Below are 48436 nucleotides of genomic sequence, written 5' to 3'. Positions count from 1 at the left end.
TTGCAATTAACGGCCATGGCGCACCCCTGGCACGATGCCAGCGAGGGCCAAACCGTCAGCGATGATCGGTTCGCCATACCACTGGCCACCGGGTAGCGGGCCGAGGCCGTTCTCGTGACGGATGATGGCCAGCACCAGGGCGCGCATGGTGTCGTAGCGGTACACATCGACACTCTCATCGTCCGAGCCAATGCCCAGTGCACTGGCCGCCGCTTTGGCATAAGCGTTGGTGTCGTTTTCGACGGCGGGTGCCCAGCGTTCGATGAACTCGCGCACGCTATCGATACGGCTGCCATCGGCGGCGCGGCGTTTGTCCTGGTAGGTGATCAGTACACGCGCCAGGGCACGAATGCCCCAGCGCGGGCCGCTGAAAATGACGAAGCGTGGATCGCTAGTTTGATCATCGGCTTGCCCCTGCCAGCGCACGCCAGGAACGCGGTCGATGTTGCCAGGGTTGAAGTTGCGGATACCGCGAGGGGTTGAATCGAATCGCATGGCGCCTCCTGCAAAGGCGCCCGATTTAGATTTTCAGGCGCCAGAAATACACACGCCGCCATGATCGGCGGCGTGGTGCAGGAGCGCTTTTAATCGGGTTTAAAGAGATCAGTGGATGGCGTGTTCGCGGAAGTCGAACAGTTGGGCCACCAGCCGTTGAAACCAACCAATCTTGGCTAGTTCTTCTTTTTTGTACCCCTGGGCGCGCATGGTCTCGTTGTGGCACATGGCATTGAGTACATGCAGCACGGGCGGCTCTTCCGCTTCGATGCTCAGCCGGGTTTCGCTCACCTCGTGCAGACGTTTTTCGGACTCAGGTTCCAGCATGCGTTTTTCTAGCTCGACGAAGCGGCGCATGAAATCCGCATGGACGCGGGCACGTTGGGCACTGCCGATGACCAGGTTGATTGAGGCCAGCACGGTAACCAGCGCCGACGCCACTAGAGCCACTGCTTTGTAATCATTCTCCAGGATGCCGAAGATCGCTGCGGAGCCGAAGATCACCGAGAGCATGTTGGAAAACTGGTCGAGCCGGTCGAAGAACGCCCGGCGCCGCTGGTGATAGCGAATCGACCGGCGCACACCGAACAGCATGTGATGCCAGCGATCCGCAAGGTCAGTCGTCACTTCCCCCATTTTCGTTCCCTCTGTCTCGGCGTGGTGGTGGTGAAAGCGTATCAACCACATCATTCACGTTGCGACGTGGCCCTTCACCGAAGTCCGTATTCCGCTCGCGTGCATTGTCAAAGATATCTGAACGCTGGCGGCTATCATCCCGCCGTTCACCGCCATTGTCTTTACGATCTTTCGTCATTCCGTTGGTTCCTTCTTCATGAATTAGTTATTCGGGCAGCATACTGGGAGTCAGTTTTTACAGTCCCTCGATCTGGCAATCAGTTGGCGGGGCAGTTATCGGGGCGCATCCATGGCGGCATGTCGCAGTTTTCCACGCCTGGCTCTCCAGCCTTTGGCTCAGCCTCAGCCTTTGCCCACGGGGCGTTTTCGGGTGTGGCTTCGCCCCCGGCCTGCGCGACCTTCTTGGCCTCGTAAGCCGCTCGGTCAATATTGATAGCGGGTATCGCCTGGCAGGGTATCGGCTCACCTGTGGCCTGCACATACTCGCCACAGGGCACGCTGATTGTTTCGGCCTGAGCCGTAGCCACCAAGGCCAGTGCCATCAACCCCATTCCTAGTTTCTTCATCACTTCATTCCCTTCCAGTTAGATCCACAAGCCGCCGACAAGCAGCCCGAACAGAAACAAGCCCGCACAATTCCAGTGGTAGGTGATCAGGAATTCTCTCAACTCCATCTTAGGCACCGCTGCTGACACCGCAGGCGCGGACGGCCTGACCTCGAACTGCAAGATGAACTCCAGCGCCCTGGGCAATTCAGCGCGTTTCAACAGATTCAGTTGGGTACGACCGAAGTTCAGCTCGCAGAAGTTGCTCAGAGCGTGCCGTGCATCCTTTTCATCAGCCGCGCGCAGGATTTTGGAGACCAGGCGACTCCTATCGGCTTCCTCCTGCAAACGCTCAAGGCGTGCCTGGATAACGCCCTTGGCCTGGACAAACTGCGTAGCAGTTACCTCGTCCAGGCTGGTGACGCTGAGCTGGGTATGCACCTCCCTCCAAACATCACGCGGGTCATCACCTAGCTCTTCGCACTGGGCGCGCAACTGGTGCAGCTCTTTGCGTTGGGCTGGCAGCAAGGCACGCTCTTCCACCCGCTCACCGATAGTGAACTGAGTGCCGAAATTGATGTTGCCACTGTTGGCCTTGATCTTGATTCCGGCCTTGGAGGCCGGCTGCTCATCGAGGGTCTGACTACTGAGACCCTCAAACACTCTATCGGCCAGCTTGGCCAATTTTTCTTCTTCGCTATGCATCTCAGCTCCTGCTACTTCAGCGATTGACTACCAACTTCAAAATCCTTTCCACCTTGGGTTCGTCCAGGGCCGGCTCATCGGCCAGAACGTTGTAGACCTCGGCCGCAACGGCAACCAGCTTCTTGACCTGCCACTTACGACCGGCAAGGCGTGCGGCCGTTTCCAGCATTTCCACTATGCGCGAGAGGCGTTCGGGGTCGATGGGGGCAGTGCCCTCGGTGGTCAAATGTCTCGCCGGCGAGACATTTGATTTGCCAGCTACGCCTTCCAAGGCTTGCCCTGGCATAGCCCCAGCCGCTTTCAGCTCCCCGACCACCTGCCCCAGAGCAATTCCAGACTCTCGCAAGGCCTGACCAGAAAGGCTCATTTCGCGCACCACATCGCCGGGCATCGACAGGCCAGAGGGACGCTTGCCCGTGACGACATAAAGCACGTCCAAGCCGAGCTTTTCCCAAGCATCCAATGCAGTTGCATTAGGCGCAGCAGCTCCTTTCTCCCAGTTGATCTGGGCGTGCTTCGAAGCTCCTGCAACTGCTGCGAAGTCAGTTTGGTTAAGCCCTAACCGCTCTCTCTCAGCCTTAAGTCGAGCCCCAAGGTTCATAAATATCTACTCGCAGACTTGACTGGTAGAGTTTTATCTACCATCATCAATCACACACCAACTAGCACCGCCCCACGCGGATGCTAATTGGCAATTCTAACGCACACAGGAAGCCCTCCCATGAACGTTCCCTATCCGATGCCGACCAGCAAGCCCTACAGCGCCGATCAGGTGCGTGCCTTTTTTCTGGCTGCCGGCCAGCCCATCTCAACTTGGGCCGAGACCAACGGCTATACCCGCCACGACGTGTACTGCGTGCTAGGTGGCCAACGTAAGGCCACACGTGGCAAGTGCCACGAAATTGCCCTCAAGCTGGGCATGAAGCTTTCTGTCGCCCAACTGGCTGCCTGAGGCGCGCATGAACATTACCAATTTGTCACAGCCGCGTCGCTGCTGCTGGATGAAACAGCGCGCAGAAGAAGCCTTGCTCAGGGAAAGTACCCGCGCAAATGGTAAATGCCTGCTTACTGTTACCGAGGCTCAAGTGCTCCTGCGAGCAACAGGCCTTCATCCGTGCCGGCCACTCGATTCTGAGCCTCGCAAAGAGCTTGGCTTCACTCATCGAGCCCCGTTGATTGGTACCTATCCCTACTCTGACGCCTATCACGCGCTTCAGCCATCTGATCGATCAGGTACAGCATCGTCGTGTGTGCATGCGGCTCAAACGGAGCCCCTTGCCAGTTTGTTGCCAGCAGCGAGCGCTCCAGCGGCTCAGGCTCACTCAGCCCCTGTACCTCCAGCTGCGCAGCCAGTAACAACCAAGCATGAGCCAGCGCATGAATTTGCCCCTCATGTTTCAGCAGGCGTATTGCTTCCTCGTTCATCGGGTGACACCTCATGTCGGTGAATACACGCCAACAGCTTGAGCGTGGCGCAACGCTGTTGCCAATGAGCAAACCTGCTTTTTGTTTGGAACGCATGCCAGCCCATCAGCGGAGGGCCTTCCAGTGACCCCAGCACAATGGAAACGCACACAGCCCATCGCACTGCGCGACGCTCTCAAGCTTTGCCAGCATCACGCCAAAGAGCGCTTCAATTTCGGTATCGAGCGCATCGCTGCGCTGATGGGGCTGGATGATCACTGGACGCTCTACAAGTGGATCGCCAACGGCCGCATGCCAGCTGTGCTGATTCCAGCTTATGAGCAAGCCTGCGGCATCAACCTGGTCACCCGCTGGTTAGCAGGCAGCGGCGGCAAGCTACTGATTGACGTGCCCACCGGGCGCACCAGCAGTGCTCACGACATTCAGGCTTTGCAGGCCACCCTGCATGAAGCTGCCGGCCAGTTGATGGGGTTCTACTCGGACAACGTCGAGGCCAGCGCCACTCTAGCCGCCATCCAGGCCGGACTTGAAGAGCTGGCCTGGCACCGGGGCAACGTACAGCAACACGCCCAACCACAACTCGAACTGGGAGAAAGGCCGTGAGCCGCACTTTTACCTCCGCCGGCCGCGTGTTGCGGGCGCTCAAGGCGCTGAAGGGCAACTCCCTGCATGGCCTTTCCAACACCGAACTGGCCCAGCTGACCGGCGACAGTCCAAGCAACATCACCCGCGCGATGCAGACGCTGATAGATGAAGGCCTGGCGGTAAAGCTGGACACCGGACGCTTTGCCCCAGGCATGGCCCTACTGCAGATCGCCCAGGCACATGCCGAGGAGATGTCGCGCATGCAGGGCCGCATCAATGAAATCAACCAACGGGTGCTGGCAGGCACCCGCCACTAATAGAAGAAGGAACCGACCATGGGACGTACCGCAAGCAAGGAAGTGGCACCTATTGAACTGCAACCGCTGGATGGCGAGACGCTGCTGGCCACGCATAACCGCATGGTGGTGCTGCACACCGAGCAGGAAGCCTCAGTGCGTGCACTGGCCGTGCAGCTGGGCTACCAACTACCCGCCGACTGCACCGACCCAGATCTGATTCAGCGCGATATCGCCGCCAATATGCGCCGTAGCGTGGAGGCCTGCCTGGAAGTGGGCCGTGGGCTGAGCGTGCTCAAGGCTGCCTGCGAGCACGGGCAGTTCCTGCCGCGTCTGGAGGTACTCGGCATTGATCGAAAGGTCGCAGCCAAGTTCATGCAAACCGCCGCCAAGTTCGCCAGCCGCTCCACACCCATGCTCAAGACCATTGGCAGCCAGAGCAAGCTGTTCGAGATGCTGATCCTCGACGACGAACAGATCGACGAACTGGAGCTGAGCGGCCAGACCGGTGAACTGAGCCTTGATGACGTCGCCAGCATGTCGGTTAAAGAACTGCGCGCCGCCCTGCGCGAGACCCGCGACAGCTATAGCGCCCAGGGCGAAGTGATGGCGCGCAAGAACCACGAGCTGGATGAAACCCGCCAGACCCTAGAGAGAACCAAGCGTCAGGTACAGGGCATGAGCAGCGACGAGCGGGCCAAAGCCCTGCGCCAAGAAGTAGCGGCGCTGGCCTATGAGGCCGAGACGGACATCACCGGCAAGTTGCGCGAGGGCTTCAGCAAGCTGGCCGAGCATGCGGAGGAGCACGGTGTGGATCACCGCAGCTTTAAGGCCAGCTTGGTGCGCCAATTGGAAACCCTGCTGGCGGCCATTCGCAGTGAGTTCCACCTGCCTGAGGACATGGACGGCGCACCGGACTGGCTGACTGCCGATGTCGATGCGCTTCTCGGCGAGACGCAGGGAGCCTAAGCCATGAGCGCCGTGATTACTCAACGCCTCGTCGATCTGGACCGCCAGCTGCAATCCGCAGCCCGCGGACAGGGCACGACGCTGTGCAAAAGCACGGCGCAGGAGATGGGCATGTCCTTAGCCACGCTCTATCGCAAATTGAAAGAGGTGCGCGTGAGTGCTCCCCGTAAACGTCGCGCAGATGCAGGCCAGAGTGCGCTCAACCGTGAGGAGGCACTGATTATCAGCGCCGCCATCATGGAGTCGGCCAGACGCAATGAGAAACGCCTGTACGCACTGGGCGATGCCGTGGAAGCGCTGCGTGCCAGCAGCATGATTCGCGCCGAAGCGCTGGATAAAAAAACCGGAGAACTGCGCCCGTTGTCGCTCAGTGCGATCGCCAGAGGCCTATACAACTACCGTTTGCACCCGGACCAACTGTTGGCACCGGCACCGGTCACCGAGCTGGCCAGCCTGCACCCAAACCACGTTTGGCAGATCGATGCCTCGATATGCGTCCTTTATTACCTAAAGCCCGGTGCAGAAACCCGCGCCAATGGTCTTCGGGTAATGGACCAAGACGCGTTCTACAAGAACAAGCCGAAGAACCTGGCACGCATTGCGGCAGACCGGGTGTGGTCGTATGAAATCACCGATCACACCAGCGGCTGGATCTACCTGGAATATGTGATGGGTGCCGAATCTGGCGAGAACATGACCAGCGTGCTGATCAATGCCATGCAGGAGCGTGGTGGTGCTGATGTGCTGCACGGTAAGCCCTCCATTTTGATGATGGACCCAGGCTCCGCCAACACTGGTGGGCTGGCCAAGAATCTGTGTCGTTCACTGGGCATTCAGATGATTGTGCATGCGCCAGGTGCCGCTCGGGTAACCGGCCAGGTGGAGAACGCGCGAAACATCATTGAGCGCAAGTTCGAGGCTGGCCTGCGCTTTCAGCCAGTAGCCGATCTGGCAGAGCTGAACGCTATGGCCAAAAAGTGGCGCAGCCATTTCAACGCTACAGCGGTGCACTCGCGGTATGGCAAAAGCCGTACCTCCATGTGGTTAAGCGTGCGCCAGGAGCAACTGATCAAGGTGCCGAGCGTTGAGGTATGCCGCCAATTGGCGGTAGCCGAGCCAGAGAGCCGCAAGGTCAACAGCAAGCTGCGCGTCAGCTTCCTGGGCACCGAGTACGACGTTTCCGGCGTACCGGGAGTGATGGTTGGCGAAAAAGTGTTGGTTACTCGCAACCCGTGGCGAGACGACGACGCCCAGGTGGTGAGCGTCGATGCACAGGGGCACGAGGTGTATTACGTGGTGCCGGTGGTTGCCCGCAATGAGATGGGCTTCGACGTCACGGCTCCGGTAATCGGTGAAGCATTCAAGCGCCACGCGGAAACCCCGGCCCAGGTAGCACGCAAAGAGGCCGCCAAGCTGGCCATGGGCGTGGACACCCAGGAAGAGTTGGATGCGGCTCGCAAGGCCAAGGCCATCCCCTTTGGCGGCCAACTTAAGCCTTATCAGCATATCGACGACGCCCAGTTACCGACCTACCTGCCCAAGCGTGGCACGGAACTGGACGTCAATCTGCCGACCATCGAACTGCGGCCCCTGACCTATGTTGCCGCCGCCAAGTTGCTACGCGTCCGGGTACCGGCCTGGTCGGCAGAGTCTATGTCTTGGCTGAAATCCAATTACCCGAACGGTGTGCCTGAGGTCGATCTAGACGGCATCGCCGCAACCCTTAATAAGCCCGCGCGCCAAGCCCTGCGTGTGGTTGGAGGTGAATGATGCTGAAGCTAAAAAACACGCTAGCCGATCTCGATCAACGGCAAATCACGTTGGCCAAACATTTAGGGGTCAGCTCGGCCACGGTTTCCCTGTTGATCAACCACAAACAGTGGCCACGCACCATCGATCCAACAGATCTGCGCACGCGCGTTGAGGGATTCCTCAAGTTGTGCGGCGCTAACGATATTGCGGTGAATACCGCATTTGAAGAAGTGGAGCCTGAGCGCGCCAACGCCCAGGCCCCTGCAAACCCAACCAAAAAATCCAAATCCGACCAGGAGTGCGAACCTATGTTGCTACGTAAACAGGTGTTACTACCAGACACTAAACGTGCTTTCGGCATTTTCCGAGACCCGTTCGAGGATCTGCAGTGCGCTGAAGACATGTACGTCAGCCCGGATATTCGCTACATCCGCGAGTCCATGTATCAAGCTGCCAGGCATGATGGTTTCTTGGCCATCGTCGGAGAGTCCGGGGCAGGCAAAAGCACCTTACGCCGGGATTTGATCAACCGCCTGCGTGCTGAAGACGCACCGGTCATTGTGATTGAACCCTATGTACTGGCGATGGAAGATCGTGGCGACAAGGGCAAGGCTCTGAAAACGCCGCACATTGCTGAAGCCATTGTAGACACCATCACGCCCCTGGATCGGCCAAAGTCCAACCCTGAGGCTCGTTTTCGGCAGATGCACCGGGCGTTGAAAAATAGTTATGAAAGCGGCTATCGGCACGTGCTGATCATCGAAGAGGCTCATAGCCTGCCGATCGCGACCCTCAAGCATCTCAAGCGTCTGCGCGAACTGGAAACTGGTTTTACCAAGCTGCTCAGCATCATCCTGATCGGCCAACCTGAATTGAAAGTGAAGCTAAGCGAACGCAATGCCGAGGTGCGCGAGGTGGTGCAGCGTATTGAAGTGGCTGAGCTTCAGCCTGTAACGGCCGCCAGGCTCGATGATTTTTTAGCATTCCGCCTTGGACGGGCAGGCAAAAAGCTTGATGAAGTCATTAGCGCCAGCGGGATTGAGGCGCTGGCCGAGCGCCTAATCGCTACCAGCCGTGACCGCCAGCAAAGCCTGCTGTACCCACTTGCTATCGGCAACATGATGGTTGCCGCAATGAATCTGGCCGCTCGCGTCGGCGAGTCCCTTGTCACTAACGAAATTGTTCGGGAGGTGTGACATGCGTGCTGTCGATTCCCTGCCAATACCGGCCGGTCTGCCCAAACCGTTGCGAGTGCTCAACCAGTGCCTGAGCCAGAAGCTTGAACTGGCCAACGAAGTGACTCGTTTCCTGAAGCACTACAACTGCCATCTGCTGGCGGTGAACCTTGATGGCGCCCGACCTCTGTTGCGCGTCGAGCGTCTTGGCGGCCCGCTGCTGGCCGAGGTAGCACGCGGCGTGATGCTGCTGCGCCCGGCGCCCGGCGTGAGCTACTGCCGGGCCTACCTGCTCGGCTGTGAAGTCGAATGGCTGTGCCCGAGCGAGGTGTTGCACTGATGAGCACTGTCGATCGCATCAAATGCCGTCGCTGCAGCTGGGTCGGCATTCATGACGAACTACGTCGCGTCCCGCGCCTGAAAGAACCCAGCATCTCGGACAACGCCTGTCCTCGCTGCGGCTGCAAGACGTTCACCCCCATCGAGGAACCAAGTAATGGCTGATACCAACCAAACACCGGTACCGGTGGGCTACGTCCGTAATGCCCGTGGCGACTTCGTGCCTGAGTCCCGTGTACGTGAGCAGGACAAATTGCGTGATCAGGTCGCCCGTGACCTGTCCACCGAAGCGATCGCCCTGAATGCCGCGATGAAGCGCTTCAAGGAAAAGGCTTTGGGTGATATTGCCGACCTGGTCAGCATCGCCAGTGAACGCTACGGCGTGCAGCTGGGCGGCAAGAAGGGCAACGTCAGCATCATCACGTATGACGGAGAGTTCAAGGTTGTCCGCTCGTTCGCTGACCGGATCACCTTCACCGAAGAGATGCTGGCTGCAAAGGCCCTGGTGCTCGAGTGCGTTCAGTCCTGGACTGATGGCGCCAACGACCACCTGGTCTCGGTCGTGCAGCACTACCTAAGCCCCGGCCGCAACGGCCAGATACGCACTGCCGATGTGCTGGAAATGCTCCGCTGGGAGATCGACGACGACAACTGGAAACAGGCGATGCAGGCCGTGAAGGACTCGATTCTGATCTGCGGCACCGCCGTGTATGTCCGCGTCTATCAGCGGGACAGCAACGACCAGTACCAACAAATCACCCTTGACCTTGCGGCGGTGTGACATGAGCAATCAAAACGCAATAACCATCGATTCCCTCATGTCGCAGGCCAGCGTGTATGCCAGCGCCTGGTCCCTGGTAGGCGGTAAGTTCGACCAGGGCAATCAGCTGCAGGTCGCCGAGGAGGAGAAGGTTCGCCTGGAGGAGATGCTAGAAGACTTTCACGATCAGGCCGAAGCCAATGCCGAGCTGGGCAACTTGCAGGAGATCGCCGAGGGGCTGGTTGCCTGGCATCAGCAGCGGATCAAAAACATCAATACGATTCTGGATGCTCCTGCGGGTACCACCCTTCAATTAGGCAAAGATGACAGCGATCCTCTCGTCCTTGAGGGCGAACTGAGAAAGGGTTTTCGCTGCGGCTTGATTATCGCCAAAGAGTGGTTCGAGCCATTCCCTCTTTCGATTCAGAAGAGCGGAAACAAGTCTGACCTAGACGAGGAAGTGTGACATGGCGACCGTAGAGGTATCGGTAAAAATGGACGGTGACGGTTACGTCACCAGCACCGTGCGCGGCAAACGTGTCTCCTGCACGCATGACTACAAGTACGCCGTCGATCGACTGGCCGAGAAGCTGTTTCCCGGTCAAGCCACCACCATCGAGCGCCTGAACTGCACGCCCGTAGGGCGTCTGCACAGCAAATGGGCCATCACTGTGGAGGGCAACTGATGGAGCGTTATCACTCAGTAGCAGGCGACCCGCCGCGCCGTGACATGCAGTCCCAACTGGCTGCGAGTGCTCAACTCGAACAGCAGATCGCCCAGTTTCTGGCACGCGGCGGCAAGGTGCATGAAGTCGGCGCGCAGATGCGCGCCACGCCTGAGCCGTTCGTGATCAACCCCCGCACCACGCCGGTTTATAACCAGTTCGACGCCAACAAGCGTATGGCTGAAGCGCTGGTGACTTGCTTTGGCTCAATGGTAGGAGGTGCAAAGTGAGCGCTGCGCCTTCCAACCCAAACCGGCTCCGCCTGATCAAGTTGATCCATGTTGCCCGGCGTGAGCTGTGCATGGATGACGACATCTACCGTTTGATGCTGGCCGGTATGACGGGATTGGACGGCGCAACGTCCTCCGCCAGCTTGAGCGTTCCAAACCTGCTACGGGTTTTGGAACAGCTCAAGCAGCGGGGTTTTAAGGTTCGTCCAAACAAAACGCAGAAGCGGCCGATGGCTGACGATGAGCAGTCCAAGAAGATCCGCTCGCTCTGGCTGACCTTGCACGACCTCGGCGCGGTACGCGATCCATCCGAAGAGGCGCTGGCAAAGTTCGTGCTGAGCATGACGAAGGTGGCGGCCTTGCAGTGGCTAAGCCCAGCCCAGGCCAGCCGGGTGATCGAGAACCTGAAGCAATGGCACCAGCGTGTTACCCGCGCTACCAACTCTCAACAGGGGGATGTATGAGCGAGTTCCGAAGCAAAGGCCCTGAGCTGCTGCTTGATCTGACCGAGCACATTGCCGTTGCCCTGGGCGAGTTGGTCGCGATGGAAAGCGCTAAGGCTCAGCATGTGGCCAAAGAGGTGGCCGACCGCATGGCAGCTCACTGGGGCGGCCAGAACATCTACTTCCCGATGGGCCTATCGATCAAGCTGAGTCGGCGCGATCGACAGATCTATGATGAGTTCAACGGTACTAACCACAGCGACCTAGCCCGCAAGTATGGGGCGTCGCTTCAGTGGATCTATAAGATAGTGAAGGCGGCGCGCAAGGAACACATCGCGCGGCTGCAGGGGGATATGTTCAGCCCGGCCACCGACGACTGACCGGGCGTCACCTCATTGCATTATCTGCAACTTTCTTTGAAACTCCCTCCCCATCGAATCCCATCCCATGCCAGCGTGTCCCGGTTTATCTCAGGTTTCCCCCTGGGATTATCTCGGTCTAACTCAGCTGCAGCTTTAAGGGGTGCTGGCGACGGGTATACGTGGGCGGTGTTCGATTTCCAAACGGCTAAAGGTTGCAGCGCCAGCCTCGGTCTCATAGCCGGTATTGTCTTGGGTGTAGACCCCAGCTTTGAAATACATCGGCTGGGCAGCCCAGGTAGGATCGATTTTGCCGGACCACTTCACGCCATTGAAGCTGACGTTCAAGGTGCCCGCAGGGGTCAAGTGCACGTAATAGCTAAAGGATTGATTGAGCATCACGCCCCTGACCAAGGTACGGGTGGTTGGTGCAGCATCCGTAGGCTTGAGGCGCAGCTTGTAAACCAAATCGGCAGTGCCAGTGCTCTTCATTTGAAACTCAAGTTTGAGCAAAGGCCAGTTGCTGTTGGCGTTGTGAATCTGCCCGATCACCAGCTTGCCGGTCGAGGGCACCTGTCTCACCTTAAGACTGGCCCGCATGTAGTTATCGGCCAGGGGATAGGTCCAGTTGCGCAGCCGGCCGTCACGATAGGTTTCGCGCAGTTCGCTGCGCGGATAGCTGGCGTTCTTGGTCGTGGTGCCGTTAACCGGCGCCCAGAAATAAATACTCCGCTCATCCGACTTGAAGTAGTAGTCCCGGTAGCCGCCGGCCAGCGCAGGGGTGGTGATAGTGGTGGCCGGAACACCGACAGGGATGCTCAGGTTCCAGGTTGAAAGATCAATCATTACAAGTGACTCCCGTAACTAAACCAGCCCCCATCTGGTTGGCCACCCGCTCGATGAGCGCGGACCTACGGTGAGGCGTCGGTCTAACTGCTTGCTTAAGGGTTCTTGGGTGCGAGACGCCGGCCGGACAACTCGCCGGACTAGTTATACGCCCTTAAAAAAGTTCCGCCCGACCGTCAGTCTATTTTTTGACGCCATTTATACGACATCAAAATGCCAGCAAAATAAACCTGCCTATTAGTCTTTGCGCCGCACTTTGCGACCGCCCCACCGCGCTGCGCCGGCATTTTTTAAGACTTAGGTCCAATGGGCCGGGCGCTAAACTCGGTCGATGATGGGAGCGTCGACAACTGCGCAGGTGCGTGATGAGCCAAGCGGATGGTTTTGCCCAAACGGGCAAGGTGGCGGTGCAGCAGAACATCCATGGACTGATGGAGTTTTTGCGCAAATACCCGCCCTTCAATCAGATGGAAAACGCCCATCTGGCCTTTCTGCTGGAGAACTGCCAGCTGCGCTTTTATGCCGCCGGCGAGAGCATCATCAAACCTGCTGACGGGCCGATCGAGCATTTCTACATCGTCAAGCAAGGTCGGGTGCACGGCGAGCGCCCCAACAGCGGCCAAGACGCCAGCCAGACCACCTTTGAAATCAGTGCCGGCGAGTGTTTCCCGCTGGCCGCGCTGATCGGCGAGCGGGCCACCCGCACCGAGCACTTGGCAGCCCAAGACACGTTCTGCCTGCTGCTGAATAAACCGGCCTTTATCAAGCTGTTCAGCCTCTCCAACCCGCTGCGCGACTTTGCCTTGCGCGGGGTCAGCAGCCTGCTCGACCAGGTCAATCAACAGATCCAGCTACGCGCCGCGCAAACCCTCGGCGCCCAGTATTCGCTGGAGACCCGCCTCGGTGGGCTGGCGATGCAGCAACCGGTCAGCTGCCTGCCGCACACGCCGCTGCGCGAGGCGGTGAAGCAGATGCACGAGCAGCAAGTCGGCAGCATGGTGATAGTCGATACGGCGCTCAAACCCCTGGGGATTTTTACCCTGCGCGACTTGCGCCGGGTGGTGGCCGACGGCTGCAGCGATATGCATCAGCCGATCAGCCAGCTGATGACCCAACAGCCCTTCCATTTGTCGCCCCAGGCCAGCGCCTTCGATGCGGCGATGGCGATGACCGAGCGGCATATTGCCCACGTCTGCCTGGTTGAGGATGGGCGCCTGTGCGGGGTGATTTCCGAGCGCGATTTGTTTTCCCTGCAGCGCGTCGACTTGGTCCATCTGGCCCGCAGCATCCGCCATGCCGGCAAGCTGGAAACCCTGATGGCGCTGCGCAGTGACATTCGCCAACTGGTCGATCATATGCTGGCCCACGGCGCCTCCTCGACCCAGATCACCCAGCTCATCACCCAGCTCAACGACCACTGCGTGTGCCGGGTGATTGAGCTGAGCATCGAAGCCCTGGGCGACCCCGGCGTGGCGTTCAGCTGGCTGTGCTTTGGCAGCGAAGGCCGCCGCGAACAAACCCTGTACACCGATCAGGACAACGGCATCCTGTTCGACGCCAGCGATGCAGCCCAGGCCGCCGCCATTCGGGGGCGCTTACTGCCACTCGCCGAGCACATCAATCAGGCCCTGGACAGCTGCGGCTTCAGCCTGTGCCAAGGCCAGATCATGGCCAGCAACCCGACGCTGTGCCTGTCGCGCAAGGAATGGACGCGGCGCTTTAACGATTTTGTCCGCGAGGCGACGCCGGAGAACCTGCTGGCCTCGAGCATCTTCTTCGATTTGCGGGTGGTCTGGGGCGCGGAAGAGGGTTGCGCGCAACTGCAGCAAGAACTGCTCGAACTGGTGGCCGACAACCCGTTATTCCAGCGCATGCTGGCCGCCAATGCGTTGCGGCAAAAACCGCCGGTGGGCCGCTTGCGCGACTTCGTGGTGGCGCGCAAGGGCCTGAAAAAAGACACCCTCGACCTCAAGGTGCAAGGCCTCACGCCTTTTGTCGACGGTGCCCGCCTGCTGGCCCTGGCCCACGGCATAGCTGCCAGTAACACCCTGGAGCGCCTGCGCCTGCTGGCCGAGCAAGGCGTGATCGACCGCCAGGACAGCGCCGCCTATGTCGAGGGCTATCACTTTATCCAGCAGACCCGCCTGCAACTGCACCAGCAGCAAGCGCGCAGCGGCTTGCCGTTCTCCAACCGCCTCGATCCCGACAGCCTCAATCAACTGGATAGGCGCATCCTGCGCGAATCCTTCCGCCAAGCCCAACGCCTGCAAAGCAGCCTGGCGCTGCGTTACCAGCTATGAGCTTGCCCAACTGGCTCAAGCCCCGTGGCGCGCCATTGCCCGCCGCCCAGCTGCGTCGCCGTGAGCAATTGCGCACCGCCGCACCGCTCAACGACGGACCACTCAATGAACAACGGCTGGTGGTTTTGGACTTGGAAACCAGCGGCCTGAACACCAATAAAGATCTGGTGTTGTCGATCGGCGCCGTGGTCATCGAGCACGGCGCCATCGACCTCGGCCAACAATTTGCATGCACCTTGCAACGCGCCGCCCAGCCGCACAATCAGAGCGTGCTGATTCACGGCCTCGGCCCCAGCGCCATCGCCGCGGGTTGCGAGCCGGCCGAAGGCTTGCTGGCCTGCATGGAGTTTATCGGCGCCAGCCCGGTGCTGGGCTTTCACGCCCCCTTCGATCAACGCATGCTCGGCCGCGCCCTGAAAACCAGCCTCAACTACCCGCTGCAGCATCCCTTTATCGATCTGGCAGACCTGGCGCCATTGCTCTACCCCAACGCCGGCATCCACCAGGGCGGGCTGGATGACTGGCTCAAGCACTGCGGCTTGCAGATCGTCGAACGCCACAACGCCGGCGCCGACGCCCTGGTCACCGCCGAGCTGGCGCTGATGCTGTTTAGCCGCGCGCGCAAGCTCGGCCTGGACAACCTGCTGGTGATTGAACAACGCTTGACCACCGCGCGCCGCCGTCAGCAAGCGCAGCGGCTGTAAGTGCGACACCCGCTTGCCGGCGAGCAAAATTACAGCAAGGATAGGCACCTGATTACTGCTCTCAACCAAGGAGTCCAGATGCCGAGCATGACGCTGTTTTACTCGCCCACTTCGCCCTTCGTGCGCAAGGTCATGGTGCTGCTGCACGAGACCGAGCAGTTGCCCAAGGTTGAGCTGCAAGAGGTGCAACTCAGCCCGACCAGCCCGAACGCCGAGGTCAACGCCGCCAACCCCGCCGGCAAGATTCCCGCCTTGCGATTGGCCGACGGCAGCCTGCTGTTCGACAGCCGGGTGATACTCGAGTACCTCGACCAACAACACAGCGGCCAGCCTTTGTTAGCCGTGAGCAGCAGCCCGCGCTGGAACTGTCTGACCCTTTGCGCCCTGGCCGATGCGCTGCTGGACGCCGCCGTACTGATCCGCTACGAAAGCTTTTTGCGCCCGGCAGACAAACGCTGGGACGCCTGGCTCAGCGGCCAGCAAGACAAAATCGAACGAGCCCTGGCGCACTTTGAACAGGTCGCCAGCAGCTTGAGCAACAGCTTTGACCTGGCTGCCATCAGCCTCGCCTGCGCCTTGGGCTATGTGGATTTGCGCCAACCCGAGCTGGCCTGGCGCCAGCGCTACCCGCAACTGGCCGTCTGGTATGCTGCGGCCAGCCAACGCCCATCACTGCTGGCCACTCAGCCGCCGCTGTAATGGCTGAGCGAGTACCCAGAGTTGCGCCTGTCACCTACCCTGAAGACGATGCGATTATCGAAACATGCCGGTAAATACAGATCGAATTTTGGACCCGCACTTTATGGATTCCATGCAACAGCCAGAGGGCGAACTGCTAGCCAGCTTGCAAGACAGCGTCAGTCGCAAGGTCGGCCGTTGCATCCTCAGACTGCAGCAATACGAGCTGCTGATGAAGCGCCTGCTGGCTGCCCACGACCGCCCCCATCTACGCGACCCCAGCGCCGGGCTCAGAGCAGTCCCGCCGACCAGGGGAATCGCCAGGCTAGCCAGCAACAACCTCGACCATCCACTTGCTGACTTAGGCGCAGGCGCTGCGAGTCAGGCAAAAACTGACGCCCTGCGCGGCGCTGCCCAGCCCTCTTTGAGGCTACACTGGGGCGGCGAGCTGAGTGAAGACGACTACCAAAAAGCCAAGCAAGACCTGGCGGCCTTGGTTGCACGACGCAATCACCTGGTTCATCACTTTATGCAGCAATTCGAGCTGTTCAGCGCCGCAGGCTGTCATGCGGCGGAGCTCTATCTGGATGAGACCTACCAGCAAATTGATCAGCATGACCGCGAACTGCGCGCCTGGACCAAAGGCATGGAGCATGGCCCCGAGCACGCCCATGCCTTTATGCAATCCACCACCTGGCGGGACGTCCTGCTCTATGGCCTGGTCCCCGGCCAGCCGGTGGATTGGCCCGGCACCACTATCGTCCAGCAACTGACCCTTGCCGAAAGCGCTTGCCATGAAGCCGGCTGGACCAGCCTGGCAGCGGCCATAGGTTTTATTCACCGGGACTGGCCCGAGCTCAACCCGAAGAAATACGGCTGCCGCAGTTGGCGCCACGTTATCCATCAATCCGGGCTGTTTGAAATCCAAAAACGCAAACCCGCCGACAGCGAGCGCACCCAAGTCTGGTATCGCAGCAAGCCGGCGCTTGGCTGACTGATCAGGACTTAATCACACCGCGCGCTTTGCCTTGCGCCGCCCCTGCAGTGCATCAGTGGCCGTGGGCGGCGGCGTAAACAACCGGGCTATTTGCGCAGCCAGCAGCGCGCCGATACGGGCATCGTCGCGCAGGCCGACATGCCCACTCATGGCCGATACCAGAGGCGATACAAGCCCAACGCCGGCAACAACGCCAACTGGCCGAGCGCCACGCACAGCTGCAAGAACGATTGCACCGCCGGATTCTGCCCGGCGCCGCTGACACCGGTCAGCGCCTCCCAGAAACCGGCGGGCAGCAAAGCCAGCGCCAGCTCACTGAGCAACTGCCCGGACCACAGCAGTTGTTTGATCAAGCCCATCTGCTGGCTAAACAACAGCCCCGCCAACAGCACCACCGCCAGTACCAGGGCCAACAGATAGCAGGCCAAACCACGCATCAGCATTAACATCGCAATCTCCAAAAAAGATTTAAACAAACAACAAGTAGGGAGTGGGGAGTGGGGCGGACGTAGGGTGGACTCAGGAGCGCAGCGAACAGTCCGCCATTGCTAGCGTCACCGCTCACCTGCACCTGCGCAGCGCCCACGTCGCCCAGCCCGGCCCGGCCTATACGGCGCCGCTTACCTCCGGCTTGCCAACCCCATACCAGTCGAGTTTGCGGGTCAGCAGCATCACGCCGGCCAGCAGGCCAAAGACCAGCAGTGAGCCCATCAGCAGGGCGTAATCTTCGGCCCGCAGCAGGCCATACAACATGGCGTAGAGGGCCGCCAAGGCGGCGCCGAAACCCAACCCGCGCAGCGCGCTTTTAAGCACGGCGGCCAGATACACCCCCAGCAAGGACACGCAGGCCACCGCCGCGATGGCGTAAGCGCTGGCGAACGGCAGGTGCTCGGACAACGACAGCAGCAACAGGTAGAACAGCGCCAGCGCCAGGCCGACCAAGCCGTATTGCACCGGGTGCACGGCCAAACGCTTGAGCACTTCGAACAGGAAGAAGCCGGCAAAGGTCAGGGCGATAAACAGCAGGGCATATTTAATCGCCCGGTCGGTCTTCAGGTATTGATCGACCGGATCGACAAAGCTCACGCCAAACTCGCGGCTGTTATAGGCATCGCAGTTATTGTCGTTGGCGCAGTCATCCAGCACTTCGGCAAAGTTGGTGGCAAAGAAACTGGTCTGCCAGTCGGCCAGAAAACCAGTGTCGGTGACATCGCGCTTGACCGGCAAAAACTCACCGACAAAACTTGGGTGTGGCCACTTGGAACTCAGCTGCACCTTGGTTTCGCGGCCCACCGGAGTCACCCAAAGCTGCCCAGTGCCTTGCAGCTTGAGGTTAAAGGCAAACTCCAGACGCTGGCCGTTAACCCCATCGACATTGGGCAGCGGCGCGTGCACGCCATTGGTCAGCAGGCGATCGGCGCTGCCAGCGGCAAACGGTAGATCAGTGCCATTCAGGCGCAACTTGAGGTCGTTCTCGATGCCGCGAATATCGCTGATGCCGACGCTGAGAAAGGCCGGCTCGAAACGGTAATCGGCATAATTTTCCGTGATGCCATACTGCGCCGGCAGCTGGAAGTGACCGCTGATCTGGTTATCGCTGTGATACAGGCGCGCCTGGTAGATGCCGCGTTTGCGCTCTTCGGTGACCACATTGCCATTGAGCTGAAACTGCTCAGGCAAAAAATACAGGCGGCTGCGGATTTCCCTTTCTTCCAGATAGCGCACGCCAGTTTTTTCGTGGGTTTTCCACTCGCGCAGCGTCTTGCGGTAAGGCACCACCAAAAACGGGCCGGTTAAATGCTGCTCACCGCTAGAGCTGCGGGCGATGTCGGCCAGCACACTGTCACGCAGCGTCTGCCGGTCGCTGACCATGCCGCCAATCATCAACAGTGGAATCATCAGCAGCGCCATCAGCAGCGCAATCACGCCGAGCTTGATCGCTAAATTGCGGTTCATTGGTAGTTCTCCCCGTGGTTAGCCAATTGGCCGATGGGGAGAGTCTGGGCAGCGGAGATGGTGTTGCTGTGGGGCGAATGTGCAGACTTTGTGGCGACTCGGTGAAGATTGGCCTGTTTGGGCCCATCCATCCACCACGCAAGGCCTAGCAGCCTGCCGGACTTAGGACTGTCCTACTGCGGAAAAGCCGGACTTGGTCATTTTCCGCGCTATTTTTCGTTGAATAGAATGACTATTCGCCTCAAAAGAGCGCAAAAACTGCCTCAAACCGGTCTTTCCCTCGCTACGAACGCCTAAGCCCGACAGGCTGCTAGCCGCCAGCGCCCCGAGTGGCGCCCAGCGGCTCTTAAGTGCGGCGGTTACTCGCCGCGGATGTATTGTTCCAGATGGTTAATCAGGCCTTCCTGCTCGGCGACTACGTCTTTGACCAGGTCGCGAATCGACAGCAGCCCGACCAGTTTGCCGTCTTCCAGTACCGGCAAATGGCGCAGGTTTTTCTCGATCATCAGCTGCATGCAAAAGCGCGTGTGATCTTTCGGGGTGACGGTAATCAGATTGCGCGTCATCACCGCGCCAACGGTGGTCACGTCGGGGGCCAGTTGCAGGCGCGCGACCCGACGCACGTAGTCGCGCTCGGTGACGATACCGGCCACCTGACCGTTTTCTATCACCATCAAGGCACTGATGTCGGTGTCGGTCATCAGGGTGATCGCCTCCAGCACCGTGGTTTCTGGATTGACGCTGATAATGCTGACGTGGGTCTTGGCCTTGAGGATTTCGGCAACAGCTTTCATGCAACAACTCCTAGTTTTCTATTTTTTATAGCAGAAGTTTATGACTAGCACGATCTCGGCCAACACCTGCCCATCCATCGGCCAGGGCAAAACAGGCTCATTCGCGCCTTCAACCGAGCAACAATGCCTGAATCTTTAGCCGCCATTAACGCAGCAAACGACAGCCGCCAAACCAGCCACGACAGCGGCTAATGCCACCTAGCGAGGTTACTCGGCCAGCGGCAAGCGCAAGCGCACCTCGACCCCGCCCGGCACATTCGCCACGCTCAGCGTGCCGCCGTGCAGGCTGGCGACCTCACTGACAAAGTTTAGCCCGAGCCCGGTACTCTTACGCCCTGTTTTGGGGCGTGGCAACGAATAAAAACGTTCCGTGAGCCGTGGCAGTGCATAGCCGGCAATCGCCTCGGCCTGATTAAACAAACACAGCTCCAGCTGCTGCCCTTGCACCTCTGCAGACCAGCGCAGCAGGCCGCCTGCCGGGGTGAAGTCGAGGGCGTTGTCGAGCAGATTGGCCAGCGCCTGTTGCAGCAAAAAACGCTCACCGAGCAGCTGCAGCTCTGCGTCGAGCAGATTTTCGACCCGTAATTGGGCACTTTCGATGCGCGCCGCTTGCGCCTGCAGCAACTCATCGACCAAGGCCCACAGCGGCACCGCTACCCGCTCCTCCAAACCCTGACGCTGTTCGACCAGGGCCAGGTGCAGCAAGCGCTCGATCAACTGCTGCAGGCGCGCGCTTTCGCTTTGGATATTGCCGACGAAGCGCTGGCGTTGCTCGGCCGGCATCTCGCCCTCAAGCAACTCGGCGGCGCCACGGATGGCTGCCAGCGGGCTTTTCAGCTCGTGGGTCAGGGTGTGCACATAGCGCTCGACGTAGGCCTTGCCCTCCAGTTCGCTGCGCATATATTCCAGGGCGGCGGCCAACTGGCCCAACTCACCGCCGCGCAACTGCGGTGCCGGGAGCCGCTCACCGGCGGCCACCGCCTGGGCAAAACCGGTCAGCCGGCGCAACGAGCCGCTCAGCCACCAGGACAGCAAGCCGCCGACCAGCAAGCCGAGGCCGATCAGCCCGGCGCCAAACCAGCTCAGGCGCCGCTGCGAACGCTCGATATAGGGCTGCAGGCTGCGACTCGGCTTGCTCACCGCCACCACGCCGATGATCTGACCGTGATCTTTGATCGGCGCGGCCACGTACATCACCGAGGAATCCGGGTCGTCCGCCACCTCGCGGGTCGAGCGCGCGCCGTATTGGCCACGCAGGGTCAGGTAAACGTCGTTCCAGCGTGAATAGTCCTGGCCCACCGCCTGGCCGCTGGAGTCCAGCAACACCTTGCCGGTCGCATCGGTGACATAGATGCGATGGCTCACCGTGGTTTTGCTCACCTCACCGATTTGCGCCTGTGGCTGGCGCTGGCCGTAGGCCTGGAACACTTGCTGCCAACGGCTTTGATCGATCTGGCCGCCACGCAAATCATCGCGCAGCAACTCGGCTAGCAGGTTGGCGGTATCCACCAGGGTCTCTTCGGTGGACTGACGCACGCCGGGACGAATTTCATCCATCACCGTGCTCAACACAAACCAGCCGGCCAGCCCGACGAACAAAAAATAGACCAGGAAAATCCGGATACCGAGCGGCATTAGATCAGCCTCAAGCTATAACCCAGCCCCCGATGGGTCTGGATCGGCTCTGCACTCGGCGCTATTTCGCGCAGCTTGGCCCGCAGGCTCTTGATATGGCTGTCGATGCTGCGCTCGTAACCGGCGTCGCTGGCAACACCGGCGGCGTCCAGCAGTTGCTCGCGGGAGAACACCCGTTCGGGCTGGCCGAGCAAGGCGTGCAGCAGGCGAAATTCATGGCGAGTGAGCACCAGCAGTTGTTGCTGATAGTGAATCTGCACCCGCTCAAGGTCGAGGCGAAACGGCCCGTTGGGTTCGGGCTCCGGCGCCACTGCCGGGCGTGGCTGTACCCGTTTGAGAATCGCCTTGACCCGCGCCGCCACTTCGCGCGGACTGAAGGGCTTGCTCACGTAGTCGTCGGCGCCGATTTCCAGCCCCACCACCCGATCAATCTCGGTGTTGCGCGCGGTTAAGAACAGCACCGGCACTTCGCTAAAGCGGCGCAGGCGTTTGCAGGCCTCGAAGCCAGTCATGTCCGGCAGGCCCACATCGAGAATCCAGAAGTCGGCTGGGGTTTGTTGTTGAAATGCCAGCGCCTCGCCGGCCAGAGTCAGCCAGTGGGTGCTGAAGCCCTCTGTTTGCAGGGCGTAAATCAGGGTGTCGGCAATCGCCGCTTCATCTTCAACAATCAATATCTGCGGCATAGCGCTGCGACCCGGCAACCATCAAGGCTGCCACGGTGCCCAAAGCCAGGGGCAGGGTCAACCGTCGGGCCGGCACGCGGCGATTTACCGTGGGCCGGACAGGCTCATTTGCAGTCGGGTTTGCCGGTGGTGTAGCGCTTGGCCGGGTCGATCGCCGCATCCAGCTCGCGCAGCGCCTTGGCGCCGATCAGCAACGGGTAGTTGAAGCCGCTACGGTCGACCAGATTGACCTCAACGGTGCGCAACTGATCGCCCAGGCAAAGTTGCAGATCGATCACCGGACGCTTGGAGATGGCGACCGCGTCCTCATCGTCGCTCTCTTCGGCGCGGTTTTTGATTTTGCTGATGCGCGCCACCAGGTGCTCGTGGACGCGGTCATCGACGCCTTCGGCGGCCAGGCGAAAACGCACCCATTCCTCGCCATCGCGCTTGAACAGCTCAATATCGCTGGCCGACAACGAGGCGGTATAGGCGCCGGTATCCATCTTGGCTTTGAGGGTTTCCTTGAGTTCAGGTAAGCCGATTTTTTCGTAGCGCCCGTACAGGGTGGGGTCGGCGGCGAGGGCCGGCAGGGCGACCAGGGTTAATAAGGCCAGTAATACTTTCATCGCGGTACTCCAAAAAATCAGCGCCTAACCGGCAGGTCGTAGGGCGGGTGCAACCCGTGCGGGTTACACCTCTAGGAGGCTAAAAGTGCGCAACAGTTCAACCAAACAGAGTCGCGCGGTCTTTGCGTTCGCCCGACCAGAGCTCTTCGAGATTACGAAAACCCCAGTGTCCCAGAGGCTCGCAACCGTATATGGACGGGATTAAAGCGGCGCAGCCACACCTCAACCAAACAGGGTCGCGCGCCCCTTGCGCTCGCCCGACCAGAGTTCTTCGAGGTTACGAAAACCCCAGTCTTCCAGGGGTTCGCGAGCAATAATATGGTCACGCCCGACCACTTTGGCGAGGTCGAGAATCTCTTGGGGGATCGGCGACTTCGACCTGGCCGAGAAAAACACCTTAACTTTTGGCGTCAGCAGCGAATGTTCATTTTGCTCCAGCACCACGCCCAACTTGCCGCTGGCGAGCCGCACCAGGGAGCCGGTTGGGTAGATGCCCAAGGCTTTGACAAAGGCGCGAAACACCTGGTCGTCGAACTGCGCCGGGCACCACTCGGCCATCTTGCGCATCGCCTCGGCCGGGTCCAGGCCCTTTTGATAGGGGCGGTCGGAAGTCAGGGCGTCATACACATCGCAGACCGCGCACATCTTCGCCAGCAGGCTGATCTGCTCACCGGCCAGGCGCCCGGGATAGCCGCTGCCATCGGGTTTTTCATGGTGGTGCAGGCAGACATCCACCAGCGCCGGGCTGAGGCCTTGCTTTGCCAGGGTTTCCGCGCCCAGCGCCGGGTGATCGCGCAGCAGCGTCGAGTCGATGCGGCTGAGTTTGCCTGGACTGTTGAGCAGCTCGCTGGGCATCAGCGCCTCGCCAATGTCGTGGAGCAAACCGGCCACCCCGGCTTCGCTGACCTGCGCCTCGTCCATGCCCAGCTGACGGGCCAAGGCGATCATCAGGGCCGACACCGCCAGCGCATGCATATATTGGTATTCATCGGCCGAGCGCAGCCGGGCCAGGCTGATTAACGCGTGGGGATGACGCTGCAGCGAGCGGTTAATCTCCGCCACCTGGGCAGCCAGCTGGGCTGGATCTATGGCTTCGCCGTTGCGCATATCCGCGAATAGGCTGACCAGCCGCTCTTTGCTGCGCGCACTGAGCTTGAGCGCGGGGCCTATTTCATCGGCCAACTGCGGCAGCGCCTTGACCGGCAGCTCATGCTCGGCGGCCAACAGCCGCGCGTTGGCGCGCTCCTCAATCAGCGCATGACTGTCGCCACCGGGCACATCCAGGCCTTTCTCGGTGTCGATCCACAACTCGCGGATGGCGCTGTTTTGCAGGCGCTGCAGGTCTTTGTCGCTGTCGAGCAGAAACTTTACTTTCCAGAACGAATGATCCATCCAGGAGCCACACAACTCATGGACAAACATGCCAACCCGGGCATCCGCAACAGGTATCCGCTTTAACACACCGTTCTCGCTTTCATAATCACAGTGGCTAAATGATGGCGGCAATGCCGCCGAATGTCTTGTGCCGGAGCTCAATCGAAATGCGAGCCCTTGCGGCTGGGTAGCTCCGACCACAGCTCATCGAGATGGGGGAAGTGCCAATCCTCCGGCGATTCGCGCCCGATAATCTTCTCGCGCCCCACCAGCTTGGCCAGGTCGATAATTTGCTGCGGCAGCGGGGTTTTCGATTTGGCCGAGAAAAACACCTTCACCCGCGGCGTCAGCAGTGACGTGGTGTGCTGGTCCATTACCACCCCGAGCCGACCGCTTTCCAGGCGCACCAGTGAACCGGTGGGATAGATGCCCACCGACTTAACAAAGGCCTTGAACACCGCCTCGTCAAAATGCCCTTTGCTCCACTCGGCCATCTTGCGGATCGACTCGGCCGGGTCCCAACCGCGTTTGTAGGGGCGGTCCGAGGTGATGGCGTCATAGACATCGCAGACCGCGCCCATCCTGGCGAACAGGCTGATTTCGTCGCCCTTAAGATGGTGCGGGTAGCCGCTGCCATCGACCTTTTCATGGTGGTGCAGGCACACATCCAGGACCATGGCGCTGATGTTTTGGCTGCCCTGCAAGATGCTGTCACCGGCCTCGGGATGGGTGCGCACGGTAGCGAACTCGGCATCGGTTAATTTGTCGGGTTTATTCAAGATGGCATCGGGGATCAGCATCTTGCCGATGTCGTGCAGCAAACCGGCCATCCCGGCGTCGCGTACCTGCGCCTCGGCCAACCCCAACTGACGGGCCAGGGCAATCATCAGGGCGCAGACCGCCACCGAGTGCATATAGGTGTATTCATCAGCGTTCTTCAGGCGCGCCAGGCTGATCAAGGCATTCGGATTGCGCAGCACCGAGGCGGAGATTTCTTCGACCAGCTCAGTCACATGGGCGGCATCGATGGCCTGGCCCATGCGCACCTCACTGAACATCGCCACCACCGCTTGTTTGGCGGCGCCACAGAGTTTGTGCGCCCGGCGTACCTCTTCATCCATAGAGCTACGCGTAATGGTCGGCGCCGTCGCCACCTCCAGCAAACGCGCCTCCACTTGCGCGGCCACCTCGGCCTCGCTGTCGGCATGCTGGCCAGCGGGCAGGTCGAGGCCTCTGTCGGTGTCGATCCAGACTTCATCGACGCCGCTATCAATAATGCGCTGCAAATCTTTGTGATTATCCAGCACAAACTTGGCCTTCCAGAAGGGATGCTCCATCCATGAGCCGCAGAACTCGTTGATATACATCCCCAGGCATAGATCGGCGACAGCAATACGTTTGAGCACGAGCGCAACCCAATAGAGTGAACGACTGCACTGAGCTTAGTGCGATCTGCAGCGCAGGCAGACTGATCGCCGTAAAAAATTGCCGCACCGCTATCCCGGCTGTCGCCAGCACAGCGGCCCTAGCAGCCTGTCGGACTTGACCGTTCGTAGCGAGGGAAAGACCGGTTTGAGGCAGGTTTTGCGCTCTTTTGAGGCGAATAGTCATTCTATTCAACGAGGAAGAGCGCAGAAAATGACCAAGTCCGGCTTTTCCGCAGTAGGACAGCGTTAAGTCCGACAGGCTGCTAGTCGCACCAGCGGCCATGGGGGCCCGGCCCCTGTTACACTGGCCGACATTTTTTTTGCTGGACATGCCTGTGACCACCACCGCGTTTAACTCCCTGCCTTTGTCTGCCGCCATGTTGGCTAACCTGGATTCCCTCGGTTACACCGCCATGACGCCGATTCAGGCACAAAGCCTGCCGGTGATTCTCAAGGGCATGGACCTGATCGCCCAGGCCAAAACCGGCAGCGGCAAGACCGCCGCCTTTGGTATCGGCCTGCTCAACCCGCTGAATCCGCGCTTCTTCGGCTGCCAGGCGTTGGTGCTCTGCCCAACCCGCGAGCTGGCCGATCAGGTGGCCAAAGAAATCCGCCGGCTGGCCCGTGGCACCGACCATATCAAGGTACTGACCCTGTGTGGCGGCGTGCCCTTCGGCCCGCAGATCGGCTCGCTGGAGCATGGCGCGCACATCATCGTCGGCACCCCGGGGCGGATTCAGGAGCACCTGCGCAAGGGCACCCTGAAACTCGACGGTCTCAACACCCTGGTGCTGGACGAAGCCGACCGCATGCTCGACATGGGCTTTTACGACTCGATCGCCGACATCCTCAGCAAGACCCCGACCAAGCGCCAGACCTTGCTGTTCTCGGCCACCTACCCGAGCAGCATCAAGCAGCTAGCGTCGGCGTTTATGCGCGATCCGCAGCAGGTCAAAGCCGAGGCCATGCACGCCGACAGCCAGATCGAGCAGCGCTTCTACGAGATCTCCCCGGAAGAACGTTTGCCGGCCGTCAGCAAAATCCTCGCGCACTTTCGCCCAGAGTCCTGCGTGGCCTTTTGCTTTACCAAGCAGCAATGCCAGGAAGTGGTCGACCATCTAACGGCCAGCGGCATCTCGGCCATGGCGCTGAATGGCGACTTGGAACAACGCGACCGTGACCAGGTGTTGGCGATGTTTTCCAACCGCAGTTGCAGCGTGCTGGTGGCCACCGACGTGGCGGCCCGCGGCCTGGACATCGAAGCCCTGGACATGGTGCTGAACGTCGAACTGGCGCGCGACTCGGAGATTCACATTCACCGTGTTGGCCGTACCGGCCGCGCCGGCGAAAAAGGCCTGGCGATCAGCCTAGTGGCCCCGGCCGAAGGCCATCGCGCCCGTGCCATCGAAGAGCTGCAAAAAGGCCCGCTGAACTGGCAGCACCTCGACGGCCTGAAGTCGCAAGGCGGCGCGCCGCTGCTGCCACCCATGGTGACTCTGTGCATCAGCGCCGGGCGCAAAGACAAAGTGCGCCCCGGCGACATCCTCGGCGCCCTGACCGGGGATGCCGGCGTGCCCGGCGCCCAGGTCGGCAAAATCGCCATCTTCGATTTCCAGGCCTATGTGGCGGTTGAGCGCGGCATTGCCCAGCAAGCCTTGCAGCGGCTCAATCAGGGCAAAATCAAGGGTCGCTCGTTGCGCGTGCGGATTCTCTAGGACGTAGGGCGGACTCAGGAGCGCAGCGAACAGTCCGCCATCCGTAGCGCACAGTCCGCCATTGAGCCTTAAACAACAGGAAACCCGCAGTGCGCAACATACTCGTGGTCGAAGACAGTCCCTTGGTGCTGAAGATTCTGGAAAGCATGTTCCGCCAACAGGCGGATCTGCAGCCGCTGTTCTGCGCCAGCATGGCTGAGGCGCAGGTGCTGCTGGAGACGTCGGCCGCGCTGTTTTTTGCCGCAATTGTCGACCTCAACTTGCCCGACGCCGAGAACGGCGAGATCGTCGATCTGGTGCTGCAGTATCAACTGCCCTGCATCGTGCTGACCGGCTCGTACAACGAGCAGCGCCGCGAGGAGATGCTGCTCAAGGGCGTGGTCGACTATGTGCAAAAAGAAAACCAGTACTCCTACGACTATGCCTTTCGCCTGCTGCATCGGCTGGAGCGCAATCGTTCGATCAAGATCCTGGTGGCCGAGGATTCCCAAGCCACTCGCCACTTGATCCGCAACGTCCTGCGCAGCCATCTGTATCAAATCCACGAGGCCGAAGACGGCGAGCAAGCCCTGCGCATCCTGCAGGAACAGCCCGATTTTGACCTGCTGATTACCGACCACAGCATGCCCGGCCTCAGCGGCTTTGCGCTGACCAAACTGCTGCGGCAAAAACTGCAACGCCATGACCTGAGCATTGTCGGCTTGTCGGCGGACAGCAAAGGCTCCCTTAGCGCGCAGTTCATCAAACATGGCGCCGATGACTTCTTGCGCAAACCCTTCTGCCCGGAAGAGCTGACCTGCCGGGTCACCTCCACCCTGGAGCGGCGTGAAATGCTCAAAGCGCTGCAACGCAGCGCACAAATCGACAGCCTCACCAACCTCTACAACCGCCGGGCCTTTTACGAGCAAGCCGGGCAATTGCTGCAAGCCGCCGAGCGTAGCCAGCGCCCGGTGAGCGTGGCGATGCTCGACCTCGACCTGTTCAAGCAGATTAACGACAACTACGGCCACGCCAGCGGTGACGCCGCCCTGATCGGCTTTGCCGGCTTGCTGCAACAGGCCTTCGGCCAGACCTTGATCGGCCGCCTCGGCGGTGAGGAATTTGCCCTGCTCAGCCCGCTGCCGGCGCCGCAACTCAGCGCCCAACTCGACCAATTACGCGGCCAATGCGCCGCCGTAGCCTACGCCCCAAACGCCCCGTCGCTATCGTTTAGCGCCGGGGTCTATCAAGGCCATGGCGAGGAACTCGGCACGCTGTTGCATCAGGCCGACCTGCGTCTTTATCAAGCCAAGCGCCAAGGTCGCGGGCGCTGCTGCCTGAACCTGGAAGCGCCAGCCGACGCGTCGGCGATCGCATAAAATGCGCGCCGCACTCGCAGCCGCTACAAAGGAAAAACCGTGACTCATTCTGACGTAATCATCATCGGCGCCGGCGCCGCCGGCCTTATGTGCGCGCTGACCGCCGCCGCCCGTGGGCGCCAAGTGCTGCTGCTGGATCACGCCAACAAGGCCGGCAAGAAGATCCTGATGTCCGGGGGTGGCCGCTGCAACTTCACCAACCTGTACACGGAACCGGCCAACTTCCTCTCGGCCAACCCGCACTTTTGCAAATCGGCCTTGGCCCGTTACAGCCAGTGGGACTTTATTGCCCTGGTGAGCAAGTACGGCGTGCCTTACCACGAGAAAAAACTCGGCCAGCTGTTTTGCGACAACAAGGCCAGCGACATCCTCGAACTGCTGCTGGCCGAGTGCCGCGACGCCGGCGTGCGCTTGCTGCTGGACACCGAGGTTAAACAGATTGCGGCCAGGCCAGACGCCGGCTATCAACTGCACACCAGCGCCGGCGCCTTCAGCTGCCAGTCGCTGGTAATTGCCACCGGTGGCTTGTCGATTCCGACTCTGGGCGCCAGCGGTTTTGGCTATCAGGTGGCCAAACAATTCGGCCATCAATTGCTGCCGACCCGCGCTGCCCTGGTGCCCTTCACCATCACCGAACCGCAGCTCAAAGCCCTGTGCACCGAGCTGTCCGGCACCTCGGTGGAAGACTGCCTGGTCAGCTGCAACGGCATGAGTTTTCGCGAGAACATTTTGTTCACCCACCGTGGCCTTAGCGGTCCGGCGATTTTGCAGATTTCCTCCTACTGGCAGCCGGGGGATGCGGTGCAGATCAACCTGCTGCCGCATATCGACTTGCACGAATGGCTGCCCGCCCAGCAAGCGGAGCGGCCCAACAGCGAGCTAAAAACCCTGCTGGCCGAGCTGTTTACCAAGAAGATGGCCGGGCTGCTGGCCGAGCAATGGTTCGAGTCCAAACCGCTCAAGCAATACACCCACGCCGAACTGGCGGCGATTGCCGAGCGCCTGGCCAACTGGACGCTGGTACCGGCCGGCACCGAAGGCTATCGCACCGCCGAAGTGACCCTGGGCGGCGTCGATACCCGCGAGGTGTCCTCCAAGACCATGGAGTCGCTGAAAGCGCCGGGGCTGTACTTTATCGGCGAGGTGCTGGACGTCAGCGGCCAGCTCGGCGGCTTTAACTTCCAGTGGGCCTGGGCCTCGGCTTTTGCGGCGGCGCAGTACGTTTAAGCGACCGCTTAGCAGGCCATTTTTAAGGCTCCGTCCTAGTTACCTGTTGCAGGCAGACCGTAGGATGCGGTTGAGCGCAGCGATACCCATCACCGCGTGCGAAGCCCATGGACTCACGTCCGCGGCTGCGTGCGTGGGATGACTGGACTGATTGTCGCTGGATGATTGATGGGTATCGCCAAGCTCAACACATCCTACAAAAGCTGCGCCTGGCGCAACACATAACTGGTTCAGAGCCATTTTTAACGCCGTATCGGCAACGCAGGTAGTTTTTCAACGCCCTGTTAGCTCTTCGACGATAAATCGGCCATGCCTTTGAGCAGTTCGATCGGCAGTGGGAAGACGATGGTCGAGGTCTTGTCACCGGCAATCGCGCCCAGGGTCTGCATATAGCGCAGCTGCATGGCGCCGGGCTGGCGGCCGAGCATCTCGGCGGCCTGCATAAGTTTCTCCGAGGCCTGCAACTCACCTTCGGCGTGGATCACCTTGGCCCGCCGCTCGCGCTCGGCCTCGGCCTGTTTGGCGATGGCGCGGATCATCGACTCGTTGAGGTCGACATGCTTGATCTCCACGTTGGCCACCTTGATACCCCAAGCATCGGTCTGCGCGTCCAGCACCTGCTGGATATCCGTATTCAAGCGTTCGCGTTCGGCCAGCAGCTCGTCCAGTTCGTGCTTGCCGAGCACCGCGCGCAAGGTGGTTTGCGCCAGCTGACTGGTGGCGTTATGGAAGTCCTCGACCTGGATGATGGCCCTCTGCGGGTCGAGCACCCGAAAATAGATCACCGCATTGACCTTAACCGAAACGTTGTCCCGGGTGATCACGTCCTGGGGTGGCACATCCAGCACCACGGTGCGCAGATCGACCCGCACCATCTGCTGCACGCCCGGAATCAGGACGATCAAGCCCGGCCCCTTGACCCGCCAGAAACGCCCGAGCTGGAACACCACGCCGCGCTCGTACTCGCGCAGGATGCGGAACGCCGAAACCACCAGCGCGACCAGCAGCAGCACCGTTAAACCTAATGGCAAGCCCATATTCAACCTCCTTGCGCGGGCTGATCATCAGCCGCGACCACATCCAGCAGCAAACCATCGCGCGCCAGCACCCGCACCTGCTGCCCGGGCTGCAGCGGCGTGCGGCTGCGCACCTGCCAGTTTTCCCCTTGCAACTGCACCCAGCCCGCCAGCGAGTCGCCGGCTTGCAGCCCGGCCACCCGCGCCAGGCTGCCAACCAGTCCGGCATCGCCACTCACCAGCAGCCGGCGCCGCGCCTTCAGGGCCATGCCCAGCAGACCGCCGATCAGCAGCGCACTGACCAGCGCCAGCGTCACTATCAGCCCGAGGGGGATGCCGAAACCCGGCACTTCGGTGTCAATCAGAATCAGCGCGCCGGCCACGAACGCCACCACCCCGCCGATGCCGAGCACGCCGAAACTGGGCATAAATGCCTCAGCCGCCATAAAAACCAGACCGAGCAGCAACAACGCCACCCCGGCATAGTTCACCGGCAGCAGTTGCAGGGCATAGAGGCCCAACAACAGGCAAATACCGCCCAGCACCCCCGGCACCGCAGTACCGGGATTCATCAGCTCGAAGAACAGGCCATAGATGCCGACCATCAGCAGGATCAACGCCACGCTGGGGTTACTGATCACCGCCAGCAGGCGCGAGCGCCAATCCGGCAGATATTCGATCAGCACGGCGCCCTCGGTGTGCAACTGCACAGGCTGCCCGCCGACGCTCAGGGTCTTGCCGTGCAGCTGCTTGAGCAGGTCGCGCAAGTCACTGGCCAGATAGTCGATCACCTTGAGCCGCAGTGCCTCCTCGGCGGACAAACTGAACCCTTCGCGCACCGCCTGCTCGGCCCATTCGACATTGCGCCCGCGCAGCTGCGCCAGGCCGCGGATATAGGCGGCGGCGTCGTTGATCTGCTTCTTGCTCATGGCGTCGTTAGGCGCGCCGCTGGCCGGTTGGCTCTGCTCGCCAGGCTTGGCTGGCGGCTCGGGAGTTGCCGGTGGAGTTGGCAGGCCCGGCAGACCGCCGATTTGCACCGGCGTGGCCGCGCCCAGATTGGTACCCGGAGCCATGGCGGCGATATGACTGGCATACAGGATATAGGTGCCGGCACTGGCGGCGCGGGCACCGCTGGGGGCAACAAAACTGACCACCGGCAACGGGCTGGCGAGAATCGCTTTGATAATGTCGCGCATCGAGGTGTCCAGCCCGCCTGGGGTGTCGATGTTGAGCAGCACCAACTGCGCGCCCTCATCTACCGCCCGCGCCAAGCCACGAATCACGTAATCGGCACTGGCCGGCGCTATGGCCCCCTCCACCGTCAGCACCATGACGCTGCTCGCCGCCAGCACGGGCCCGAACGGCAACCCGAGCAGCACCAGCAACAAGAGCCTGCGCCACCATCGACTGTTCACCCGCGCCTCCACTTACCCATGGGCCGCCACACACCACACCGCGCTTCCGCTACCGATACTTGTCTACAGCAAGCATAGCGCTGCGCACGCCGACACCGCGACCCGCATTAGGTCAATTCTGACTATCAGTACGGACGCCATAGCAGCAACTATTACAAGCTCCCGACAGCCACCCGGCGCCGCCGGGCCTAAACTTCTGGTGAGAGTGATTCTACTAATCGGTGGCCCTAAAAGGCCTAGGGCGTGGAGGTGCGATATGCGCGTAGCAAGAAACGTTCAGCTGGGCCTGCAAGAGGCACATTGCGAGTTCGACATAGTGGCGCACCCACATTCAATCACCAGCCGCGAGACCGCCCGAGTCGCGGGGGTGCCGGCGGAGCGGATGGCTAAGTCGGTGGTGATTGACGACCGTCACGGTCACTACTTATTGGCGGTACTGCCGGCCAGTCGGCACCTGGATCTGCGCAAAGTCGGCGGCCCCGAACAATGGCGGCTGACCAACGAAAGCACCATCGCCGCGCTGTTCAACGACTGTGAGCCCGGTGCCGTGCCAGGGCTCGGCGAACCTTATGGGCTGGAGATGCTGGTCGACCCGCTGCTCACCCAACAAGCGGAGATTTACCTGGAGTCCGGTGATCACCAGAACCTGGTGCATATGCGCATGGATCAGTTTCGCAAATTGGTGCCCCGCGCCGAAGTGTGCGACCTTTGTGAGGATCGTTATTAGTCCGCCACCCAGGCGTGCACCGCCTGTCACCCGCCCCAGAAGGCCTCGGCAGGGCGCGCGCCGACCTTCTGGAGAGCAGCATGCAATCACCCAATCACGACCTCACGGCATTATTCGAACAACTCGGGCTGCCCGCCGACAGTGCCAGCCAAGAGTCATTTGTCCGTAAACACGGCCCATTGCCTGAGCAAATAGGACTGGCCGAGGCACCGTTTTGGAATGTCGCGCAGGCGGCTCTGCTGCGCGAGCAGATCATTGCGGATGCCGACTGGGCCGCAGTCGTCGACCAACTCAATCTGTTATTACGCCGCCCACGCTAAGCCCGCGGCAAGTGAGAATTGCCAACAACAAAGCACCGATCTACGGTCAAAACATCCCTTGAGTTCATCCAACCTAGACGCCGAGGTTTGCTTTGACTGCAGCGCGCATTGATTCCCCGGTAACTGACACGCAAACACCGCACGTTCGCGACTTTCGACAAATTCTGGTTTGGCCACTGCAGCTGTTACCCGCCAGCAATGCGAGCAGCAGCCGAGTGCCCCACGAGCAATTGCACAGCAGCCTGTGCGCCGGCGGTTGGCAGCCTTTTGTTAGCGCTTTCAATAGCGCACAAAGCCAGCTTAGCGAGCGCCATTACAAGGAATTCGTCTCGTTTTTACCCCACGCGCAACGCTTTTTGTATGGCGAAAGCCGCGCCGAAAGCGGCCCCAGCCTGCACGGCGAGTCGGCCCTGCGCGCGTTTCGGCGCAGCGACATTGCCCAGCTGCGGATTGTCCTGCGCGAAGGTGAACCGGCGCTGCTACTGCACGTGGAGCGGGTTGAGCTGTGCCTGCTGGATGATGTTGATGTGGCGCTGTTGCAAGTTGAACTGCACGCCCAGGACCTCAGCCTGGCGACTGCCCACGACCTGCTCTATCGCTTTGGCCGCGCCTACCCAACCGGTTGGGATGAAGACGGCAATGGCGTGCACAACGCCTTGCTGGTCGAGTGGCTGGACAGTGACGGCATGCTACTGGCCAGCTCCGACGCCGATCAGCGGGATAAGTTTCTCGCCTTCGCGGCCCAGCACCGCGCCCCGACCATATCCTCCCATTGGGCCTTTTTGTTGCAGCCGCTGGTGCTGGAGCCAACCCTGCAAACCGAGGTGCTGCGCTTTCGGCAAATCGAATACCACCGCATGCCGTTGCTGGCTTACTTGGCGCTGGATAACCCCAGAAACCTGACCCAAGAGCAATGGATACGCCTGGGGCTGGTCGCCACCCTGCATCCGGACGAGGCCTTGCCGCTGCAAAGCCCCGAGGTGCGCGAGTTCGAGGCGCGCTATTGCTATGACCGTTACTGGAGCGATAGCCAGGCCGGGCCCAACAGCCGCTTCCTCTGCAGCGGACGGGCGCTGATACTGGTCGGCGATGCCAATTCCGCGTTCTTTCTGGATGCCGAGCGCGGCATGCTGGCGCAGTTTCGCCATCAGTACCGCTTGCTGTTTATGGTTAATCACTTTCACCGCGCCACCCTGCTGCTCTATTCGCAGTTGCTGGCCGATGCCATGCAGCGTCTGGATGTGCGCTCGCCGGAGTCGATCCGCCGCTTTAAACGGCGCATCCGCGCCGGCTTTGAGGCCTTTCTGCGCTTTACCCACCGCTACTGGTTCCATGAACTGTCGGAAATTCCACAGTTACAGGCGGTCTACCGACTGTGCGCCACGCGGCTGGGCAACGACACTCTGTACGCCGAGATCAAGGCGGAGATCCGTGAGATGGTCGACTACCTCGACAGCGATGCCCAGCGCCGCCAGTCCACCACAGTCATGCGCCTAACAGTGGTCACCACCCTGAGCCTGGTCGGCACCGTGGCCACCGGTTTTCTCGGCATGAATATCTTTGCCGATGCCGACGCGCCCCTACTGCAACGCTCGCTGTTTTTCTTCGCGGCGCTGACCGGCACCGGGCTCATCACCGCCTACGCGGTGGTGAAATCCAAGCGCTTGGCTGACCTGCTGGATGTGCTCTCCGATGAGAGCCTGCGCACCGGCGAGCGGCTGCGGGCGATCTTCGGTAGCTGGCGGCGTAAACATTGAAATCGCCGCTGCCGCGTGACCGTAGGAGGGGCTTTAGCCGCGAAGCAAGCCAGCCGGAGAACGCTGCCGCTTTGGCAGAAATAACGCGCGGGCGTTTTTGCCGCAGCTTTGGGAGCTATGGCCTTGCCGCCGGAGCGGAGCAATCGCGGCTAAAGCCCCTCCCACCAAGGATCAAGGCTCGACAACTTGGGCTAACGCAAGGTCGCGGCGAGCGCCTCGATCTCCGCGCGGTGACTGACCAGTACGGTTAACTCACCGTTGCCGCTGATAAAGTCCAGCGGCGCCGGCAACTTGCCATAGGCGGCCAACTCGGTCAGCGGCGGCAAGTCGCTGGTGCGACCGACCAATTTAATTGCATGAAACAGGCTCAGGTTGATCAGATCCACCAGTTCGACCTCGGCGCCCTCCTGGTAGTGCCAGTCACCCGCATGGCGGATCACCTTGATGTAAGCCTCATCGACCGCCCACTTCTTCAACACTATGACGCCGAGGGATTTGCTGTATTCGCGGCAGAGTTTGTAATAGAGCTCGGCCGAGGGGATTTCAGCGGCATTTTTGAACGCCGAGAGCACCGCCAAGGTGCCTACCTCGCTGAGCAGGCTCGCCAGCAAGGCTTGATCGGCCGACACATGGCCCACCAAACGGGCCAAAAACGCACTGCAACTGGCCTTCAACACCAGCCGCTCCCAGGCTTCCAGAAATAGCTTCTTGTGCGCCGGGCTGTGCAAGGTAAACAGACTCTTGACGCTGTGGACCATGGTAATCCGGTCGACCTGGGCGATGCCCAGCACCCGCAGCACGTCGAGCAAACTCTTGGGTGGCACTTGGCTGCGCAGCAAGGCGCTGCTGGCGTACTTCATCAAGATGGCACTGAGGGCCGGGTCGCGACTGATCAACCGATTGAGCTGACTCAGCGTCACCTCCGGATTGCTCAAGGCGCGGCGGATTTCCAGGGTAATGGCCGGCAAGCTGGGCAATTGCTCCTCGCCACTCATTAACTGCGTGACCACTTGCCGGTAGATGGCGTAATCCGACGATCCTGCACTCACGGTAAAGCCTCGCTTGGCAGCGACCTGTTCAGGACTGACGGGGGCCGATGATCCTTCACTCACATGCAGTTCTCTCTAACTCAGACGGGGTGAAAACGTAGCGAGCAAAGGTTAGGCAAGGCAAACACAGGTGCAACGTAGCGAAGCGGAGTAACAGCCATAGGCTAGCCCGCAGGGCTAACGAAGTGAGTCAAAAGCGCAATTTACGAGCTGTAAATAAGCATTTGATTCGCGTTGCTCACCCCTTCGGGGCCGCGCTAAAGCGCGTTCAGCCTGTGGCTGTGAGCCTGCTTTTAACGCGACATAAGCGCGCGCAGTAGTTTTCACAGGGTCTGAACGGGCGGGGCTTACTCAAGGGTAGCCCAGCCCGCCGGTTTTACCCTATGCCGGTGGCGCGCTGGTGGGTAAATCCCGCCAGGTCAGGTACAGGCGCAGGTCGAACTCCAACTGCATATAACCCGGCTGCATGTATTCGCATAGTTGGTAGAAGGCCTTGTTGTGCTCCTGCTCTTTAAGGTGCGCCAATTCGTGCACCACTATCATCCGCAAGAACTCCGGCGCGGCCTGCTTAAACAGCGCGGCGACGCGAATCTCCTTCTTGGCCTTGAGTTTGCCACCCTGCACCCGCGAAATCGCCGTGTGCAGCCCCAGCGCCTGGTGCGTGAGGTCAAGGCGGTTATCGAACAACACCTTGTCGATATTGGCGGCGTTACGCAGGTGTTCTTGCTTGAGTTCCTGGGTATAGGCGTACAGCGCTTTGTCGCTCTGCACCTGATGGCGCGCGGGGTAGCGCTCGTTCAGGTAGCTGCCCAGACGCTGAGTGGCGATCAGTTGCTGCACCTGCGCTTGCAGCTGTGGTGGATAGGCTTTGAGGTATTTGAGCGGGTTCATTACAACCTACAAAATGCGCCACGCGGGCAGCGTGATAATGCCAAGGCCGCCAGTCTAACCAAAGGCGTGGCAATTCCCAGCCCCACCGCTACGGATCTGCCGGCGCCCCCCCAGATTCAGTGCGCCAACTGCGGCGCCAGCTGTGACCACTCGGGGGAGTTGCGCAGTTCACCAATCCCACGCCAGATTGCCTCAAAAACCTGCGGATGCTGAGCGTAAAACTGCTTATTCACGCCCAAAAACAAGCCGGCCCGCATCAGGGGCGCAGGCAGCACCTCAATGTCGGCGAACTCCGGGTTTTGCAGCTCTCTCTCTACCGAGGCCGCTTGACCAACGCCGAGCTGGGCGCGGTCGCGCAGAAGCATTTGCATCATTTGGTGGATGGTTTGCGCGCTGTCGTTGTGCGTTACATTGAGTTGTTGCAGGCGATCGGCCACCGCCACAAAACCGGCGTTGTAGAGCACCGGGGCCCGCAGCCCGGTAAAGCGCTGGCCGTCCCAATCGGCGTCAGTGCCGCGCGCACGGTAAACCAGCACTTTGAATTCACCCAGCGCCAGGCTTTCATCGAGCTGGCCGGCGCGCAGCGGAAAGGCCATAAACTCGCGATTACTTGGCGCCGCGGTGACAGTACCGGCGGCGTGATAACGGCCACTTTCCACCCCTGCCCGGCAACGGCGCCATGGCACCGGCTCAAACTCTACCGTCCAGCCTTGCTGGCTGGCGGCGTGGCGGATCAGATACTGCGCCTGGCCATCATGGTCAACGAAGGTCAGTGGCGGATTGCTCGCATCACCAATACACACCCGCAGGGTTTGCGCCTGCGCAGTGCCAAGACAAAACAGTAGCAACCAACAGCAACGTTTCAGCATTATCGATCTCAAGCAAAGCTAATCACCCAGCGGGGGGACGAGTTTATCACCGAGCTAGCGGCTGCAACGCCTGAGTCCAACCGGGGTCCCGGGCTAAGTGCGGCAGTGCTTGATTCAGAAACAGCAATAAATCTGGGTTGTTGTGACTGGTAAACAGAAAACGCTCGAACTCAAACTGCGGCTGCTCATCCACATAGGCCCAGCGATCAAAGTCCGGCAGCTGGGCCCGCAAGTAAGGCAAGGAACTGGCTTGCAGCAGGATTAAATCGACCCGTTTGTGCTGCAGTTTCAGCACATTGCTCAGCTCATTTTGCGCGTCTTCGCGCTGCAGTAGGCCACTGCGAAAATAAGCCTCTAAATACTCATACCGATGCCCACTGATACCACCAAAGCGGGCCGCTTTTAGTGGGTGCCCCTGGGCAAATAGCACCTTATCGGCCCGACGTGAGACCCGCAGATTATGATCGCGCATCAACACCCTCGACCAGAGAAAATCCGGCTGCTCAGGCGCACTGAACCAAGTCGGATTAGCCCACGCCACTACGCCGCGCCATTCGGGGTTCGCCAACATATAATCGAGCCGCAGACGCGGCACTTGCCGGGGCACAAACTCAAAACGCCCACCCGACCATTGGCTTAACCAGTGCGCCAGCTGCACGGTATAACTGTCGGCGGCAGGCACGCTGTCGACCGCAAAAGGCGGCAACGTATAGTAGGTCAGCAACTGGACTTTCTCCGCCGCCAACGCCGCCGTACCGAGCCCCATCAGGCTGATCACTAACAGCCATTTTTTTAGTTTTATCGGCATAGTGTGAAGTGAACCCTAAAGTGCAAACAAACGCTGCGGTGCCTTAACTATAGCCACCTGGCCACACCGCGTTAAAGCCCATCCCGAGCACAGTAATGAGCAAAACCTTAGCCGTATCGCTGTTGATAGTCACCGCCTTGCTAGCCGCTTTCTGCGCCGGTCCACGCGTCGAGGTGACCACCCAGCTCAAGCCCTTGCAGCTGCCCGCCGACCTCGACCGCTATCTGGCGGACAGTGAAGCGCATTATCCCGAGATCATTCCCGGTACAGAAAAAACCATCGTCTGGGCGCACCCGGACCAACGCAAAACGCCACTGTCGGTGATTTACCTGCACGGTTTTTCTGCCACCCGGCAAGAGACCGCGCCCTTGAGCGATCAAGTAGCCAAGCGCCTGGGCGCCAACCTGTTTTACACCCGCCTCAGTGGCCACGGCCGTGGCGGCGCGGCGATGAGCGAGGCCAGCGTCAACGACTGGCTCAACGACAGCCAGGAGGCCCTGCAAATCGGTCAGCAACTGGGCGAGCGGGTGCTGGTGATCGCCACCTCAACCGGCGCCACTCTGGCCACTTGGCTGGCAACCCAGCCACAGAGTCAGAACGTGCTGGCCTATGTACTGATCTCGCCCAACTTCGCCCCCAAAGACCGCGCCGCGCAAGTGCTGACCTGGCCCTGGGCCAAGCACTTTGCACCACTGCTGATCGGCCCCGAGCACCACTGGCAGCCGCGCAATGCAGCCCACGCGCAGTATTGGACGCATCGCTTCCCGACCCAGGCCTTGCTGCCAATGATGGGCTTGGTTGCGTACGTGCGCGAGCTGCCGGTCGAGGCGATCCACGCCCCGCTGCTGCAGATTTACTCCCCCGAGGATAAGGTGGTCAGCCCCGCCGCCGGCGTGCAGATGTTTGCCCGTTTCGGCTCCAGCCCGAAGAAGCTGCTGGCCTTGGCTGACACCCAAGATGACGCGCACCACGTACTGGCCGGCGATGTCCTCTCGCCCCGCGACACCCCCAGAATCGAGGCGGCCATCCTGCAGTTTCTGCAGCCCTTGCTAAACGCCCAGCCCTAAATGCAAAAACCCCGCTCGTGAGAGCGGGGTTTGGTTTTCACGTGGGCTGGCGGGTTACGCCTAGGCTAACCCGTCCTACGGTTTAGTTAACCTTAGCGGCCAGCTCGCCCTTGGCGTAACGCTGGAACATGGCTTCCAGATTCAGCGGTTTGATCTTCGAGGCGTTGCCGGCGGTGCCGAAGGCTTCGTAACGAGCGATGCAGATGTCGCGCATCGCCGTGACGGTGGCGCCGAAGAATTTACGCGGGTCGAACTCGCTCGGGTTGGTGGCCATCAGGCGGCGCATGGCACCGGTGGAGGCCAGACGCAGGTCGGTGTCGATATTGACCTTGCGCACGCCGTACTTGATGCCTTCGACGATTTCTTCAACCGGCACGCCGTAGGTTTCTTTGATGTCGCCGCCGTACTGGTTGATGATCGCCAGCCACTCTTGCGGCACGCTCGAGGAGCCGTGCATGACCAGGTGAGTGTTGGGGATGCGCGCGTGAATCGCTTTGATCCGGTCGATAGCCAGGATGTCGCCAGTCGGTGGCTTGGTGAACTTGTAAGCGCCGTGGCTGGTGCCGATGGCGATGGCCAGGGCATCGACTTGGGTGCGCTTGACGAAGTCCGCGGCTTCTTCCGGGTCGGTGAGCATCTGACTGTGATCGAGCACGCCTTCGGCGCCGATGCCGTCTTCTTCACCGGCCATACCGGTTTCCAGGCTGCCCAGGCAACCCAACTCGCCTTCTACCGACACGCCACAGGCGTGGGCGAAGGCAACGGTCTGCTGGGTGACGGCGACGTTGTACTCATAGTCGGCCGGGGTCTTGCCGTCTTCTTTCAGCGAGCCGTCCATCATCACCGAGCTGAAGCCCAGCTGGATCGAGCGCTGACAGACATCCGGGCTGGTGCCGTGGTCCTGGTGCATGCACACCGGGATATGCGGGAATTCTTCGATCGCGGCCAGGATCAGGTGACGCAAAAACGGTGCACCGGCGTATTTGCGTGCACCGGCCGAGGCCTGGACGATCACCGGCGAGTCGGTCTTATCCGCCGCTTCCATGATGGCGCGCATTTGTTCGAGGTTATTGACGTTGAACGCCGGCACGCCGTAACCGAATTCGGCGGCGTGGTCGAGCATTTGACGCATGCTGATAAGTGCCATGTTTGCAGTCTCCCTTATATGTTTAGCCGTGCGCACAGAGCCTAGTGTCTGCGCGATTTAAATTATTTGCCCGGTGCCTTGCAGCCGCGGCCAATCAAATCGTTATTGGCCACCCAGTACAGCAGACCTTCGTCACCCTTGGTGTGAAAGGCCAACACGCTGTTGCTGTAGAGCGCGCCAGAACCCGAGGGTTCCGGTGTCAGGTGATAGAGCATGTCGCCGGCGCCGAGGCGCACTTGCATACCGTTCTCCAGCGCCGTATCCGGGCGCCAGTACACCTCAACCTGCGAGTCGCAGACCCAGCGAGTCCACTCACCGGTTGGCTCAGGCGATATCACGCAACCGCCGACACTGGCGGCCAGCGCCAGGAGGACTAAGTGCTTGTTCATCCGCGAAGCTCCTTATCAAGTGACCGCAGCGGCGGGTTACGCCGCTGCGCGGCTAACCCGCCCTACGCCTTGCCGCGTTGTTCCAGCACCGCGACGGCCGGCAACACCTTGCCTTCGACGAACTCAAGGAAAGCACCGCCGCCGGTGGAAATATAGGAAATCTGCGCAGCCACGTCGTATTTATCGATGGCCGCCAAGGTGTCGCCACCGCCGGCAATCGAGAACGCCGGGCTGGCGGCGATGGCCTGGGCCAGCACCTTGGTGCCGTTGCCGAATTGGTCGAACTCGAACACACCCACCGGACCGTTCCACAGAATGGTCTTGGCCGATTGCAACAACTCGGCAAACTGCGCGGCCGTTTGCGGACCTATGTCGAGAATCATGTCGTCCTCACTCACGTCGCCGATCAGCTTGACCGTGGCCTCGGCATCTTCAGCAAAGCGCTTGGCCACCACCACATCCACCGGCAACGGCACGCTGACCTTGGCGGCGATGGCGCGGGCAACGTCGAGCAAATCCGGCTCATACAACGACTTGCCCACCGGGTAACCGGCTGCGGCCAGGAAGGTATTGGCGATGCCTCCGCCGACAATCAGCTGATCGCAAATCAGGCTCAGGCTGTTGAGTACATCCAGCTTGGTCGACACCTTGGAGCCAGCCACGATGGCGGCCATCGGCTTGGCCGGGTTGCCCAGGGCCTTGCCCAACGCGTCCAGTTCAGCCGCCAGCAACGGGCCAGCGCAGGCGACTTTGGCAAACTTGGCCACGCCATGGGTCGAACCCTCGGCGCGGTGGGCGGTGCCGAAAGCGTCCATCACAAACACGTCGCAGAGGGCGGCGTATTGCTGGGCCAGGGCATCGCTGTTTTTCTTCTCGCCGGCGTTGAAGCGCACGTTCTCCAGCAACACCAATTCGCCAGGCTTAACCGCCACCCCGCCCAGATAGTCGGCCAGCAGCGGCACGTCACGGCCTAGGGCTTCGCTCAGGTAAGCGGCCACTGGCGCCAGGCTGTTTTCCGCCGAGAACTCGCCTTCAGTCGGGCGCCCCAGGTGCGAGCAGACCATGACTGCCGCGCCTTTTTCCAACGCCAATTTGATGGTGGGCAGAGAGGCGATAATCCGCGCGGCACTGCTGACCACGCCGTCTTTTACCGGCACGTTGAGGTCTTCGCGGATCAGTACGCGCAAACCTGCGAGGTCGAGATCGGTCATCTTCACGATGGTGTTAAACGGCGTGGTCATGGCTGCAGTCCTGTTCGGGGCTGGTTAGGTTGAAGGTGTTTGCGCGGCGTCGAGCCAATGCTCGGCGACGTCCAGCATACGGTTGGCAAAGCCCCATTCGTTGTCGAACCAGGCCAGCAGGTTCACCAGCCGCGGGCCGGAAACCCGGGTCTGACTGCCATCGACAATCGCCGAATGGGGGTCATGGTTAAAGTCGCAGCTGGCGTGGGGTAACTCGGTGTAAGCCAGCAAGCCTTTTAGCGGGCCGCTTTCAGCCGCCGCCCGGAGGATCTGGTTAATCTCGGCGGCCGTGGTATCGCGGGCCGTCAGCAGGCAGATGTCGAGACAGGAGACATTCACCGTCGGCACGCGCACTGCTTTGGCCTGGATTCGCCCAACAAGTTCCGGCAACAGCCGCTCGATGCCACGGGCCAGACCGGTGGACACCGGAATCACCGACTGAAACGCCGAACGGGTGCGGCGCAGGTCTTCGTGGTGGTAAGCATCGATGACCGGCTGGTCGTTCATCGCCGAGTGAATGGTGGTGATCGACACGTACTCCAAGCCCACCGCCTCATTCAGCAGCTTGAGCAACGGCACACCGCAGTTGGTGGTGCAGGAGGCGTTGGAGACCAGCCGCTCGCGGCCGGTCAGCTGTTGCTGATTGACGCCGTAGACGATGGTGGCGTCGATATCCGCCTCGCTGGTCATCGGCTGCGACAACAATAACCGCGGCGCGCCGGCGTCGATGAAACGCTGGGCGTCGGCACGGGTGTGATAGGCACCCGAGCACTCCAGCAGCAGATCGATGCCCAGCCCGGCCCAATCAATCGCCTCGGGCGTGCTCTGGCGCAGCACTTTTACGCACTGCCCCTGGATATGCAGGCAATCGCCTTCGACCCGCACCTCGCCGGGAAAACGCCCGTGGGTGGAGTCAAAGCGGGTCAGGTATTCGATGCTGGCCTGATCGGCCAGATCGTTCAGCGCGACTATTTCCAGGCCCGCACCCGCGCCCCGCTCGTGCAGCGCACGCAGCACGCAGCGGCCGATGCGGCCGTAACCGTTGAGGGCGATTTTATAAGGGCGGTTGGACATAACGATCTCGGTGAAAAACAACCCATCGACATGGCTCGAAGGTGGCGACCGTAGGATGGTGTTGAGCGCAGCGATACCCATCGAAGCTCAGCAGCATGGGTATCGCTGCGCTCAACCCATCCTACCAAGGCACATCAGACGTCCAGCAGCTCGGCGGCAGTTTCCAGAACGTTTTCCAGGGTGAAGCCAAACTCTTCGAACAGCGCCGCAGCCGGTGCCGACTCGCCGAAGCTGGTCATGCCTATAATCCGCCCTTCCAGGCCGACATACTTGTACCAAAAGTCCGCATGGGAGGCTTCGATGGCGATCCGTGCGCTGACTTGCAACGGCAGCACCTCTTGCTTGTAACCAGCGTCCTGGGCATCGAACACGCTGGTGCTCGGCATCGACACCACCCGCACTTTGCGGCCTTGGGCCGTCAATGCGTCATAGGCTTGCACGGCCAAGCCGACTTCCGAGCCGGTGGCGATCAGCAGCAACTCAGGTTCACCGCTGCAATCTTTCAACACATAAGCGCCACGGGCCACAGCGGCCAACTGCTGGGCGTCGCGGCTCTGGTGCGGCAGGTTTTGCCGGCTGAAGATCAGCGCCGACGGGCCGTCGTTACGCTCAATCGCCGCCTTCCAGGCCACCGCCGATTCCACTGCATCCGCCGGACGCCAGGTGTCCAGATTCGGCGTGCAACGCAGGCTGGCCAGTTGTTCGATCGGCTGGTGGGTTGGGCCGTCTTCGCCGAGGCCGATGGAGTCGTGGGTGAACACGTAAATCACCCGCTGCTTCATCAGGGCCGACATGCGCACGGCGTTGCGGGCGTACTCCATGAAGATCAGGAAGGTCGCGCCGTAAGGAATGAAGCCACCGTGACGGGCGACGCCGTTCATGATCGCGCTCATGCCGAACTCGCGCACGCCGTAGTACATATAGTTGCCGCTGGCGTCGGTGGCCGACACGCCCTGGCAGCCTTTCCACAGGGTCAGGTTGGAGCCGGCCAAGTCGGCCGAACCACCGAGAAACTCCGGCAGCAACGGGCCGAGAGCATTCAGCGCGTTCTGGCTGGCCTTGCGGCTGGCGATGGTTTCGCCCTTGGTCGCGACTTCCTGGATATAAGCAGCAGACTTGGCGGCGAAATCGGCCGGCAACTCGCCCTGCATGCGCCGGGTAAATTCGCTGGCCAATTCTGGGTGCGCTGCCGCGTAGGTGGCAAAGCGCTGGTTCCATTCGGCTTCACGGGCGGCGCCGGCTTCCTTGGCATCCCACTCGGCGTAGATCGCGCTTGGCACTTCGAACGGGCCGTACTTCCAGCCTAGGGCGGCGCGGGTCAGGGCGATTTCATCGGCACCCAGCGGGGCGCCGTGGCAGTCTTCTTTGCCTTGCTTGTTCGGTGAGCCAAAGCCAATCACGGTTTTGCAGCAGATCAGCGTCGGTTGCTCGCTCTTGCGGGCGGTGTCGATGGCGATTTTCAGCTCTTCCGGATCATGCCCGTCGACGTGACGAATCACCTGCCAGCCGTAGGCCTCGAAGCGTTTCGGGGTGTCGTCGGTGAACCAGCCTTCGACTTCGCCGTCGATGGAGATGCCGTTGTCATCGTAGAACGCGATCAGCTTACCGAGGCCCAGGGTGCCCGCCAGAGAGCTGACTTCGTGGGAAATGCCTTCCATCATGCAGCCATCACCCAGGAACACGTAGGTGTGGTGGTCAACGATGTTGTGGCCATCGCGGTTGAACTGCGCCGCCAAAACCTTCTCGGCCAGGGCGAAACCCACGGCATTGGCCAGGCCTTGGCCGAGCGGGCCGGTGGTGGTCTCAACGCCTGGGGTGTAGCCAAACTCCGGGTGGCCCGGCGTGCGGCTGTGCAACTGGCGGAAGTTCTTCAGGTCGTCGATCGACAGGTCGTAGCCAGTCAGGTGCAGCAAGGAGTAGATCAGCATCGAGCCGTGGCCGTTGGACAACACGAAGCGGTCGCGGTTGGCCCAGTCCGGGTTCGCCGGGTTGTGCTGCAGCACGTCGTGCCACAAGACTTCGGCGATGTCCGCCATGCCCATGGGGGCGCCGGGGTGGCCGCTATTGGCTTTCTGCACAGCATCCATGCTGAGTGCGCGGATGGCATTGGCTCGCTCGCGACGGCTGGGCATTGCTTATCTCCTGGCTGGGCTGTGGTAGAAACAGCTCAATATCTACTGCGCTTGGTCATACTGCGTTGAAAGCTGGCTCGGACTGCTCATTTACAACCCGTAAACTCCGCATCCTCGCCTGCTTTCGCCTTGTCTGCCCTGCGCTCGCTACGATCTTGAACTGTTTCTGCAAATCATTAAGTCGAAAAAGGCGGGCATTTTCGCCCAGCAAGCCCAGCGGGGCAATCACAGATGGTCGCTACGGCCGTTTTTGTCGCGGCAAAGACCGTTCAGTCCGCCACTTTGCGCGCAAATAGAGGCAGTCAACGGCCGGCCTGGGCCGCAAGACCAATATCAAAATTTTTTGATATTGGTCTTGCGGCGATAAAATACGCGACCTAAACTGCCGCTCATGAATCTACGCGTGCCCCAACTTCGTTTCGAAGCCAGCGATGAGCTCGCCAGCCTGTGCAAGGCCGGCGGCGACCCGCTGCGTCTGAATGTGTTGCGGGCGCTGGCCAACGATTCGTTTGGCGTACTGGAGCTGGCACAAATCTTCGCCACCGGCCAATCCGGTATCAGTCACCATTTAAAGGTGCTGGCCCAGGCCCGTTTGGTCGCCACTCGCCGTGAAGGCAATGCGATTTTCTATCGCCGGGCCCTGGCCCAGACCGAGTTGTTTTGCGGCAAATTGCACGCCGCCCTGCTCGATGAAGTCGACGCCCTGGAGCTGCCGGCCGAGGTGCAACAACGCATCGCCGTCGTCCACAGCCAGCGCGCCGCCGCCAGCCACGATTTCTTTGCGCGCATCGCCGACAGCTTTCAGGCCCAACAAGACCTGATCGCCAGCCTGCCGCAGTACCGCGACAGCCTGCTGGCGCTGCTCGATTCACTGAACTTTGCCAGCAGCGCCACGGCCCTGGAAGTCGGCCCCGGCGACGGCGGTTTTCTGCCCGAACTGGCGCGCCGCTTCGCCCAGGTGACGGCGCTGGACAACAGCCCGGCGATGCTCGAACTGGCCCGGCAACGCTGCGAGCGTGAAGGCCTAGCCAATGTTCAGCTAGAGTTGCTCGACGCCTTGGGTCAATCCGCCGCCAGCGCCGACTGCGTGGTACTGAACATGGTGCTGCATCACTTTGCCGCGCCGGCCGAGGCAATCAAACAGCTTGCACAGCGGGTAAAGCCCGACGGTAGCTTGCTGATCACCGAGTTATGCAGCCACAACCAGAGCTGGGCCCGCGATGCCTGCGGCGATCTTTGGCTGGGCTTTGAGCAAGACGACCTGGCCCGCTGGGCCAGTGCCGCGGGGCTGATGCCCGAAGAAAGTGTGTACTTAGGTTTACGTAATGGCTTCCAGATTCAGGTCCGCCATTTTCGCAAGCCAACGGCGGCGCCCGCTGGCCGCCCTCACCTACAGATAGAACAGGAACTGCCCCGATGAGCGAATACTCCCTCTTCACCTCCGAGTCCGTGTCTGAAGGACATCCGGACAAAATCGCCGACCAGATCTCCGATGCGGTGCTGGACGCCATCATCGCCGAAGACAAATTCGCCCGCGTGGCCTGCGAAACCCTGGTCAAGACTGGCGTTGCTATCATCGCCGGCGAAGTCACCACCAGCGCCTGGGTTGACCTGGAACAGATCGTTCGCGATGTGATCTGCAACATCGGCTACACCAGCTCCGACGTCGGTTTCGACGGCGCCACCTGCGGCGTGATGAACATCATCGGCAAGCAGTCCCCCGACATCAACCAGGGTGTCGACCGCGCCAAGCCAGAAGACCAGGGCGCCGGCGATCAGGGCCTGATGTTCGGCTACGCCAGCAACGAAACCGATGTATTGATGCCCGCTCCGATCACCTTCTCCCACCAGTTGGTGCAGCGCCAGGCCGAAGCCCGCAAATCTGGCCTGCTGCCGTGGCTGCGCCCAGATGCGAAATCCCAGGTCACCTGCCGCTATGACAACGGCAAAGTGATCGGCATCGACGCCGTGGTGCTGTCGACCCAGCACAACCCGGAAGTCAGCCTGGCCGACCTGCGCGAAGGCGTGATGGAGCTGATCATCAAGCACAGCCTGCCGGCTGAGCTGCTGCACAAAGGCACCCAGTTCCACATCAACCCGACCGGCAACTTTGTGATCGGTGGCCCAGTGGGCGACTGCGGCCTGACCGGCCGTAAAATCATCGTTGACTCCTACGGCGGCATGGCCCGTCACGGCGGCGGCGCGTTCTCCGGCAAGGATCCATCCAAGGTTGACCGTTCGGCCGCCTACGCCGGTCGTTATGTAGCCAAGAACATCGTCGCCGCCGGCCTGGCCGACCGCTGTGAGATCCAGGTGTCCTACGCCATCGGTGTGGCTCAGCCAACCTCGATTTCGATCAACACCTTCGGCACCAACACGGTCAGCGAAGACACTATCATCAAGTTGGTGCGTGAAGTCTTCGACCTGCGTCCGTACGCCATCACCAAGATGCTCGACCTGCTGCACCCGATGTACCAGGAGACTGCCGCCTACGGCCACTTCGGTCGCACGCCACAGCAGAAAACTGTAGGTGACGACACCTTCACCACCTTCACCTGGGAAAAGACCGACAAAGTCGCCGACCTGCGCGCTGCCGCCGGCCTGTAAGGCTGCCAGCAACACCCGAGCCCCGCCCTGTGCGGGGCTTTTTATTGGCTCTGTACCCGTTAACTGTTGCAAGGTCTAAACTCAAGACGCGTGCTCATCAAGGAGTACCGTTATGGATGCCCAATCCTTTCAACACCTGCTGGTTCGGCTTGATCTGCTCACGATCAAACAGAAATCCATCGTTCA

At 60.7% G+C, this 48436-nt stretch carries 54 protein-coding genes; 26 read left to right on the top strand and 28 right to left on the bottom strand.

Annotation, left to right across the window (positions count from 1 at the left end):
• Nucleotides 1-6: 6 nt before the first annotated feature.
• The 6 genes from Q8R10_RS18520 to Q8R10_RS20960 form a co-directional block, all read right to left on the bottom strand.
• Nucleotides 7-495, bottom strand: a complete 489-nt coding sequence (locus Q8R10_RS18520; RefSeq protein ID WP_305655393.1) for a structural protein — start codon at nucleotides 493-495, stop codon at nucleotides 7-9.
• 108 nt (nucleotides 496-603) lie between these two features.
• Nucleotides 604-1131, bottom strand: coding sequence for a hypothetical protein (locus Q8R10_RS18515; RefSeq protein WP_305655392.1), 528 nt, complete (start codon nucleotides 1129-1131; stop codon nucleotides 604-606).
• Nucleotides 1112-1309 carry a hypothetical protein gene (locus Q8R10_RS18510; RefSeq protein WP_305655391.1) on the bottom strand — a complete coding sequence of 66 codons (198 nt, stop codon included), beginning with the start codon at nucleotides 1307-1309 and terminating at the stop codon, nucleotides 1112-1114. Before Q8R10_RS18510 ends, Q8R10_RS18515 begins: the two co-directional genes overlap by 20 nt.
• Before the next feature lie 79 nt (nucleotides 1310-1388).
• A complete protein-coding gene (locus Q8R10_RS18505) occupies nucleotides 1389-1697 on the bottom strand; it encodes a hypothetical protein (protein ID WP_305655389.1) in 309 nt (102 codons plus the stop codon).
• 18 nt (nucleotides 1698-1715) lie between these two features.
• Nucleotides 1716-2381 carry a hypothetical protein gene (locus Q8R10_RS18500; RefSeq protein ID WP_305655388.1) on the bottom strand — a complete coding sequence of 222 codons (666 nt, stop codon included), beginning with the start codon at nucleotides 2379-2381 and terminating at the stop codon, nucleotides 1716-1718.
• Between the two features lie 16 nt (nucleotides 2382-2397).
• Entirely contained in the window at nucleotides 2398-2982 is a 585-nt protein-coding gene (locus Q8R10_RS20960; protein ID WP_371133368.1) for a helix-turn-helix domain-containing protein, read from the bottom strand.
• Nucleotides 2983-3102: 120 nt separating this feature from the next.
• Between Q8R10_RS20960 and Q8R10_RS18490 the strand changes: the two genes are divergently transcribed.
• Nucleotides 3103-3333, top strand: coding sequence for a DNA-binding protein (locus tag Q8R10_RS18490; RefSeq protein WP_305655386.1), 231 nt, complete (start codon nucleotides 3103-3105; stop codon nucleotides 3331-3333).
• A 203-nt stretch (nucleotides 3334-3536) separates the two neighbouring features.
• On the opposite strand, the gene Q8R10_RS18485 is transcribed toward Q8R10_RS18490, so the two are convergent.
• Nucleotides 3537-3806: a hypothetical protein gene (locus Q8R10_RS18485; protein ID WP_305655385.1), complete on the bottom strand. Its 270-nt coding sequence runs from the start codon at nucleotides 3804-3806 to the stop codon at nucleotides 3537-3539.
• Nucleotides 3807-3929: 123 nt separating this feature from the next.
• Here Q8R10_RS18485 and Q8R10_RS18480 point away from each other — a divergent pair, with 123 nt between their 5' ends.
• The 12 genes from Q8R10_RS18480 (at nucleotide 3930) to Q8R10_RS18425 (ending at nucleotide 11460) form a co-directional block, all read left to right on the top strand.
• The gene (locus tag Q8R10_RS18480) at nucleotides 3930-4409 is read left to right on the top strand and encodes a hypothetical protein (RefSeq protein WP_305655383.1); all 480 of its coding nucleotides are present in this window, start codon (nucleotides 3930-3932) and stop codon (nucleotides 4407-4409) included.
• Entirely contained in the window at nucleotides 4406-4708 is a 303-nt protein-coding gene (locus Q8R10_RS18475) for a helix-turn-helix domain-containing protein (RefSeq protein ID WP_305655381.1), read from the top strand. The genes Q8R10_RS18480 and Q8R10_RS18475 overlap by 4 nt, the downstream gene beginning before the upstream one ends.
• An 18-nt stretch (nucleotides 4709-4726) precedes the next feature.
• Nucleotides 4727-5656 (top strand): hypothetical protein, encoded by a 930-nt coding sequence (locus Q8R10_RS18470; RefSeq protein WP_305655379.1) that lies wholly within the window; start codon nucleotides 4727-4729, stop codon nucleotides 5654-5656.
• A gap of 3 nt (nucleotides 5657-5659) precedes the next feature.
• Complete coding sequence (locus Q8R10_RS18465; RefSeq protein ID WP_305655377.1) at nucleotides 5660-7426, top strand: DDE-type integrase/transposase/recombinase; 1767 nt, start codon at nucleotides 5660-5662, stop codon at nucleotides 7424-7426.
• Complete coding sequence (locus Q8R10_RS18460; protein ID WP_305655376.1) at nucleotides 7426-8604, top strand: ExeA family protein; 1179 nt, start codon at nucleotides 7426-7428, stop codon at nucleotides 8602-8604. Before Q8R10_RS18465 ends, Q8R10_RS18460 begins: the two co-directional genes overlap by 1 nt.
• A 1-nt stretch (nucleotide 8605) precedes the next feature.
• On the top strand, nucleotides 8606-8923 hold the full coding sequence (locus Q8R10_RS18455) for a hypothetical protein (RefSeq protein WP_305655375.1): 318 nt from the start codon (nucleotides 8606-8608) through the stop codon (nucleotides 8921-8923).
• 156 nt (nucleotides 8924-9079) lie between these two features.
• Nucleotides 9080-9703, top strand: a complete 624-nt coding sequence (locus Q8R10_RS18450; RefSeq protein ID WP_305655374.1) for a DUF3164 family protein — start codon at nucleotides 9080-9082, stop codon at nucleotides 9701-9703.
• Between the two features lies 1 nt (nucleotide 9704).
• On the top strand, nucleotides 9705-10148 hold the full coding sequence (locus Q8R10_RS18445) for a host nuclease inhibitor protein (RefSeq protein WP_305655373.1): 444 nt from the start codon (nucleotides 9705-9707) through the stop codon (nucleotides 10146-10148).
• Between the two features lies 1 nt (nucleotide 10149).
• On the top strand, nucleotides 10150-10368 hold the full coding sequence (locus tag Q8R10_RS18440; protein WP_305655372.1) for a hypothetical protein: 219 nt from the start codon (nucleotides 10150-10152) through the stop codon (nucleotides 10366-10368).
• Nucleotides 10368-10637, top strand: a complete 270-nt coding sequence (locus Q8R10_RS18435) for a hypothetical protein (protein WP_305655371.1) — start codon at nucleotides 10368-10370, stop codon at nucleotides 10635-10637. Before Q8R10_RS18440 ends, Q8R10_RS18435 begins: the two co-directional genes overlap by 1 nt.
• Before the next feature lie 71 nt (nucleotides 10638-10708).
• Nucleotides 10709-11101, top strand: coding sequence for a regulatory protein GemA (locus tag Q8R10_RS18430; protein ID WP_305655370.1), 393 nt, complete (start codon nucleotides 10709-10711; stop codon nucleotides 11099-11101).
• On the top strand, nucleotides 11098-11460 hold the full coding sequence (locus Q8R10_RS18425; protein ID WP_305655368.1) for a Mor transcription activator family protein: 363 nt from the start codon (nucleotides 11098-11100) through the stop codon (nucleotides 11458-11460). Before Q8R10_RS18430 ends, Q8R10_RS18425 begins: the two co-directional genes overlap by 4 nt.
• A gap of 135 nt (nucleotides 11461-11595) precedes the next feature.
• On the opposite strand, the gene Q8R10_RS18420 is transcribed toward Q8R10_RS18425, so the two are convergent.
• On the bottom strand, nucleotides 11596-12285 hold the full coding sequence (locus Q8R10_RS18420; RefSeq protein ID WP_305655366.1) for a polysaccharide lyase family 7 protein: 690 nt from the start codon (nucleotides 12283-12285) through the stop codon (nucleotides 11596-11598).
• Nucleotides 12286-12650: 365 nt separating this feature from the next.
• On the opposite strand from Q8R10_RS18420, the gene Q8R10_RS18415 reads away from it, so the two are divergent.
• The 4 genes from Q8R10_RS18415 to Q8R10_RS18400 all read left to right on the top strand — a co-directional run bounded on the left by Q8R10_RS18415 (nucleotide 12651) and on the right by Q8R10_RS18400 (nucleotide 16961).
• Nucleotides 12651-14585: a putative nucleotidyltransferase substrate binding domain-containing protein gene (locus tag Q8R10_RS18415; RefSeq protein ID WP_305655364.1), complete on the top strand. Its 1935-nt coding sequence runs from the start codon at nucleotides 12651-12653 to the stop codon at nucleotides 14583-14585.
• Nucleotides 14582-15289, top strand: coding sequence for a PolC-type DNA polymerase III (locus Q8R10_RS18410; RefSeq protein ID WP_305655362.1), 708 nt, complete (start codon nucleotides 14582-14584; stop codon nucleotides 15287-15289). The genes Q8R10_RS18415 and Q8R10_RS18410 overlap by 4 nt, the downstream gene beginning before the upstream one ends.
• Nucleotides 15290-15367: 78 nt before the next feature.
• On the top strand, nucleotides 15368-15988 hold the full coding sequence (locus Q8R10_RS18405) for a glutathione S-transferase (protein WP_305655361.1): 621 nt from the start codon (nucleotides 15368-15370) through the stop codon (nucleotides 15986-15988).
• Between the two features lie 103 nt (nucleotides 15989-16091).
• Nucleotides 16092-16961: an OST-HTH/LOTUS domain-containing protein gene (locus tag Q8R10_RS18400; RefSeq protein WP_305655359.1), complete on the top strand. Its 870-nt coding sequence runs from the start codon at nucleotides 16092-16094 to the stop codon at nucleotides 16959-16961.
• A 15-nt stretch (nucleotides 16962-16976) separates the two neighbouring features.
• On the opposite strand, the gene Q8R10_RS18395 is transcribed toward Q8R10_RS18400, so the two are convergent.
• From Q8R10_RS18395 to Q8R10_RS18355, 9 genes are all read right to left on the bottom strand, one after another.
• Nucleotides 16977-17114: a hypothetical protein gene (locus Q8R10_RS18395; RefSeq protein WP_305655357.1), complete on the bottom strand. Its 138-nt coding sequence runs from the start codon at nucleotides 17112-17114 to the stop codon at nucleotides 16977-16979.
• The gene (locus Q8R10_RS18390; RefSeq protein WP_305655356.1) at nucleotides 17111-17413 is read right to left on the bottom strand and encodes a hypothetical protein; all 303 of its coding nucleotides are present in this window, start codon (nucleotides 17411-17413) and stop codon (nucleotides 17111-17113) included. The genes Q8R10_RS18395 and Q8R10_RS18390 overlap by 4 nt, the downstream gene beginning before the upstream one ends.
• A 157-nt stretch (nucleotides 17414-17570) precedes the next feature.
• Complete coding sequence (gene creD / locus Q8R10_RS18385; protein ID WP_305655354.1) at nucleotides 17571-18920, bottom strand: cell envelope integrity protein CreD; 1350 nt, start codon at nucleotides 18918-18920, stop codon at nucleotides 17571-17573.
• A 359-nt stretch (nucleotides 18921-19279) separates the two neighbouring features.
• A complete protein-coding gene (locus tag Q8R10_RS18380; RefSeq protein ID WP_305655352.1) occupies nucleotides 19280-19714 on the bottom strand; it encodes a CBS domain-containing protein in 435 nt (144 codons plus the stop codon).
• Nucleotides 19715-19921: 207 nt separating this feature from the next.
• Entirely contained in the window at nucleotides 19922-21349 is a 1428-nt protein-coding gene (gene creC / locus Q8R10_RS18375; RefSeq protein ID WP_305655351.1) for a two-component system sensor histidine kinase CreC, read from the bottom strand.
• On the bottom strand, nucleotides 21349-22032 hold the full coding sequence (creB, locus tag Q8R10_RS18370) for a two-component system response regulator CreB (RefSeq protein WP_305655350.1): 684 nt from the start codon (nucleotides 22030-22032) through the stop codon (nucleotides 21349-21351). Before creB ends, creC begins: the two co-directional genes overlap by 1 nt.
• 104 nt (nucleotides 22033-22136) lie before the next feature.
• A complete protein-coding gene (locus Q8R10_RS18365) occupies nucleotides 22137-22640 on the bottom strand; it encodes an ATP-dependent zinc protease (RefSeq protein WP_305655349.1) in 504 nt (167 codons plus the stop codon).
• Between the two features lie 222 nt (nucleotides 22641-22862).
• Nucleotides 22863-24101 (bottom strand): HD-GYP domain-containing protein, encoded by a 1239-nt coding sequence (locus Q8R10_RS18360; RefSeq protein ID WP_305655348.1) that lies wholly within the window; start codon nucleotides 24099-24101, stop codon nucleotides 22863-22865.
• Nucleotides 24102-24172: 71 nt separating this feature from the next.
• Complete coding sequence (locus Q8R10_RS18355) at nucleotides 24173-25420, bottom strand: HD-GYP domain-containing protein (RefSeq protein WP_305655347.1); 1248 nt, start codon at nucleotides 25418-25420, stop codon at nucleotides 24173-24175.
• 356 nt (nucleotides 25421-25776) lie between these two features.
• Here Q8R10_RS18355 and dbpA point away from each other — a divergent pair, with 356 nt between their 5' ends.
• The 3 genes from dbpA to Q8R10_RS18340 all read left to right on the top strand — a co-directional run bounded on the left by dbpA (nucleotide 25777) and on the right by Q8R10_RS18340 (nucleotide 29741).
• On the top strand, nucleotides 25777-27156 hold the full coding sequence (gene dbpA, locus Q8R10_RS18350) for an ATP-dependent RNA helicase DbpA (protein ID WP_305655346.1): 1380 nt from the start codon (nucleotides 25777-25779) through the stop codon (nucleotides 27154-27156).
• An 89-nt stretch (nucleotides 27157-27245) separates the two neighbouring features.
• Nucleotides 27246-28514 (top strand): response regulator, encoded by a 1269-nt coding sequence (locus Q8R10_RS18345; protein ID WP_305655344.1) that lies wholly within the window; start codon nucleotides 27246-27248, stop codon nucleotides 28512-28514.
• Between the two features lie 39 nt (nucleotides 28515-28553).
• Nucleotides 28554-29741, top strand: coding sequence for an NAD(P)/FAD-dependent oxidoreductase (locus Q8R10_RS18340; RefSeq protein ID WP_305655342.1), 1188 nt, complete (start codon nucleotides 28554-28556; stop codon nucleotides 29739-29741).
• A gap of 284 nt (nucleotides 29742-30025) precedes the next feature.
• Here Q8R10_RS18340 and Q8R10_RS18335 read toward each other — a convergent pair whose 3' ends face one another.
• Entirely contained in the window at nucleotides 30026-30778 is a 753-nt protein-coding gene (locus Q8R10_RS18335; protein WP_305655341.1) for a slipin family protein, read from the bottom strand.
• A 2-nt stretch (nucleotides 30779-30780) separates the two neighbouring features.
• Nucleotides 30781-32172: a nodulation protein NfeD gene (locus tag Q8R10_RS18330; RefSeq protein ID WP_305655340.1), complete on the bottom strand. Its 1392-nt coding sequence runs from the start codon at nucleotides 32170-32172 to the stop codon at nucleotides 30781-30783.
• Between the two features lie 256 nt (nucleotides 32173-32428).
• Between Q8R10_RS18330 and Q8R10_RS18325 the strand changes: the two genes are divergently transcribed.
• The 3 genes from Q8R10_RS18325 (at nucleotide 32429) to Q8R10_RS18315 (ending at nucleotide 34976) form a co-directional block, all read left to right on the top strand.
• Nucleotides 32429-32899 (top strand): aminoacyl-tRNA deacylase, encoded by a 471-nt coding sequence (locus Q8R10_RS18325; RefSeq protein WP_305655339.1) that lies wholly within the window; start codon nucleotides 32429-32431, stop codon nucleotides 32897-32899.
• An 80-nt stretch (nucleotides 32900-32979) separates the two neighbouring features.
• Nucleotides 32980-33219: a DUF2789 domain-containing protein gene (locus Q8R10_RS18320; RefSeq protein ID WP_305655337.1), complete on the top strand. Its 240-nt coding sequence runs from the start codon at nucleotides 32980-32982 to the stop codon at nucleotides 33217-33219.
• Between the two features lie 215 nt (nucleotides 33220-33434).
• Nucleotides 33435-34976, top strand: coding sequence for a hypothetical protein (locus Q8R10_RS18315; RefSeq protein WP_305655335.1), 1542 nt, complete (start codon nucleotides 33435-33437; stop codon nucleotides 34974-34976).
• Between the two features lie 191 nt (nucleotides 34977-35167).
• Here Q8R10_RS18315 and Q8R10_RS18310 read toward each other — a convergent pair whose 3' ends face one another.
• The 4 genes from Q8R10_RS18310 to Q8R10_RS18295 form a co-directional block, all read right to left on the bottom strand.
• On the bottom strand, nucleotides 35168-36025 hold the full coding sequence (locus Q8R10_RS18310) for an HDOD domain-containing protein (RefSeq protein WP_305655333.1): 858 nt from the start codon (nucleotides 36023-36025) through the stop codon (nucleotides 35168-35170).
• A 381-nt stretch (nucleotides 36026-36406) separates the two neighbouring features.
• Complete coding sequence (locus Q8R10_RS18305; protein ID WP_305655332.1) at nucleotides 36407-36916, bottom strand: M48 family metallopeptidase; 510 nt, start codon at nucleotides 36914-36916, stop codon at nucleotides 36407-36409.
• A gap of 116 nt (nucleotides 36917-37032) precedes the next feature.
• Entirely contained in the window at nucleotides 37033-37785 is a 753-nt protein-coding gene (locus Q8R10_RS18300) for an ABC transporter substrate-binding protein (RefSeq protein ID WP_305655330.1), read from the bottom strand.
• A gap of 46 nt (nucleotides 37786-37831) precedes the next feature.
• On the bottom strand, nucleotides 37832-38593 hold the full coding sequence (locus Q8R10_RS18295; protein ID WP_305655329.1) for a hypothetical protein: 762 nt from the start codon (nucleotides 38591-38593) through the stop codon (nucleotides 37832-37834).
• 95 nt (nucleotides 38594-38688) lie between these two features.
• Here Q8R10_RS18295 and Q8R10_RS18290 point away from each other — a divergent pair, with 95 nt between their 5' ends.
• On the top strand, nucleotides 38689-39660 hold the full coding sequence (locus tag Q8R10_RS18290; protein WP_305655328.1) for a carboxylesterase: 972 nt from the start codon (nucleotides 38689-38691) through the stop codon (nucleotides 39658-39660).
• A gap of 82 nt (nucleotides 39661-39742) precedes the next feature.
• Here the strand turns inward: Q8R10_RS18290 and fba are convergent, their stop codons facing one another.
• The 5 genes from fba to tkt all read right to left on the bottom strand — a co-directional run bounded on the left by fba (nucleotide 39743) and on the right by tkt (nucleotide 45643).
• Nucleotides 39743-40807: a class II fructose-bisphosphate aldolase gene (fba, locus tag Q8R10_RS18285; RefSeq protein WP_305655327.1), complete on the bottom strand. Its 1065-nt coding sequence runs from the start codon at nucleotides 40805-40807 to the stop codon at nucleotides 39743-39745.
• A 62-nt stretch (nucleotides 40808-40869) separates the two neighbouring features.
• Nucleotides 40870-41196 (bottom strand): MliC family protein, encoded by a 327-nt coding sequence (locus tag Q8R10_RS18280; protein WP_305655325.1) that lies wholly within the window; start codon nucleotides 41194-41196, stop codon nucleotides 40870-40872.
• A 62-nt stretch (nucleotides 41197-41258) separates the two neighbouring features.
• The gene (locus Q8R10_RS18275) at nucleotides 41259-42437 is read right to left on the bottom strand and encodes a phosphoglycerate kinase (RefSeq protein ID WP_305655323.1); all 1179 of its coding nucleotides are present in this window, start codon (nucleotides 42435-42437) and stop codon (nucleotides 41259-41261) included.
• A gap of 24 nt (nucleotides 42438-42461) precedes the next feature.
• Nucleotides 42462-43511, bottom strand: coding sequence for an erythrose-4-phosphate dehydrogenase (gene epd / locus Q8R10_RS18270; RefSeq protein ID WP_305655394.1), 1050 nt, complete (start codon nucleotides 43509-43511; stop codon nucleotides 42462-42464).
• Nucleotides 43512-43645: 134 nt separating this feature from the next.
• On the bottom strand, nucleotides 43646-45643 hold the full coding sequence (tkt, locus tag Q8R10_RS18265) for a transketolase (protein WP_305655321.1): 1998 nt from the start codon (nucleotides 45641-45643) through the stop codon (nucleotides 43646-43648).
• Between the two features lie 391 nt (nucleotides 45644-46034).
• Between tkt and Q8R10_RS18260 the strand changes: the two genes are divergently transcribed.
• Nucleotides 46035-47063 (top strand): metalloregulator ArsR/SmtB family transcription factor, encoded by a 1029-nt coding sequence (locus Q8R10_RS18260; protein ID WP_305655319.1) that lies wholly within the window; start codon nucleotides 46035-46037, stop codon nucleotides 47061-47063.
• Nucleotides 47060-48250, top strand: coding sequence for a methionine adenosyltransferase (gene metK / locus Q8R10_RS18255; protein WP_305655318.1), 1191 nt, complete (start codon nucleotides 47060-47062; stop codon nucleotides 48248-48250). Before Q8R10_RS18260 ends, metK begins: the two co-directional genes overlap by 4 nt.
• Nucleotides 48251-48436: the final 186 nt, after the last annotated feature.

Source organism: Pseudomonas sp. (genome assembly GCF_030698175.1).
GTDB lineage: Bacteria > Pseudomonadota > Gammaproteobacteria > Pseudomonadales > Pseudomonadaceae > Aquipseudomonas.
Note: the sequence above shows the minus strand (reverse complement) of the source record. Positions and strands in the feature narration are given on the sequence as shown.

Excerpts from the sequence above, each read along its gene's own strand:
- Q8R10_RS18465 (WP_305655377.1), top strand. The coding sequence starts at position 5,660 with ATGAGCGCCGTGATTACTCAACGCCTCGTCGATCTGGACCGCCAGCTG.
- Q8R10_RS18395 (WP_305655357.1), bottom strand. The coding sequence starts at position 17,114 with ATGAGTGGGCATGTCGGCCTGCGCGACGATGCCCGTATCGGCGCGCTG.
- Q8R10_RS18490 (WP_305655386.1), top strand. The coding sequence starts at position 3,103 with ATGAACGTTCCCTATCCGATGCCGACCAGCAAGCCCTACAGCGCCGAT.
- Q8R10_RS18335 (WP_305655341.1), bottom strand. The coding sequence starts at position 30,778 with ATGGGCTTGCCATTAGGTTTAACGGTGCTGCTGCTGGTCGCGCTGGTG.
- Q8R10_RS18500 (WP_305655388.1), bottom strand. The coding sequence starts at position 2,381 with ATGCATAGCGAAGAAGAAAAATTGGCCAAGCTGGCCGATAGAGTGTTT.
- Q8R10_RS18305 (WP_305655332.1), bottom strand. The coding sequence starts at position 36,916 with ATGAACCCGCTCAAATACCTCAAAGCCTATCCACCACAGCTGCAAGCG.
- Q8R10_RS18510 (WP_305655391.1), bottom strand. The coding sequence starts at position 1,309 with ATGACGAAAGATCGTAAAGACAATGGCGGTGAACGGCGGGATGATAGC.
- epd (WP_305655394.1), bottom strand. The coding sequence starts at position 43,511 with ATGTCCAACCGCCCTTATAAAATCGCCCTCAACGGTTACGGCCGCATC.
- Q8R10_RS18415 (WP_305655364.1), top strand. The coding sequence starts at position 12,651 with ATGAGCCAAGCGGATGGTTTTGCCCAAACGGGCAAGGTGGCGGTGCAG.
- Q8R10_RS18445 (WP_305655373.1), top strand. The coding sequence starts at position 9,705 with ATGAGCAATCAAAACGCAATAACCATCGATTCCCTCATGTCGCAGGCC.
- Q8R10_RS18440 (WP_305655372.1), top strand. The coding sequence starts at position 10,150 with ATGGCGACCGTAGAGGTATCGGTAAAAATGGACGGTGACGGTTACGTC.
- creD (WP_305655354.1), bottom strand. The coding sequence starts at position 18,920 with ATGAACCGCAATTTAGCGATCAAGCTCGGCGTGATTGCGCTGCTGATG.
- Q8R10_RS18455 (WP_305655375.1), top strand. The coding sequence starts at position 8,606 with ATGCGTGCTGTCGATTCCCTGCCAATACCGGCCGGTCTGCCCAAACCG.
- Q8R10_RS18470 (WP_305655379.1), top strand. The coding sequence starts at position 4,727 with ATGGGACGTACCGCAAGCAAGGAAGTGGCACCTATTGAACTGCAACCG.
- Q8R10_RS18520 (WP_305655393.1), bottom strand. The coding sequence starts at position 495 with ATGCGATTCGATTCAACCCCTCGCGGTATCCGCAACTTCAACCCTGGC.
- Q8R10_RS18460 (WP_305655376.1), top strand. The coding sequence starts at position 7,426 with ATGCTGAAGCTAAAAAACACGCTAGCCGATCTCGATCAACGGCAAATC.
- Q8R10_RS18505 (WP_305655389.1), bottom strand. The coding sequence starts at position 1,697 with ATGAAGAAACTAGGAATGGGGTTGATGGCACTGGCCTTGGTGGCTACG.
- Q8R10_RS18325 (WP_305655339.1), top strand. The coding sequence starts at position 32,429 with ATGCGCGTAGCAAGAAACGTTCAGCTGGGCCTGCAAGAGGCACATTGC.
- Q8R10_RS18290 (WP_305655328.1), top strand. The coding sequence starts at position 38,689 with ATGAGCAAAACCTTAGCCGTATCGCTGTTGATAGTCACCGCCTTGCTA.
- Q8R10_RS18430 (WP_305655370.1), top strand. The coding sequence starts at position 10,709 with ATGGATGACGACATCTACCGTTTGATGCTGGCCGGTATGACGGGATTG.
- Q8R10_RS18390 (WP_305655356.1), bottom strand. The coding sequence starts at position 17,413 with ATGTTAATGCTGATGCGTGGTTTGGCCTGCTATCTGTTGGCCCTGGTA.
- Q8R10_RS18275 (WP_305655323.1), bottom strand. The coding sequence starts at position 42,437 with ATGACCACGCCGTTTAACACCATCGTGAAGATGACCGATCTCGACCTC.
- Q8R10_RS18260 (WP_305655319.1), top strand. The coding sequence starts at position 46,035 with ATGAATCTACGCGTGCCCCAACTTCGTTTCGAAGCCAGCGATGAGCTC.
- Q8R10_RS20960 (WP_371133368.1), bottom strand. The coding sequence starts at position 2,982 with ATGAACCTTGGGGCTCGACTTAAGGCTGAGAGAGAGCGGTTAGGGCTT.
- Q8R10_RS18320 (WP_305655337.1), top strand. The coding sequence starts at position 32,980 with ATGCAATCACCCAATCACGACCTCACGGCATTATTCGAACAACTCGGG.
- Q8R10_RS18485 (WP_305655385.1), bottom strand. The coding sequence starts at position 3,806 with ATGAACGAGGAAGCAATACGCCTGCTGAAACATGAGGGGCAAATTCAT.
- Q8R10_RS18450 (WP_305655374.1), top strand. The coding sequence starts at position 9,080 with ATGGCTGATACCAACCAAACACCGGTACCGGTGGGCTACGTCCGTAAT.
- Q8R10_RS18515 (WP_305655392.1), bottom strand. The coding sequence starts at position 1,131 with ATGGGGGAAGTGACGACTGACCTTGCGGATCGCTGGCATCACATGCTG.
- Q8R10_RS18400 (WP_305655359.1), top strand. The coding sequence starts at position 16,092 with ATGGATTCCATGCAACAGCCAGAGGGCGAACTGCTAGCCAGCTTGCAA.
- Q8R10_RS18420 (WP_305655366.1), bottom strand. The coding sequence starts at position 12,285 with ATGATTGATCTTTCAACCTGGAACCTGAGCATCCCTGTCGGTGTTCCG.
- Q8R10_RS18280 (WP_305655325.1), bottom strand. The coding sequence starts at position 41,196 with ATGAACAAGCACTTAGTCCTCCTGGCGCTGGCCGCCAGTGTCGGCGGT.
- Q8R10_RS18410 (WP_305655362.1), top strand. The coding sequence starts at position 14,582 with ATGAGCTTGCCCAACTGGCTCAAGCCCCGTGGCGCGCCATTGCCCGCC.
- Q8R10_RS18380 (WP_305655352.1), bottom strand. The coding sequence starts at position 19,714 with ATGAAAGCTGTTGCCGAAATCCTCAAGGCCAAGACCCACGTCAGCATT.
- creB (WP_305655350.1), bottom strand. The coding sequence starts at position 22,032 with ATGCCGCAGATATTGATTGTTGAAGATGAAGCGGCGATTGCCGACACC.
- tkt (WP_305655321.1), bottom strand. The coding sequence starts at position 45,643 with ATGCCCAGCCGTCGCGAGCGAGCCAATGCCATCCGCGCACTCAGCATG.
- creC (WP_305655351.1), bottom strand. The coding sequence starts at position 21,349 with ATGCCGCTCGGTATCCGGATTTTCCTGGTCTATTTTTTGTTCGTCGGG.
- Q8R10_RS18365 (WP_305655349.1), bottom strand. The coding sequence starts at position 22,640 with ATGAAAGTATTACTGGCCTTATTAACCCTGGTCGCCCTGCCGGCCCTC.
- Q8R10_RS18405 (WP_305655361.1), top strand. The coding sequence starts at position 15,368 with ATGCCGAGCATGACGCTGTTTTACTCGCCCACTTCGCCCTTCGTGCGC.
- Q8R10_RS18300 (WP_305655330.1), bottom strand. The coding sequence starts at position 37,785 with ATGCTGAAACGTTGCTGTTGGTTGCTACTGTTTTGTCTTGGCACTGCG.
- Q8R10_RS18425 (WP_305655368.1), top strand. The coding sequence starts at position 11,098 with ATGAGCGAGTTCCGAAGCAAAGGCCCTGAGCTGCTGCTTGATCTGACC.
- Q8R10_RS18295 (WP_305655329.1), bottom strand. The coding sequence starts at position 38,593 with ATGCCGATAAAACTAAAAAAATGGCTGTTAGTGATCAGCCTGATGGGG.
- Q8R10_RS18435 (WP_305655371.1), top strand. The coding sequence starts at position 10,368 with ATGGAGCGTTATCACTCAGTAGCAGGCGACCCGCCGCGCCGTGACATG.
- fba (WP_305655327.1), bottom strand. The coding sequence starts at position 40,807 with ATGGCACTTATCAGCATGCGTCAAATGCTCGACCACGCCGCCGAATTC.
- metK (WP_305655318.1), top strand. The coding sequence starts at position 47,060 with ATGAGCGAATACTCCCTCTTCACCTCCGAGTCCGTGTCTGAAGGACAT.